The organism is Pseudoflavonifractor phocaeensis, from assembly GCF_016901735.1.
In the GTDB taxonomy this organism is placed as follows: domain Bacteria; phylum Bacillota; class Clostridia; order Oscillospirales; family Oscillospiraceae; genus Pseudoflavonifractor_A.
The window spans coordinates 1-57,671 of the sequence record NZ_JACLZC010000006.1 but is presented as its reverse complement, the minus strand read 5'-3'; the positions used below and the strand labels follow the sequence as shown (position 1 = coordinate 57,671).

Here is a 57,671-nt window from a genome sequence, read left to right as displayed (position 1 = left end):
TGCCGGAGTGGCCGCCGCTCTTCAGCTCGCCCTCCAGGGTGACGGTGATGTCCTTCCCCTCGTTGTCCAGGAGGTAGTCGTCGGGCACTTCCTGCTGGATGGTCTGGTCCACCCAGTCCCAGATGAAGGCGCCCTGCCAGTTGTCGTAGCGGTCGTACACGTCCCAGTAATCCTGGAGGTTGCCGACGCCGTTGCCCATGGCGTGGGCGTACTCACACTGCATGGCGGGCTTTTCGCCGTACACGCCGTACCACTCGATGGGGTTCTTGGTCTTGTCGTCGATGCCCAGGCTGGTGATGCGGCGGTACATGCGGGACCACACGTCCACCTCGGGAATGTCGCGGTGGCCTTCGTAGTGGACCAGGCGGGTGCTGTCCAGCTCCTTGCAGAGCTTGCCCAGCTCGGCCCAGGTGTCGCCGTTGTAGGACTCGTTGCCCAGAGACCACATCAGAATGCAGGGATGGGTCTTGCTGCGCTCGATGGTGGAGGTCATGCGGTCCTTACAGGCCTCGATCCACAGCTCGTCGCTCTGGGGGATGTAGTCATTGAGGCCGTGGGACTCGATGTTGGCCTCGTCGATCATGTACAGGCCGTACTCGTCGCACAGCTCATACCAGCGGGCCTGGTTGGGGTAGTGGGAGTTGCGCACGGCGTTAATGTTGTACTGCTTCATGAGCTTGATGTCTTCGATCATGCTCTCTTCGGAGATGCTGCGGCCGTGCTCCGGCTCGGTCTCGTGGCGGTTGACGCCCTTGAGTACGATGGGCTGGCCGTTGACGGTAAACTGAGCCTGGTTGGTGCCCTTGTTGATGATCTCGATCTCACGGAAGCCCGCGTTGCAGCCGGCGGTCTCCACCACGGCGCCGGTCTCGTCCTTCAGGGCGAACACCAGCTGATAGAGGTTGGGGTGCTCGGCGGACCACTTGGCGGGATTGGTCACCTGGAAGGTGTGGGTTACGTGGGCCTCGCCGTCGGTGAAGGTGACGGGCAGGGTCTCGCTGACCACTTCCTTGCCGTCGGCGTCAAACAGGATGGCGTCCACGGTGTAGCCGGTGGGGGCGGTTTCGCCGTAGCTGCGGAGGGTGGTCTCCACAAACAGGTCGGCGTCGGTGTAGGTCTCGTCCAGATCGGTGGTATAGTTGAAGTCAAAGATGGCGGCGTCGGCGTCCTTGGCGTAGAGGAACACGTCGCGGAAGATGCCGCTCAGGCGGATCATATCCTGATCTTCCAGATAGCTGCCGTCCGACCAGCGGTAGACCTGGAGGGAGATGGAGTTTTCTTCACCGGCGGGCTTGAGGTACTTGGTGATGTCGAACTCAGAGGCGGTATAGCTGTCCTCGCTGTAACCCACATACTCGCCGTTGACCCACAGATAATAGGCAGACTCCACGCCCTGGAAAGAGACGAAGATCTCCTTGCCGTCCCAGTCCGCGGGGGTGGTGAAGGTGCGGCGGTAGTGGCCCACGGGGTTGTAGACGGTGGGAGAGACGCCGATGGGCGGAGTCTCCACGCCCTCCCAGGGCAGGCGGGTGTCGGTGTACTTGGGGTAATCGTAGCCTTCGGTCTGCCAGTTGGAGGGAACCTGGATGTCGTCCCAGCCGCTGACGTTGTAATTGGCTTTATAGAATTCGTCGTTGCGCTCGTGGGGAGTGTCCACATGGAAGAACTTCCATGTACCATTCAAGCTCTGCTGATTGACAATATTCTCGTCATCCCGTACCCGGGCGTCCTCCACCGTGGCGAAGGAGGAGAAGCTGGTGTGGGCATCTTCCCGGTTGACCTGGAAAACGCCGCGCTGGTCGTACCACTCTTCCCCGGCGAATTTGGAGCCGTTGGGGTCCGCGGGCGCCGGAAGATCGGTCACCGTTTGGCTGGAGCCGTCGTCAGCCAGCGCGGTGGTGATGAAGCAACCGCTCAACAGGCTGACACTCAGCGTCGCCGCCAGTAATCGCTTGGGCAGGGCATGGTTTTTCATATTACATATTCCCTCCGTATTTTTATTTTCAGGGACGGACTGTCCGCCCCTTAAAAACAAAGAAACTTAAAAATATGTTATATTTACTGACATTATTAAAACACGGCGGGAGAAAAGAAACAAGTATCCATACTGCACGAAAAAAAGCGGCTATTTTTGTATATTTTATAAAAAAATATTTGAAGTTATCCCCTGCAAATTAACAGAAAAATACATAAAATTCCGAAAAATAGAGAAAAAATTTTGTTGGATCAAAGGGAGAAGCTCAAGGATGTTCCCCAAAAAGAGAAAAAACGGGCTGATTTTTATTGGTAAATATATTGAAAAAATAAAAATTACAAGCAATAATTTTTGACATACAATACAATACGTTTAGAAAACAAAAAGATCTGTTTTACCTTGTCCGTTTCTGTGTGAAAGACAGATGAGGCTGGTGCTGAGACAAAGTCATATGAAAAAGAGGGAGCGCCCGCTTTTTCCGCGGAGGAGAAAGGATGCGCAAGGCATGACCATAGTGTGGTATTATGGATAAAACCACAGGAAAGGACGGCGGCAAACGTGAAGGAATTTTGGGAGACGTTGGAGGACTTTCGGGCACGGACCGAGAGCTTCATCCACACCAGCCTGCCGGCCGGCGGCACGCTGGAGACCCATCCCAACCTGACCCGCAAGGTGGATGGGGAAGGGCATCTGCTGCCCTTTGGCGGGAGTACGGTGGTCTATCCGCTGCCGGCGGAGGCGCGGCGGAGCATCCGATCCCTCCAGGACGCCCTTTATGAGGGCTGCGGCGATCTGCTGGCCCAGCCACTGGACCAGGAGACCTTTCATATTACCCTGCACGACCTGGTGAGCGGTCCGCCCTCCCCGCAGCTGGAGGAGCAGGTCCGGCTGGTACAGCCCTCCGCCCTGGCGTGCGTGGCGGAGCTCCGCGGTCAGGACGCGCCGCTGCGGCTGGTATCCACCGTTTTGTTCAATATGGTGAACACCAGCATGGTCCTGGGCTTTGCGCCGGCGGACGAGGAGAGCTGTGCCCGCCTGATGGAGTATTATCAGCGTTTTCAGCGGGTGGTGGAGCTCCATTATCCCCTGACGCCCCATGTCACGGTGGCTTACTTCAAGCCGGGACGGTACGGACCGGCGCAGATCGCCCGCCTTCAGGCGGCGGTGGATCTGGCGGCGGCACAGCCGCCGGTCTCTTTGGCGCTGTTCGGCGCTATGGTGGAATATCAGCGCTTTTCCAGCATGGGACACTACTGGAACGGCATGGACGAATAAAAAGGAGGGAGCTTTATGGACAAAAAAGGAAGAAATATGGCGCAGCGGCGGATGATCGACATCCATATGCACCTGATCCCGGGTGTGGATGACGGGGCCTATGACCGCTCCATGGCGGAGACCATGCTGGTCATGGCGCATATGCAGGGAGTACGCGCCATTTTTGCCACCCCCCACAGCTCCGCCTTTTTCTATGGCCACGCACGGGTACAGGAACAGTTTCAGGCGCTGCGGTCGTGGCTGGACGCGACGCCTCTGGATATGGGCCTCTATCTGGGCTGTGAGGTGCGCTGCCTGCCCGACGGGATGGAATCCACCCTCACGGCGCTGCGGCAGGGCATCCTGCCTACCCTGAACGGCGCCCGGTATGTGCTCACAGAGTTTCAGACCGGCGTTTTGCCCGCCGACGCGGTCCGGATGACCGGGCGGCTTTTGGAGGAGGGGTGGATACCGGTGGTGGCGCATGTGGAGCGTTACCCGGCGCTTTTTGACGGACATACGGTGCGGGAGCTGACCGAGCGCGGCTGCCTGATGCAGATCAACGCCTATTCTTTGGAGGGCGAGTCCAACGAGGGCATTACAGGAGCGGCCAGGGGACTGCTGCACGAGGGACTGGTGACCTTTTTGGGCTCCGACGCCCATCGTATGGACCACCGGCCCCCTGATGTGCGCACCGGGCTGGACTATGTCTACGCTACCTGCGGCCGGGCCTACGCGGATGCGGTTGCCTTCGGCAACGCCCAGAAGCTGCTGCTTTGCCGTTGACGGGGCGCGGAAAAGAGTTGCAGAAGCGCCGGCGCAAGAGGGGTAGAATAGGCGCATCCAGAACACAAAGAACAAAAAAGACAGGAGGATATTATCATGTCGACAAATTATGGAGCAGTCGTATTCGGCGCGCTGGCGGCCGGCGCCATCATCGGCCTCATCCCTTTCCTGGTGGGCAAGTATAACGGCAACCAGAACTTGGGACTCATCGGACTTGCGGCCTGTGTGGTGGGCAACTTTATCGCGGGTCTGTTGCTCTCCATCCCCATCGCGGTGGGCTTTGTTTTGGGCATTATCCTGACCAAAAACAAGCACGGCGGCGTCTCCTCTCCACGGAACTGCCCCAACTGCGGGGCGCAGGTACCCGCCGGAACCCTTTTCTGCAATCGCTGCGGCGCGAGAATCAAATAAAAAAGCCCCCTGTACCCACATAGGAGCATAATATTCGGCATGGAGCGCAGGCGTCCCGCCGGGACGCCTGCGTTTTTCTATAAAACTTAATAAATATGCAAATGCAGTGGAAAAAATCCCGTAGGTATGCTATACTTTAGCCAATCTTTTGAACTATATATTTCAGGTAAGGAGGTGAGAGAAGCAGGCGACAGTCCACCAGCAGGCGTTTCCCCGGCGTATATCCCCAAACGAAAAAGAGAGGTGCTGTTTATGACAGGAAAGAAACGACTCCTGGCGGCGCTGCTGTCAGCGCTGATGCTCCTGGCGCTGCTGCCCGCGGCTGCGGCGGCGGGGGAGGAGGGCTCCTCCATGGGAGCCAGCTACACCGAGATCACCGACGCCATCGACAACCCGGAGCGGGGCTTTTATTCCACCTGCTTTGTGGGCGCGAAAGAGACGGACAACACAGTCCAGAATCCCACCGGGAAGCTGATCCATATGCGCATCAGCCTGGGCAATTTCAGCCATAATTATTTGAACTACCGTGGAAAAGCGCCGGAACATTATACCGAGGGCGGCTGGGAACCCCTCAGCCAGGATTTTCTGGACGCCTTGAACGCCACCCTGGACCATCTGCGGCAGAACGGCGGCTCGGCCATCCTGCGCTTTGCCTATGACGACTTTGACGGCGTCGCTGATCTTGAGCCGGATATGGCGGGCGTTTTGGCCCATATTGAGCAGCTTTCCGGCGTCTTTGCCCAAAATGCCGACGTGATCGCCGCCGTGGAAAGCGGCTTTTTGGGCTGCTGGGGCGAGCAGCACACCAGCGGCATCGTCACGCCGGAAAACATCGCCGCGTTGGTGGACGCCCTGCTGGAGGCGGTGCCGGAGCCCATCACCGTCTCGGTCCGCCGGCCTGTGTACTACTGCTACGCCGCCGGCCTCCAGCTGGAGGACCTGGCAACCCACCGGGCGGACCCCACGTCCCCCTACTACCGGGTGGGCGTCTATAACGACGGCTATCTGGGCAGCTGCTCCGACCTGGGCACCTATACCGACCGGGCCATGGAGGTGGCGTGGCTGGACTACCAGGCGGGACACACTCTCTTCGGCGGCGAGGTGGTGGCCAATTACTCCGACGACGGCACCGTTTACAACAGCATCGACTACATTTCGGAGGAGATGTTCCGGACGCATACCTCCTATCTGAACATTGAGTGGAACGGCAGCGTCATTGACCAGTGGCGGGAATCCACCTACACCGGGGACGATCCGGTCTACTACGGCCTGAGCGGCTTTACCTATGTGGAAAATCACCTGGGCTACCGGTTCGTGCTGCGCAGCTCCGCGTTTTACGGCGACCGCATTGGCTTTACCGTGGAAAACGTGGGCGCGGGCAATGTACTCAAGGAAAAGACCGTCACCCTGAATCTGGTGGACGAGGACGGTATCCTCACCCAGATCCCCACCGGTCTTGACGTAACGGACTGGAAGTCCGGGGAGACGGCGCAGGCGTTTGTCCCGCTGCCCCAGGACCTGCCGGCGGGGACCTATACCGCCTACCTGAACATTGCGGACGAAAACGGCAATCAGATCCGCTTTGCCAACGACAACCCCTTCTCTGACTACGGCAACGGCATCGGCTCCTTTACTCTGGAGCCCCGGCACATCAACCGGGCGGCCAGTCTCTATTGCTGGAACCTCTATCTCCTCAATGAGGGCTCTTACCCGTCCGTCCGGCCCTTCCTGGAGGAGCTGGAAATCACAAGGGTGTACCAGGATCTGCCCCAGACGTATCTGGCGCGGGAAGAGACCGCCCATATGGTGGCCCGGCTGGCCGCCGACGGCATCGAGACCGTGGCGCTGACCGGCGACGCCGCCTGGGGCATGGCGGGCGGCGATCAGAGCGAGATCAGAGCCTATATCGACGCCCTGGCAGCCTATAACGCGGGAATCGGCGCGGCGGCGCCCATTGGGAAGATTGCCCTGGATGTGGAAGTTCACACCCAGCCGGTATGGCAGGAGGACGCTCAGGCGGCCTTTGCCGCCTATGTGGAGCAGATGGAGGCGCTGTACCAATACGCCCACAGCGCTGGCCTGGAGGTGGTGCAGGTTATCCCCGTGTTCTATGACCGCACCGACGAGGACCTGTTCCGCTACTTCGTGGAGCACTGCTGCGACGAGCTGTCCATCATGAACTACAACAAATCCACCCAGATCAGCGGGATTGAGACCGAGGTCGCCCTCTGCCGCGCCCTGGACAAAAAGATAGAGACCATTTTCGAGACCATGGCCTATTCGGAGAGCCATGGCGTCACCGAGGAGATCACCTATTTCTACGAGGGGATGGAGGCGCTGCAGGCCAAACGCCAGGAGATTCTGGAGACCTACGACTATGAGAACCTGACCACCTCCTACCACCATTTCCCCACGGTGTACCACGTGGCCACGGGGCGCTATCTGGCGGAGATCTACGCCTACACCAACGAAGAGGACCCCACCCGCAACGACCTGGGACAGACCGAAGCGCTGGATACCATCACCCTCACCGGAGATGACGGCAGCGTCATCGTGGCGGGGCTGTACAATCCCAACCGGGACGCCGTCTATCCCGAGACCTGTTACCTGGCGGTGGGCCTCTCCGACGGCGTGACCTATACCATCAGCTCCGGTTCGGAGGACTATGTGGTGACCACCCCCAACCGCGCCTTCACCTTTGGGGACGACGCCCTAGTGGACTATATCAGCATCAGGGTCGAACGGGTGGAGGAAGCCCACACCCACACCCCCGAGGTGCGAAACGCCAAGGCGGCGGGCTGCACGGAGGCGGGATACACCGGAGACACCTATTGCGCGGCATGTGGGGAGCTGTTGTCCGCCGGCGTTTCCATCGACCCGCTGGGACATACGGGCAGCTGGAGCGCCAACGGCGACGGCACCCATCGGCAGGTCTGTGACCGGTGCGGAGCGGTGATGGCCAGCGGCGCCTGTTCCGACGGGAACCGGGACGGGCTGTGCGACACCTGCGGCGGGGCATACAGCCAGACGCCGACCTTCCGGAAAAAGAACGGCTTTACAGAGGGGGCCACATATCTGATTACCGTCCGTCAGAAGGCCCTTGACCGGGGACTGTCCGGCGCCGCCGTACAGATGACCGAAAGCGGCGGGGTTTATACGGCCAATCCGCCGGCGGAAGAGGAGTGGCTTTGGACCTATGAAAATGGGCGGCTGTGGTGCGAGACAGGGGGGACGCGGTACTATCTGGCCGCCGACGGTTCCGATCTGACCGTCACCACCCAGGCCGGTGACGCCGCCCTGTGGTCCTATTCCGGGGACCGCCTGAGCACCCAGGTTTCGACCCGCTTCCTGTTTTGGAACTATGATATGACCTATTACCTCTCTGTCAACAGCTCCGGTTTTACCCTCAGTATCCTGCGGCAGACAGCCGCGCTGTATGAAGCGGTGTGACCAATCGCGCCTGACTTCCGGCCCCGGCGTTCTTTGAAGAGCGCCGGGGTCCTGTTTTTTCCAGAATCAGACAGAAAAAGGAGAAAACCGGCGTCAGACAAAAGGAGGTACATAAAAAATAAAGTAACATTTTATATAAAATTTTATAAATAATTTTGATAAATATAACCATATAAAATGAGGACTTTTCTATATATGGAAGAAAAATAATTTAAAGGATAAAACTAGAAGTTTATAAATTGATATCCATATAAAAGATAAATAGAGTTAAAAGGAGGTAAAATAGAATAAAAAGTGAAAAACGAATGAGGATAAAAAAGAGACTGCATCGTTTTTACAGGAAATAAAAGTAAAAATAGGGCGATAGAGGATGCTTGCGCGGAAAAGGGTTTCCTGATAAGATAAATCCCGCGCCGGACGGCTGGCAAGGAGAGAAAAAAGGCGGCGTCCGCGGCAAGAATGTCAATCATGGAGACTGGAGAAGGAAATGATGAACGGGGCAAACTGGATCGACGCGGCGGATACGGCGTGGTACGAGACCCAACCCGACGCCGCGTCGTTTGAGCTCCACAGCCCGGAGGAGCTGGCCGGTCTGGCCCGGCTGGTAAATGCGGGCAACCATTTTTCCGGCAAAACCGTTACCCTGACCGGCGATATTGACCTGGCGGGCAGGGAGTGGACCCCCATCGGCGGCGGCGGGACCGGCGGCCAGTTCCGCGGGGACTTTGACGGCCGGGGCCACACCATTTCCAATCTGAAGATCACCCGGGGTCTGTCGTACACGGCGGAAAACAAGAGCATCGGCCTGTTCGGCGCCACCCAGGACGGGGAGATCAGGGACTTTACCCTGTACAATGCGGAGGTCACCGGAAGCGGCTATGTGGCCGCGGTGGTGGGCGGCGACGCCTATCTGGAGTCTGAAATCACCGGGGTCCACGTGACCGGCAGCGTGCGCATTTTGGGCTACTGGTATGCCGGCGGTATTTTGGGCAACGGGTATACCACTGTCGCCAACTGCTCCGTAACCGGCGACGGTACGGAAACCTCCTATGTAAAAATCACCGGCGGCTATGTGGGCGGCATCGTGGGCTATATGGGGGAAGGAAATTGCGTCACGACGGACTGCGCCGTAAAAGACATCACGGTGGAAGGGGCATATAACGGCATCGGCGGCGTGAACGGCATCCTCCACTACGGCAATACCATCCGCGGCTGTACGGTGGAAAACGTGGCAGTGTGGCAGAACACCGCCCGGAGGAAAACGGCCGGATCTATTGCGGGGCCTTTGCCGGCACTTACCTTGACAACGAGGGCAAAAATCCGCCCACGGTGAGCGGCTGTACATTCACCGGACAGCTTTACAGCGGACCGGAAAAAAACGATATTCTGGAAGCCGGCCGCTATGTGGGCAGTCTGTGGTACGGCGCACAGCCGCCCTCCACGGTAAAGATCGAAAATTGCACCATTTCCATGCCGCCTGTGGCGCAGGTGGGCGGAGAGACGTACGCCACCCTGGCCGAGGCCTGCGAGGCCGCGCAGCAGGGCGCGGACAAGACCGTGACCCTCCTGGCCGACGTCGCCGGGGACAACTGGACCACCATCGGCCTGACCGGTCTCACCGTGGAGGGCGGCGGACACGTGCTCACCGTTGACAAGCAGGCATTCCGCTCCGGCGGCGGCAATACCTTCCGCGACCTGACCCTGGATCTGACTGGCGCTTCCGGCGGCTATGCCCTGAACGCAAAACCGGGAGATGTCTTTTCCGATGTGACCATCCTGGGCAACAGCAGCGTGCTTTACGGAATTCTGATCGGAGGCACCGAAGCCGGCAACGAATCGGTCATCATCGAAGGCTGCACCTTTGACGGGATGCAGAACGCCATCTATGACAGCGAGAGCGGCGAGGTGGAAAACCTGATCGTCAAAAATTCCACCTTTCAGGGGGGCGCCCGCTTTATCTTCCGCTCGCCGCAGGGCCGGTTTACCGGAAATACCCTGGACGGCGTAAAGCTGAACATCATGAAGGAGGGCCAGACCGTCGCCGGAAACACCTTCCTTAACGGCAGCCGCATCTCTTTTTATGTGGACGGCTCCGTTTTTCAGGACAATCAGATCCGCTCTGAGAGCTATCTGGAGTTCACCGGCGCCGACGGCCAGAACCGGGACCTGCGGGGCAACGATTTCGGGGAGGAGATCATCGTGACCACCGAGGTGGCCGCCGTTGCCGTTACCCTGCCCGCCTCCGCCAAGCCCGGCAGCGCCTTTGCCGGCTGGAGCGACGGGGAGGGGCTCTGGCAGGCCGGCGACACCTGTTCGGTCACAGAAGGAGTGACCTTTACCGCCCAGTGGACGGAGGCGCCCCCTTCCGGCGGCGGCGCCGTCTCCGGCAATAAGACCGAGACGGTCACCAACCCCGACGGGTCCACCACCACCACCGTGACCCGCCCCAACGGCACCGTCACCGAGACCACCACCGATACCGACGGCAACAAGACCCAGACGGTGACCAACACCGACGGCTCCGCCACCACCACCGTGGACCAGGACGGCAGAAGTCAGACCCAGGTCAAGCTGCCCGCCGGCCTGGTGGATGCCGCCCGGGAGAACGGCGAGACCGTGGCCCTGCCCATGCCCGGCGTGTCCGCCGCCGCGGACAAGACCAGCGCCCCGGTGGTAAAGGTGGAACTGCCCGCCGATACCGCCGCCAAGGTGGAGATCCCGGTGGAAAATATGACCCCCGGCACCGTGGCCGTCATCGTCCGGGAAGATGGGACCGAGGAGATCATCAAAACCTCCCTGTCCACCGGCACCGGCGTGGCCGTCACCCTGTCCGATGGCGATACCGTCAAGATTGTGGACAACAGCAAGAATTTTGACGACGTGGCCGATGACCACTGGGGCGCCGACGCGGTGACCTTTGCCACCAGCCGGGAGCTCTTCCAGGGCACCAGCGCCACCACCTTCTCCCCTGAGCAGGACATGACCCGGGCCATGATTGTCACCGTGCTGGCCCGCTATGAAGGGGTGAGCACCGAGGGAGACCTCTGGTATGAGGCCGGCCAGCGGTGGGCCGTGGAGCGCGGCATTTCGGACGGCAGCAACATGGACGCCTCGGTCAGCCTGGAACAGCTGGCCGTGATGCTGTGGCGCTGCGCCGGCAGCCCCGCCGCCTCCGGCGGTCTGGACTTTGCCGACGGGGACAGCGTCAGCCACTGGGCCGCCGAGGCCATGGCCTGGGCGGTGGAAAACGGACTCATCCAGGGGCTGGGAGAGGGCGTCCTTGCGCCGCAGGGCCAGGCCACCCGCGCCCAGGTCGCCGCCATTCTGGCGCGTTTTGTGCAGCATACCCACGTCTGATTCTATCAAATGGCTGTAAAAAAGCTCCTCCGGTACCGGGGGAGCTTTTCCTATGGTTCAAATGTGAGAACAGGGGGCAGCCGCCGGGCACATAAAAGAACGGGAGGCCGGGACCCGGTTGGGGTCCCGGCCTCCCGCTGTCGGGATTGGGGGAACGGAGGATTAGTCCTCCTTCTTGCGGCGGATGGTCAGATACAGGCCGCAGCCGGTCAGACCGCCGGCCAGGGTCACCAGATAGGCGGCCGGGGAGGCGTGGGGTTCGGCGGCAAAGCCGGTCTGAGGCAGGTCGCCCAGCGGGGTCTCGCCGTCCACCAGTTCCACCTGGTCCTCGGAGGCGGCAGGAGCCTCTTCGGCTTCGGGAGTTTCGGGAGCGGGGTCCATGGGGATGGCCTCGTCGGTCAGGTCCTCCTCGGGGGCGGGCGTCTCCTCATCGGGCGTGGGGGACAGCGGGGTATCCTCGTCGGTCAGCTCCTCTTCCTCGGCGGCGTAGTAGAGCTCCACCACCTGGTTGCGCTGGATATCGCTGCCCTCGATGGGGTCGCCGTCGGCATGGTCAAAGGTATAGGTCACACCGTCCACGGTGATGGTCTCGGGCTGCTCGTCGCTGAAGTCCCAGCCGCGACCCTCTCGGATGCGGCTGCTGGTGAAGGCGTCGGCGAGTTCCACACCGTCGGCGTCGTAATAGTGGATGGTGACGCGGTAGTAGGTATAGCTGGAGCCGCCGGAGGACTGACGGGTGTTGGTCACGTCTACGGTCTCCACGTTTTCGTCCACCAGGATGGCCAGGTCCTCGGTGAGGCGGTTGTAGCCGTCGGGCGCGGCGATCTCGGTAAGGTAGTAGGTGCCGAAGAGGAGGGTCACGTCGAAGGAGCCGCCCTCAAAGACAGCGGCGGCGGACGGATCGGCGGTCCACACCACTTCTCCGTTTTCCACGGCGTAATAGAGCTTGGTCTCGCCGTCCAGCTTGTAGAGCTGGAACCGGGCGCCCTCCAGGGCGTTGCCGGACTGGTCCACCTTGTTGACCGTCACGTCGCTGTCGATCTGCTCCAGCTCAATGACGTTGTAATAGGTGAAGCTGTAATTCTGGTAGCTGTTGCCCATGCCGGGGCCGTCGATGCCGTAGCCGGACCAGATCTCCAGGGTATCGCCGTCCTGGAAGCCGTCCTGGGTGAGTTGGGCAAAGTAGGCGTTGGTCTCGTCGTAGAGGGCGGTGCCGGGCAGATAGTCGCCCACGCCGTGGGAGCGGGAGAAGTCCAGGTCGCCGGAGGGATTGGGGTTGAGATACCCGGCGTTTTCCTGGCCGTATACCACGCTGAACAGGCCCATATAGAAGCTGTTGTAGCTGACGGCGGAGAGCTCCGCCTCCGGCCACTTGATCTGAACCTTCAGGCTGCTGCCGGAGGGCTGGACATACAAAAAGCGGTCAATCCAGGGATATGCCTGGATATATTCCATGAGCTGCGCCTCGGTCATGGTGTAAATACCGTTGGAGGCGAGTTGGGAACCGTCCAGCCAGTCGGGATGGTCGGCAAAGAGGCCGGTCAGCGTTTCATAGGAGGTCCCTCTCTGGGCGTTGAAATAGTCCAGCAGGTAGTCGGTTATGGCAGATGCGCCAGAATAACCGGCCCGGGCCAGGTAGTCATAGATTTGGCACATCATCTCAAAGGTCACCTGGCTGTCTTTGGAGACATGGAAGATGTCCTCATAAAAATACTTGGGAATCATGGCGCCGGAAAACCGGATGGGCATATACTGTCCGTCATAGGTCAGAACCGGCAGGAGGGACCCCTCCTCCAGGCTGCCGAACTGGCTGGTATCCTCGGGGGCCAGAACAAAGCTGCCGTTTTTATACTGATACACGTTGCCGGACTCATTTTTGACTAGAATCTGGAACTTATAGTGGTCGCCGGGCATCTGGCTGTCGTTTTCCCAGAGGTCCAGGGCGCCCTGCGCCAGGTCAATCACCAGATCGGAGGGCGCGTTTTCGTGGATGGTATAGTAAAAAATGTAGCCGTCGTTTTTGTTTTTGGCGTATCCGTCATAGGTGACCCCCTCGGACATGGTTTGATAATGGACGGTGCAGGTTTCCTGGGGAAGTTCCACGGCGGGCGGGACCTCCTCCTGGTTCTCCTCCAGATTGGCCAGGGCTTCCTCGGCGGCGGTCAGGACAGGGAGGTTTTCCACGTCGGCCTGGATGGATGCGTCCAGGGCGTCGTAGGCGGCGCGGGCGGCTTCCACGTCGGCCCGGTCCGCCTCAGAGGGGGCGGCGGGCAGCGCGGCGATGAGGGCTTCCACTTCCTCCACGGCGCAGGGCTGGCCGGTCACGGCTTCCGCGTAGCTGCAGGTCTCGTCATGGACATGGGTACAGGGCTGGGCCTCTACCGCCGGGGCGTAGGCGCAGTCGGGGCTGTGGTCCACCACGCCGTCGCCGTCGGTGTCGGTGCAGTCCATGTCGCAGGGGATTTCGTCCAGCCCCTCCACATAGCCGCAGGTCTCGTCGTGGACGTGGGTGCAGTCCTGGGCCTCCACCGCCTCGGCATAGCCGCAGGCGTCGCTGTGGACGTGAGAGCCGGCGGCCAGAGCGGTGGTGCTCAGCATACCGGTGACCATGCTGATGGTCAGGGCCAGTGCCATTCCTTTTCTGAATTTCTTGTTTGCCATGATTCCGTTCTCCTTTTCCTGTATGGTTTTATGGGTTGGAAATCGGAATAGAAGGCGGCCGGGCTGCCATAGCTGGAATGCGTTAGGCCCCTGGCTTTGCGTCCCGCCGTTTCCGGCGGTTTGCCGTTTGACATCTACACCTTTCTTTGGCAGCTCCGTTGCTGCCTTGTTCTCTTTGGATGAGGCAAGTATACACGGGCGCGGTTACATATAGGTTACATTTCAAAAAATAATTTCAAACAATTTTATTTGCGTGTGATGTATTTTTTATTTGTGTCTTTCTCGAAGGACGCCATCTCGCGCTGCTCCCGTGCGGCGCAGGGAGACGGGGCAAAAAGGACTTGCATTTTTGGAAAAAGCGTGTATACTGTGGCTTATACAGAAGGGTGCTTCTGTGAAAACCGAATAATCAGATTCTTCAGGGCAGGGTGCAATTCCCTACCGGCGGTACAGCCCGCGAGCCGACCTCCCCCCGTTTTGGGGAGAGACGCATGATCCGGTGGAACTCCGGAGCCGACAGTAAAGTCTGGATGAAAGAAGAAGATGCGGAGTGGGGAGGCCCCCGTTCCGTCTGTTTGCTGCTTCTGAAATGCCGTTGGTATTTCAGAATTTTTTTGCCGCGTATGTCCCGAGAGTCTGCGACTTTCGGGACTTTTTTCATTGCGAGGTGATCCCAGTTGCAAGATACCCAATGGATGGCCCGGGCCCTGTCGCTGGCCAAGCGGGGGATGGGGCGGGTCAGCCCCAATCCCATGGTGGGCTGCGTCATCGTAAAGGACGGCCGGGTCATCGGCGAGGGGTGGCACCAAAAATGCGGGAGCCTCCACGCCGAGCGCAACGCCCTGGCCGCCTGTACCCAGGACCCGGCCGGGGCGACCCTCTATGTCACCCTGGAGCCCTGCTGTCACTGGGGCCGGACGCCCCCCTGTACCGACGCCATTTTGGAGCATAAGATTGCCCGGGTGGTGGTGGGCAGCATGGACCCCAACCCGCTGGTGGCGGGAAAGGGCGTACAGATTCTGCGGGACCGGGGCGTGGAGGTGGAGACCGGCGTGCTGCAAGAGGAATGCGACAGGTGCAATGAGGTCTTTTTCCACTACATCCAGACCAAGACGCCCTTTGTGGTATTCAAATACGCCATGACCTTAGACGGCAAAATCGCCGCCTATACCGGCCACAGCCGGTGGGTCACCGGCGAAACGGCCAGAGCCCATGTCCACGAGACCCGCAACTGGCTGTCCGCCATTCTGGTGGGGGTGGGCACCGTGCTGGCCGACGACCCCCTCCTCACCTGCCGGATGGAGGGGGGGCGCAATCCGGTGCGCATCGTGTGCGACAGCCGTCTGCGCACGCCGGTCTCCTCCCAGCTCATCCGCACGGCCAAAGAGGTGCCCACCCTTCTGGCCGCGGTGGAGAAAAACGAAAACGCCGGCGCGCTGGAAGCGGCTGGCGCGGAAATTGTGCTCTGTAAGGAGAAGGAAGGCAGGGTGGATCTGGCCGACCTGATGGTCCGCCTGGGTGCGCGGGGCATCGACAGCGTGCTGGTGGAGGGCGGCGGGGAGCTGGCCTTTTCCGCTCTGGAGGCCGGGGTAGTACAGAAAGTACAGGCCTATATCGCCCCCAAGCTGGTGGGCGGAAAGACCGCCAAAACACCGCTGGGCGGCGCGGGCTTTCCCACCATGGACCGGGCGGTGCGCCTGAGGGACGTTGCCGTCACCCGGCTGGGCGAGGATATTCTCATGGAGGGCTATGTGCCATGTTTACCGGAATCGTAGAAGAGATGGGGCGCATCGCCGCCATCCGCCAGGGGGCCAAAAGCGCCCAGCTCACCATCCAGGCCAAGACCGTGCTGGAGGGGAGCAAAATCGGGGACAGCATCGCCGTCAACGGGGTCTGCCTCACCGTCACTGGTCTCACTCCCACCGCCTTTACCGCCGACGTGATGGCTGAATCCCTCCGGCGGTCGTCGCTGGGGGAGTTGTCCTCCGGTTCTCCCGTCAATCTGGAGCGGGCCATGGCGGCGGACGGCCGGTTCGGCGGCCACATCGTCTCGGGCCACATCGACGGCACCGGCGCCATCGCTTCCTTCCGCCGGGAGGACAATGCCGTGTGGATCACCGTCTCCACCCCCGCGCCGCTGCTGCGCTATATTGTGGAAAAAGGCTCCATCGCCATCGACGGCGTCAGCCTCACCGTGGCCGCCGTCACCGGGCGGGACTTTTCCGTCTCCATCATTCCCCATACCGGGGCCCAGACCATCCTCCTCCAAAAGCGGGTGGGGGAAAAGGTCAATCTGGAATGCGACATCATCGGCAAATATGTGGAAAAGCTGTTGCAGCCCCACAAGGAAACCGGCATCACCATGGAATTTTTGTCCAAATACGGCTTTTGACAGCAAGGAGTAAGGATTATGAAGGAGAAATTCAGCACCATCGAGACCGCCCTGGAGGATCTGCGGGCGGGGCGGCTCATCATGGCCATCGACGACCCGGACCGGGAGAATGAGGGCGACCTCATCTGCGCCGCCCAGTTCGCCACCACCGAGAACGTCAACTTTATGGCGGTCCACGCCAAGGGCCTCATCTGCACCCCCATGAGCAAGGCCGTGGCCGACCGGCTGGGGCTGGAGCAGATGGTCAAGGTCAACACCGACAACCATCAGACCGCCTTTACCGTCTCCATCGACCATGTGGAGACCACCACCGGCATCTCCGCCGAGGAGCGGGGCTTTACCTGCCGGGCCTGCGCCGACCCCGCCACCAGACCCGAGCAGCTCCGCCGTCCCGGCCATGTGTTTCCCCTGGTGTCCCGGCCCGGCGGCGTGCTCCAGCGCAACGGTCACACCGAGGCCACGGTGGACCTGTGCCGTCTGGCCGGACTGGAGGAGTGCGGTCTGTGCTGCGAGATCATGCGGGACGACGGCACCATGATGCGCACCGCAGAGCTTCTCCAGAAGGCGGAGGAGTGGGGGGTCCACGTCATCACCATCAAGGATCTGCAGGACTACTGCCGCCGCCATGACAAGCACGTGGTCCGGCAGGCCAGCGCCAAAATGCCCACCCGCTTCGGCACCTTCCAGATCTACGGCTATGTGAACGACCTGACCGGCGAGCACCATGTGGCCCTGGTCAAGGGCGACATCGGGGACGGCAAGAACCTTTTGTGCCGGGTCCACTCGGAGTGCCTCACCGGCGACGTGTTCGGCTCCTGCCGCTGCGACTGCGGCCAGCAGCTCTCCGCCGCACTGGAGCGCATCGAGGCCGAGGGCCGGGGCGTCCTCCTCTATATGCGCCAGGAAGGGAGAGGCATCGGCCTCATCAACAAGCTCAAGGCCTATGAGCTCCAGGAGCAGGGCTTTGACACGGTGGAGGCCAACGTAAAGCTGGGCTTTGCCCCCGATCTGCGGGAGTACTGGATCGGGGCCCAGATTCTCCAGGACCTGGGGGCCAAGGAGCTGCGCCTCCTCACCAACAACCCCGACAAGGTCTACGGCCTGGACGGCTTCGGGGTGGAGATCGTGGAGCGGGTGCCCATCGAGATTGCCCCCCAGGCGGACGACGCCTTCTATCTCCACACCAAGAAGGTCAAAATGGGCCATATTCTCAGCGACGAAGTGTAATTTCTATCATATTTGGAGGTATCATCATGAAAGTTTTGGAAGGCTCCTATGTCTCCGGCGGAAAGTTCGCCATTGTGGCGTCCCGGTTCAACGAGTTCATTGTGTCCAAGCTCATCTCCGGCGCGGAGGACACCCTGGTGCGCCACGGCGTCAGCAGCGACGACATCACCCTGGCCTGGGTGCCCGGCGCCTTTGAGATCCCCATCGCCGCTTTGAAACTGGCCAAGAGCGGCAACTATGACGCCGTCATCTGTCTGGGCGCGGTGATCCGCGGCTCCACCAGCCACTATGACTATGTGTGCAGCGAGGTCTCCAAGGGCGTGGCCCAGGCCGGCCTCCAGACCGGCGTGCCGGTGCTTTTCGGCGTGGTCACCACCGAAAACATTGAGCAGGCCATCGAGCGGGCCGGCACCAAGGCGGGCAACAAGGGCGCCGACGCCGCCATGGCCGCCCTGGAAATGGCCAGCCTCCTGCCCAAGCTGGACTAAACCGCCCTTTCATCGGACAGACTAGGGGAGAGAGGAGGGAAGCGTATGTGTACCAGCCTGGCCTTTACCGGACGGTATCCGTGTTTTGGACGGAACCTGGACCTGGAAGCATCTTTTGGGGAACAGGTGGTCCTGACGCCCCGGGGTGTTCCTCTGACCTTCCGCTGCCTTCCCCGGCAGGAGGCCCATTGCGCCATGATCGGTATGGCCCATGTGGCGGGGGGCTGTCCCCTCTACGCCGAGGCGGTCAACGAGAAGGGATTATATATGGCGGGTCTCAACTTTCCGGGCAACGCCTGTTACTTTCCCCATGTGGACGACGGCGCCCTGGAGGCAGCTCCCTATGAGCTCATTCCCTGGCTGCTGGGGCAGTGCGCCTCGGTGGCGGAAGCGGAGCCGCTTCTGGACCGGCTCCGGCTGCTGGACGAGCCCTTTGCACCCGGTTTGCCGCTGGCGCCCCTCCACTGGCACCTGTCCGACGGTAAAACGTCCCTGGTGCTGGAGCCCATGGCCGGCGGACTGCGGGTCTATGAGGACCCGGTGGGGGTTTTGACCAACAACCCGCCCTTTGACTTCCACCTGACCAATCTCCGGCAGTATCTCAACCTCACCGCCGCCGCGCCGGAGAACCGCTTTCATCCGGACCTGTCCCTCTCTCCCTTCGGGCAGGGGATGGGCAGCCTGGGGCTGCCCGGCGATCCTTCGCCGGCGTCCCGCTTTATACGGGCGGCCTTTTATAAGTGGAACAGCCCTTGGACAGACAGCCCGGACCAGCGCCTGGCCCAGTTTTTCCATGTGCTGGACGGGGTGGCCATGACGCCCGGCGCGGTGCGCACCCCAACGGGGGAGCTGGACCGGACCCTGTATGCCTGCTGCCTGTGTCCCGGGCCGGACCGGGTGGACTATTACTATAAGACCGAGGGCAACAGCCGCATCTCCGCCGTGACCATGGACCGCGCCGCCATGGCGGGGACGGAGCTGGTGGCCGTTCCCCTGCGCACCGACCAGGATATTTGCTGGCAGAACTAAAAAAAGCAAAAAGAATCGCGCCGGACCGGGCATCTTGCCCCGTCCGGCGCGTTTTTAAGATTGCAGCGCAACGACGACCGACACGTCCTCCACCCCGTTGCTCTGGAGCTCCAGGGAGAGCACGCCGCTTTGAAAGCTGTCCAGCGGATAGACCAGCGGCTGGGACAGGTCCGTCAGATCCAGGGTCACGGCGGTCTCCCCTTGCAGCAGACGGAGCTCCAGGCTGGCTCCCTCCGGCACGGTCCCGCAAGCCGCGTCCACCTGGAGGGCGGGGGCTCCGTCGGCGGGGAGGGTCAGGTCCTGCCGAAAGGTGTAGCCGTCGCTGGTCCGATGGAAGGAGACGGTCCACACCCCGCCGATCAGGGACTCCTGGGACAGGATTGTCACGTCCTGCCGGCCCTGGTCGATCAAATCGCCGGCAAAGGAAAAGAAGGTGTAGACAAAGCCCGCAAGACACAAAATACTCAGAATAAAGCTCAAAATGGCGGTGAGAAAATAGGCGCTGTGGTGGTGCTTGGGCGGAGCAACGGGATTTTGTGCGGATGCGCCGCACACCGTGCAGAAGCGGTCCCCCTTGGCCAGGGGATGGCGGCACTCCGGACAGAGGGCGCGTTGCTTGGGGCGGCGGAAGAGATAGACCGGCAGAATGAGAAAGTAGGAGAGGGCGCACAGCAGCACCCACAAAACCGGCTCTTCGCCCCGCAGTTTACAGTCCTGATAGACCCAAAATCCCCCGCAGCCCATGGCGATCAGGAAAAAAAACAGGGTCCCTGCCAGGAGAAGCAGGAGCAGGGGACCGCCGGAAAGCCGTCCCTGGACCCAGAAGAGGAGGGCGGAGAAGAGGAGGGATAGGGTCAGGATCAGGGGAACGGCGACAAAGAGGGGAAAGCGAACCCCCTGGAATGATTTCATACTGGCTGCCTCACTTTCTGCGTTGGTACATCGGCGCACGGTGTCAGAGCCATTATACCAGCTGTTGAGGGAATTTTACAGCCTTTCGGTCTCTTATGTTGGGCGCAGAAAAGCGGCCTGATCCGATAAGGATAGGATATCATACCGTGGAGCATAAAGCCGCAGCCTTCTTCCGGCTTGGCGAAAAAGAAGTTTCCGATTCCGTCATGCCTGTGATAAACTGAAAAAACAGAGAAAATGCAGAAGGGAGCGCAATGATATGCCAACGCTTGACCAGATCCGGGCCCGCTTTGCCGGGGACCGGTTTGCCACCGAGGCCGCCGGCGCGGCCATTGAACAGGCCGAGCCGGGCCATGCCGTCTGCACCATGCCCATCCGGCCCGTCCATCTCAACGCCAACAACATCCCAATGGGAGGGGCGGTTTTTACGCTGGCGGACTTCGCCTTTGCCGTGGCCGCCAACGGACACAGCAGCCGCGTCACCGTCACCCAGCAGGTGTCGGTCACCTTTCTGTCGGCGGCCCGGGGAGAGCGGCTCATCGCCGAGGCCCGCTGTCTGAAGGCTGGCCGTACCACCTGCCTCTACGCCGTGGAGGTCACCGACGACCGGGGCGCCCAGGTGGCCCACTTGACCATAAACGGCTATACCATGGAGCCGAGAACCGGCAAAGAAGGCTGAGTTTGCGTGCGCCCAGCACCGCACCCAAAAAGTATGGGATAAAGCGGATGTGCTTGAAAAGGTACAGAAGAATGGTATAATAATGAAAAGATAGAAAAATACCGGAAAAACAGGGATATTTATATGTTTGAGGTAAAAGAGATCAGCAAGTCCTATGAGGGGAGACAGGTACTGTTTCCGGTGAGCTTTTGCTTGGATGAGGGCCAAAGCATAGGGATTGTCGGCCCGAACGGCTCCGGAAAGTCGACTCTTTTGCGGCTGCTGGCACAGGTCAAGCGCCCTGACAGCGGCCGGATGTTCTTTCGAGGCAAGGATGTTTTGGGGGACAGACAGTTTTTGCGGCGGCATCTGGGCTACGTGCCGCAAGCGGACCAGCTGTCCCCAGGTCTGACCGTGGGGCAGCAGCTGGAACTGTGGCAGGCCGCTTGCGGACTGCGCGGACCGCTGCCCGAAGAAATCACCGCACGGATGGGCTTGGAGCCGCTTCTCCGCCGGCGGATCCAGACCCTGTCGGGCGGTATGCGCCAGCGGGTCAGCATTGCCATGGGACTGTTGGCTCAGCCGGAGATTCTGGTAATGGATGAGGCCACCACCGGTCTGGACCTTGCCTACCGACAGGTATTGTTGGATTGGATGGAGTTGTTTTTGCATCAGGGCGGCATGCTTGTCTGGTGTACCCACCATACCGAGGAGCTGGAGCGGCTGTGTGACCGCTGCCTCTGCTTGGAAGAGGGACATGCCCGATGGGGCAGTATGGAAGAAGAGCACATGGAAATATGACGATTTTAGCGCAGAGGGAGATGGAGTTATGTTTTGTAAAAAATGCGGGAAAAAATTGATGGATGGGGCGAGATTCTGCGATTTTTGCGGCGCCGATATGACGTCCGCCAATGCGCCGGCCCAAACGTGGAAAACATCTGAACATAGGACGGTTTACAACAATTCACCCCAGCAGCCGGACCAGAAACAGACTGTGCGCCAGTGGGAGAATGTGAGTACGGGAGGAAACACGCAGAAGAAAAAAGAATTCAACTGGAAACCACTGGCCATCGGCGGCGGCGCGGCGGCGCTGGTGCTGTGTGTGGGCCTTGGTATTTTCTTCAGCGGCGTACTGGATAGCCCTGAGATCAAGGTGGCTAAGGCGATGCAGAAAACCGTCTCCGCCTACGGAGCGGGCGCGGAACAAATGGGCCTGCTTGCCGCGCAAAACAGGGACGCCTTCAGTGTGGATCTGGCCGTGGAGCTCAAGGAGGCCGACGATTATGATTTGGAGCTTCTGGAGGGAGTTGGGTACCAGATCGGCGTGGATTATGACGCAAAGGGCAGGCAGATTACCGTTGCACAGCAGTTATCCTATGGTTCCGCAGATCTGATTCATTTATACTGGGATATGGATGACTCGGTGGTCAGTATTTACAGCCCGGAACTGTTGGGAGACAATGCCTTGGGCGTGGATACAGCCACGCTGGGCCGGGACTTGGCGGCAATGACCGGCAGCGGCAGCGCTTACGACCAGGTGGGCTTCAATTTCTTTGATTACTCCGAGCAATATCAGCAGCTTTTTCAGATGGATACGGAGGGGGCAAAGACGCTTCTGGAATCCATCGAGGTGGAAAAGCGCGGTAAGGACCGTATCGAGGTCAACGGCTATGGTGTGGAGTGCGACGAATACAGGGTAGTAATTCCGGAGAGCGCCCTGCGCAAGTATTTTTCCTGGATGGCGCACGGCATGGGGAGCCTGGATCTGACCGATACCGTGCTGGACCTGATGCGGGCTGCGGGGGCCACAGAGGACGACATCATGTACATAGAAAGCGATGTCAGAGAGTCCATGTCGTACACGGAACTGTTCAATCAGCTCACCGAGGCTGTAAAGGTCATTGGCGATGTGGAGATGGACGTCTATCTCAAGGACGGTTATTTGCTGTGCGCGCACTGGGAGAAAGACCTCAACGGGGACGAAATGGAGCTGGGCGTTTACTTTGGAGGGGGAGAAAACTACGCCGATGATTTCAGCCTAATGTTCCAACGGAACAATGGTATGCTCCTGTTGGAGTCCACGGGCAACCATACCGGCGCTTCCGGCCGGTATACCGACAATACGACCATCGGAATTTACAACTATGGCGATTTGGCGGGTGAGATCACGTCCCACATGGAATATCAGCCCAAGGAAAAGTATGATAACTTCTATTGGACCCTTGACGTGGACGACGACTTCTCCGTAGAGGCCAGAGGCCAGCTCAATGGGGGAAGCAAGAGCATGGACCTGCAGCTGGAGGACGTGGAGTTCTATCAGTACGGCAGTCAATTGGCCAACCTGCAAATCAACTGCTCCATAGGCGATTACCAAAAGACCAGCACCGGCGCCACCGGCGCCCGGATGCTGTCCGATATGTCCATGGACGACGTGGAGCGAATCCAATGGGAGATCGAGGAGAACGCGGAGAATTGGGCATATGATGTCATCATGCAGACTCCGGCAATTGAGGACGTCCTGTGGGCTCTCTTCTGAGGAACGAACCGGATATGGGCGCGTTGACACTTTTTTGGGTCTCATTCCGCCTGACGATGGGCAGGCTCTGCCGGCAGCTTCCGCTGCTGGCAGGGCTTTCCCTTCTGTGCGTGCTGTTTTCCGTCCTGGGCGGCCGGGTGGCGGAAGCGCTGCTTACCGACGGAGTGTCTTTTTCCGGCCTGACCCTGGCGGTGGCCGCGCCGGAGGGAGACGAGACCCCTCAATTGATCCAACAGTATATGGGAAATATGGACGACATTCGGAGCTACTGCGAGATGGTGGCGATGGAAGAGGGAGAGGCCAGGGAGGCCTTGTCCCACGGTACGGTGGACGCCGTGCTGCTCCTGCCGGAGGGATTTATACAGGGCGTACAGTGGGGAGAAAATCCGCCGGTCCAGATCATTGTGAAGGGGGAACGGCCACTGGAGTCCCTGCTCACCCTTTGGGTGGGACAGAGTGCTGCGGATACCCTTTCCGCCGCTCAGGCGGGCATCTATGCGGTACTGGATCTCTACGACGCGGGACAGCTGGAGGGATTGCCCAGAGAACAGGTGGTCATGGAGATCAATCTCCGCTATGTACAGTGGATCTTAAACCGGCTGTCCGTTGTGGCGGAGGAAAGAATCTTACCCACAGGGGCACTGTCCATTCGGGAACATTATATGTTCAGCCTCTTTTGCTGGCTGTTGCTCTCACTGGCCCCGGTATTTGCCTGGAATTATCAGGGGACCTGGCCCAGGAACTATGGACGGCTGTGTTGGATCAAGCGGGGCGTTTGGGCGGGATTGGCTGCCAGTCTGACGGGGTGTGCCGCAGAGATAGGAGGCCTTTTATGGCTTGCGCTTCTCCTGACGGGGGAAGCGCCGCTGCCGGCTCTGGTTGCCGCTTTATGCTGCGGATTTTTTTGCGCGGTCTATACCGCGCTCTGTGGCTTGCTGACCCGTCAGACCAGCGGTTGTGCGGGCCTGTCCTTCCTGATTTCCGTTGCGTCTTTGTTTCTGGCAGGCGGACTGCTGCCGCCGGTATTATTACCAGACGGTGTGCGGGCGCTGGAAGGGCTTTCGCCCATTACCTGGATGCGGGCGCTGGCGGCCGTGGGAATGGACCCTCCCGCCGACATCCCGCCGGCGTTGGTTCTGGTGGCAGTGTCGGCCGGACTGCTGATCCCCACGGTTTTTTTGTACCGCCGCCGCTGCCTGGAGGGGGAAGAATGAGATATGTTTGGATGTCGCTTGTCCTGGAGCTGCGTGGAACGCTGCGCCGGTGGAAGGCCTGGGCATTTTTGCTCTTACTTTTGCTGGGTATCGTGGCGGTACGGCAAGCTTCAGAAGAGGAGGAAGCAGGGATCGTAACAGTGGGCGTGGTGCTGCCTGAGACGGGAGGAGAGCGGTTCTGGGCGCGGCTCACGTCTCGGGAAAACCAGATGATCCGCTTCTGCCTGACAGACGAGGAGACGCTGCGCCAGAAGGTATCCGTCAGCAGATGGGACTGCGGTCTGATTTTACGGTCCGATTTTGAGGACCGGTTGGAGGCTGGAAAATTTGAGAAGCTGATTACGCTGATTACCGGTCCCGGTTCCACGGTATATCCGCTGGTCCGGGAGACAACAGCGGCGGTACTGCTGGAGCTGAGCGCGCCTGAGATCGCCGAGGATTATTTGCGTGACCGGTCGCTGGTGGAGGAAGCGGCGCTGGAGGCGCTGCGCCCATGCCTGGAGACGCTGCTGCCGAAGGACCGTCGGGTGGAGGTAACCATGGAGACGCTGGACGGGACCGAACTGGAACCGGTTGCTCTGGCAGAGAAGGGGACCAGCCGAATTTTTTTGGGACTGACGGCGGTTTTGCTGCTGGTGTGGACCCTATCCGCCGCGGTGGATCTGGGCCGTTGGCAGGAGAGCGCCCAGGCGGAACGGTTGCTGGCGCTGCAAGGTCCGGCAGCGGTGCTGCTGCCCAGGCTGCTGGGTAACCTGATTCCGCCTTTTCTATTTACCGCAGTGGGGATGCTGCTGTTGGACAGGGCGTGGCGGGCAGCGGCCATGCTTTTGCCTTACCTGCTGGCACTGGGGGCTTTGGCGCTGCTGCTGGCCAGAGGGCGGCGCTGTTGGCGTATACTGCCGGTGCTGCTCCCCTTTGCGGCGGCGGCTGGGGTTCTGCTCTCGCCGGTTTTTCTGGACGCCGCACTGCTGGTCCCAACGCTGGAGCCGGTGATGGAACTGATGCCCGTGACCCTCTATCTGGAGGGATGGAGCGGCGACGGAACGGCGCCGGTCAAGCTTTTGGGGATGGCGCTGCTCTTTGGATGGCTTGCCGTTGGAAGGAAATACAAACGAAGAGACGTACCGGCAGCGTTCTAAGGACGGGATTGCAGGACGATCCCCTATAAACAGGACTACAAAATGCGCCTTGGGTATCATGTGTGACCCAAGGCGCATTGGACTAAATAGAGAACTCTCATTCTTTTGGCAACGCATATGTTGCTGAACCATGGTATAATGGAAAATATTCAATAACTGCCATCAGAGAAATGGGGGCTGAAGTGACATGGAGCAGCAGATCGCGTTTCGCTATCCCCTCCGCGGACCCGGGCGCGGGCAGATTTTACTCATCGGAAATGGACTGGAGTACAAAAGCGGACAGCGCAGTTGGGAAGAGCTGGTCCGGGACCTGACCCTGCCGGAAAAGCGGGGGATGGGCGAAGCCCAACACCTGCCCTTTCCCCTGCGCTATGAATTGCTCTCCACCCCTTTCCAGGTACCCAATCCCATGGAACGCAGGGATATTTTGCAGGAGGAGCGGCGCCTGGCCAAGGCCATGAAAAAGATGGTACATACCAGCAATCCCCTGCTGGAACAGCTGCCGGAACTTCATATGGACCATGTGTTTACCACCAATTATTCCTACTGCCTGGAACACGCCTTTTTCCCGCGCCGCAGCTTTGAGAAGCGCGGGACCCGCTCCAAATTCCGCTTTGACCTGCGGGAGGCATCGGAGAAGGAAGGCAAAAAGCGGGAGGTGCAGTACCGGCTGCACACAGGGTATTGGTTTCCGGACCCCGACCGGCCGCAGGGAACCGCACTTTGGCACATTCACGGCGAGAGCAGCGTTCCCCAGGGGATCATACTGGGCCATGACCGCTACGGCCGTTTGCTGGCCAGAATCGTGGGGTGCTGCCAGGAGATTGGAAAGCGAGCGGCCGGCGCGGAGGGGGAACTGCCGTTTTTCTCCTGGCCCAGCCTGTTTCTCTTTGGCGACGTGTATATTCTGGGCTTCGGGTTTGACGAATGTGAGTTTGACCTCTGGTGGCTCCTCCGCCGCAAGCAGCGGGAGCACAATGGGGACGGAAAGGTATACTTTTACGATAAACCGCCCTTTGACCCCCAGAGAAAGACGCGCCACCTGCTTTTGGAGGCAAACGGCGCGGAAATACGCACTGCGGGCGCGGATGCAGCCACCGATTATGACGATTTTTATGCCGCGGCCATACGGGATATCGGGCGGACCGTGGAAGAGAGACGGCGGCCCGCCGAGGAGGACAAAGCATGAGGCTGCTTTACTTCTATCTGGATTTTACAAAAAACGGAGAGCGACCGGAGGGATACCGGGGCCATAAGCGGTGTGAATTGAACTTTGGCGTCGGGGAAGTCTATACCCTGGAACGGCTTGGGGGCAATCAAGGTTACTATCGCCTGAACCGTACCAAGCGCGAGGAAAACGCCCAAATTGAACCGGGCTTCTGGGGGGACGAGCGGCTCTACAACATCTCGGCCATCGTAGGCGAAAACGGCACAGGCAAGACCACGCTGCTCCACGCCATGACCAGAGCGCTGACGGCGCTGTATGAGGGCACCCCCCAAAAACTGCCCTTTGATTTTATCTGCCTGATGCAGGATGGGAAAGAGCAGTTATACCTTTTCCATTCCCAAGGGATGGAGATAGATACATCTGATTTCAAATGCCGTAAAGAGGCGCCGGGTCCCCTCAGGAAAACAAAATTAGTTTATTTTTCCAATACCGTATCTATGGCGGATATGGAGCAGACCAGAAACATCCGAAGTGCCGACCAAGCTATTTATACGGCCCCTATGTACGATTGCTCCCTGCTTGCCGGTATGCTGGGAGCGCAGGAGGCCAGCACCCTTCCTTCCCAAAAACGGCTTTTGGAGGAGCAGCTGTACACCTATTTTACCTTTGAGAGCTATCAGCAAGCCCGTTATTTATTTGACCGCAATCAGAGAATGCTTTTGCTTCAGATGCGGGAGCAAGGCTACCCCGTACCGTTTCCGCGGGAATTAAAGCTGGAGATCCGCTCTGCTATTGAACATTTGAAAAGTGTTTTGAAGAGCCATGACGAACAATATTTGATGGATGAAATCAAGGAGTGGGGATATAAATACCGCCAATTCCATTATAATGTGCAGAATAAGTATCGAGTGATCTTTGAACTCAGCCTGAATTGCGTGGCTAATTTTTTGGAAATGGTACGCCGGAATTTGGGGGACGAAGCTGTGGCGAACGCGACGCTCCCTGAAATCTTTGATGACCCGTCAAGCTACATCCGAACCATGCGCTCCGTCTTTTCGCCTCAAAAGCATCCGGAGCTCCAAAACCACTATGAAGCTTGCAGGAAGTATATCATATTCCTCTGGAACAACAGAGAACATATCCGCAAATACTGGAGCTATCAAAGAAACAGAAAATGTACCATTGCTTTGGGCGACCGTCTGGACCCGATTTTACAGGAATTGATGATCCGCTTTGTGGATTTGAACCGCGCCATCAGCCGGAGCGATTATTTCGTCACCTATTCCTGGGGACTGAGCAGCGGAGAAAGCATTCTGCTGCGCATCTTTACCAAGCTGCGATATCTCCTGAATGGGGCTTCCTATGATGAAGAAAGCGCGGAGTACATCACAGCGGAATCCGTGCGGAAAGCCGCGCGGGCGGAGCGGAAGGAAGCCATTGTCAATCATACCCGGAATGGGGAAGAATGTGACTGTGACTCGGTGCTTCTTTTTCTGGATGAGGCGGACCTGTCCCTTCACCCGGAGTGGCAGCGGATGTTTGTGGCCACACTGGCAGAGTATCTGCCGCGCCTCTATCAAGCTCCCTATTATCGGGGGACGAACAGCGCCTGCCGGGACATTCAGATCATTATGACCACCCATTCCCCCCTGATGCTGGGGGACTTTCCCGCCGCCGCGGTGCTCTACCTGAAAAAGGACAAGGACGGCTTTGTCACCGTGGAGCAAAACAGCGCCTTACAGCCCTTTGGGCAGAATCTCTATACCATCCTCAAGGATGGATTTTATCTGCAAAAGGGGGCCGTCGGCGCGTTGGCCCAGAAGAAAATAAAAGACATCCTGGAGGATGTCAAAACGGTCAAAGCGCTGGAGCTTTCGCCTCAGACGGACCCGCACGGCGTCCAAAGAGCGCTGGACAACTGGGAGCGGCGTCTGGAAGGGCACAGGAAGAAAACCCTCCGATACCTGCCCAAAGGCATTCTGCGGGGCAAGCTGGAGGAGGAGCTTGCCGCTGCCCTGGCGCGCCTTGACCGGAGACGGGACCCGGAGCGCAGGGAGCGGAAAAAGCAGGAATTGAGCCAGGAGATTGCCCGCTTGCAGCGGCAGCTCTACGAGCTGGAGAACGGAGGGGAGACGCTGCCATGATCCAGATTCCGCGGCCGTGGGAGGGGGATCGGGCGGAAGCGCTCTGGGCGGTATATTATTTTCTCTTATATAAAACCCTGCCCTTTGAGCCGAAAGATTATCTGCCCAAAGACCAGGACGGCTTCTATTATTACAAAAACGGAGACCGGACAAAAGAAAAAGTATATCCCGACGCCCCGGACAAAACCATGAAAATTACACAAGGATGGAAGAAAAAGCTCTCTAAAGCCGCCATTCCAATCCCCAATACCCTGGAGGAGCTGATCGAACTGGTCAGCCCGCAGCTGCACGATTATCTCTACCAAAAGGGCGCCGTCCGGCGTGAGCATCTGATCGAGCTGCTTACCACCCAGACCGACGGGCAGACCATTCAGGTCCATCATCTGGAATTCGCGGCAGATCCCGATTGGGTGCAATTGCTTTTGACAACGGTATTCCCCTATGCGCGCTTCAGCAGGAAGCCCCTTTTTGCCAAGCTGGTGCAGCTGATGGGGGTGGAGGTCTGCCCTTATTGCAACCGCAGCTTTACCACCACGGCCAAAGGGCGCAATGGGTCCTATCACCGGCAGAATCAGGTGGATCATTACCGCTCCAAATCCAAATATCCCTGGTTTGCGGTGACTTTGCCCAATTTGGTCCCCGCCTGCGGAAACTGCAACCTGAGAAAAGGGGACGATGACGATTCTGTGCTCTATCCCTATTTGGAGGGATTTGGGGCGCGGTACCAGTTCCATACGACCTTAAAGTCGGCGGCGGGATATCTGATGGGAGAGATGGTCAGTCCGGATGACTTTGCGGTGGAAATCCAGCGGGACCCCGCCGCCGGTCCGGTCAGCGACCCGGACTATGAAAAGCGCGTCCAAACCTCCATCCGGAAGTTCGGCCTAGATGTGCTGTACCGGCAGAGCCACAACGCCTATGTATGCGACATCTTTGAGCAGCGGTATATCTTCAGCGACGCCTATCTGGATGCGCTCATGGACAGTTTTCCTGATTTGTTTGAGAGCAGGGAGGAGGCCCGCCGGCTGCTCTACATGAAGCGCTATGACGCCGACGCCCTGGGCGCGTCCCCGCTGGCAAAGCTGACCCACGACATCGACCGGGAGATTTCCAGGCTCAACGGGGAAAAAGAGCCGTGACGCCGTGCCCCAGCGTCCGCCGGGAGGAGGATTACGAATGGGGATAGGCGTATTTTGTCTCGGTGGCTTCGGGTACCGCGTCGTAGTCCCACTGATGGTCTGAAAGGCGCATGAACTCGCTGGTCACATTAAAATACTGGTGCAGGGCGTGGTCCATGGCCTGCCATTCAATGGCTGCGTCCTGCTCGGACAGCTGATCCCAGGTGATCTGGTCGTCCCAGGTGACATCCACGCAGTACCACGCGCCGTCCAGCAAGACCATATTCCAGGCGTGATCCTCGGAGGAATGAAAAGAGGCGCCCACCACAAGCTGGGTCTGGATGTCCAGAAGCTGCATGAAAAGATCGAATGTGGTGGCATATCCCAGACAGATGCCCTTCCGGTCCACCAGGATGCCGTAGGGATTGGAGGCGTTTTCCCCTGCCTTGTCCGCAAAAGCCCCGCGGTCGTAATCGGCCCACTGGATGATCCAGTCATGGATGGCCAGCTCTTTTTCATAATCGGTCATACCCTCACGGATGACCGCCGAAATGGCCTCTTCACAGACGCGGAGGATTTCCTTGTCCTGCTCCGAGAGAGCGGCGTCCTCCCCCGAACGATAGGCGGATACGATCCCGCCGGTATCATATACCGTCATATCGGCCTCTCCCGGCTGTCGGTAGACCACATACCCGTTTTCGTCCAATTCCGCCGATGGCTCCGCCGGCAGGATTGTCCCGGCGGTATAGTCAAAGCAATCGGCAAAGGCTGCCTGCGCCGCGTCGGTATCCGCACAGATCAAAAGCGCCACATACCGGCCGGCGGATTCCACCGCCGCCTGCTCCAGCAAGGCCGTCTGCTCCGGCGCGTAGCCGTAAAAATCAGCGGTCCGGTCTGAAATATAGCCCTGCAATGCCTCCACTGCCTGCTGCTGATCCGCGGAGGCGGGGAGGAGAAACAGCGCGATTTCATAGGCCTCCATGCCGGAGCCGTAGAGAATAATCCCGTCCTCCACATAATCTATGTCAAGATGGTAGGAGTTCTGCAATTTCAATTCGTATAACGCATCCTGGGGCGTGAGCTGATTGAAATAGACCTCCGGCTCCGGCTGGCTGGCCGCCAGCGCTTCCGCAAGTTCGGAGAGAGACTTTTCGGTGGTCGGCGCTCCGCAGGCGGAGAGCACAAACAAAAGGCAAAGGGCAACGAAAGCAAACCGTTTCATAATTTTTCCTCATCCGCAAAAGGGTGGTTCTATTGAAGGCCCAGCCCGTCGGCTCTGACCACGAGGGAAAGGGCGAGAGAGGCTTTCCCTTCACGTTCCAGATACAGGGTGAAGGCGTAAGCGCCCTCCTCTTTCGCGTCGGCCGGCAGGAGCTCCAAGAGTTCCAGCCCATAGTAGCCCTGGCAAAATGCCGCCGCACGGCGCGCCATCTCCTGGGCCTGGACCTGGGTGAGAGAATGGCCGCTCCCGGCCCGGTAGGCCATGGCCAGGAGATTTCCGCTCTTGTCGTCCAGCAGCAGCTCCAACTGTCCGCCGGCTCCGTCCGCAAAGGCGCAGTACCAGCCATAAAAAATCCGGGAAATAATGGCGCCCTTTTCGTAATGGAACACCTTGGCCGACAAAAGCCGGGGGGACAGGAGGGTCACCTCCATGGTTTTGGGGGAGCTGTCGATCATCCCGGCCTGCTCCATGGCTTCCGCGGCCTGGAACGCCGCCTGTGTGGCTGCTTCCTCCGTCATGTGTTGGTGGCCGGCCTGGATATCGGTCTGGGTCATAAACAGGTCCGCGTGTTCCAGCCGGTCATAAAAGTCCCAGTAGCTCAGCTGGTCAAAGACGGCGGGTTCTGCCTGATACAGCGTTTGTGCAGCCGCGCTGTTCCGGTCGAAGATCCGCCCCGCCATGGAGGGCAGCAGAAGGGACAGCGACAAAATTGCCGCCACGCCTGCAAAAATCACCTGCCGTTTCATAGCCGACACTTCCCTTGTCAATCGGAGATCATGTTCTGAAAGGAAAAACCAGAGCTGCCGCTGCGATAATAAAGGGGAATCTCGCTGCCGATGCTGTTCAGAAAGGAGAGTTTATATACGGTGTCGCCGTTCTCCTCCCGCCAGGTGCTGCAGCGGTTCTGAAAAGTCAGCCCATATGTCTCCTCACACCAGGATGCCCATCGGAGCGCCGCCCAATCGGTGTCCGCCTGGCCGCACGCCACGCCGTAATGGATAAAAAGGGGCTTACCCGTCTCGTCATCCAGCAGCATTTCCAGGGTATTTTCCGCATCCGCCATAACGCAGTACCAGACATAGTAATTTTTCAGCTGGCCGGGATGGTCCAGCGTGGCGCTTTCTCTGGCGGTAATCAACACCAGCTCCGCTTCCTTCGCCTGCCAGTCCTGGGCGCAGCGGGCCAGCAGACCGGCGTCGATCATGGAGTCCAGCCAGTTCCGGGCCGCCGCCTCCATCTCGCCGGCGGTGTGCTGTTTGCCCTTGATGGTCTCGGGGGAGGTGAGCCGTATCAGCTCCACGGGGAGGGAGGCGTATTGCAGCCGCTGCTCAAAGCTCCAGAGCGCCAGATTTTCCGGCAACACACCGCTGACCTCATATTGATTTTGCACAGATTGTTCTCTGCCCAGCAGCTCCGCCAAGTCCGGCATGGAAAAACTGAGCAGCAGCAGGGCCGCCGACACAGCGGCCCAAATGTTTGCCTTCATGTCCGGCCTCCTCTGAGCGTTACGGTGACGCAGGTCCCTTGTCCCGGTTTGCTGGCAAAGGAAATGTCGCCCTGGTGGAGCAGGGCGATTTTTTTGCACCAGGAGAGGCCCAGTCCCGCCCCGCCCATGGTGCGCGCTCTGGATTTATCCACCCGGTAAAAGGTCTCCGTCAGATGGGGAATGGCCTCCTCGGGAATGCCGCATCCGTTGTCCGAAACGGAGAGCTGACAGCCGTCTGGGGTCATCACGCCGGTAATGCGGATCTGCGCCCCGCCGGATACCGCCTTTCGGGCATTGTCCAGCAGGTTTATCAGCAGAGAACGGACCAGATCGGGTTCCAGCAGACATTCCCCCTCCTCGCAATCGCAGGAGAGGTCGATATCCTCCTCCTGAAGGGGCAGCCGCCATTGCCGGGTCACTTCTTCCACCAGGCGCGCCGGGGAAACCGGGGAGAGCTTGACGCTCTTGGCGTCGGCAGCCAGCAGGTCCATCATTTTCAGGGACATGCGCTCCAGCCGTTTGCTCTCGGAAAAGATATAGTCGGCGGCGGCGGCCAGCTCCTCCTGGGACAGGTCGCCCCGCCGGATCAGGTCGGCATAGCCGATGATGGCGGTCATGGGATTTTTCAGCTCGTGGGAGAAGTTGCCCATAAAGCGCTCCTGGCGCTGGATGGCCTCTTTCAGCTCCGTTACATTCGCTTCCACCCGCTCGGCCATCTCGTCGAACCTGGCGGAGACCAGACCCAGCTCGTCCCGGGAGTGAAGGCCGGTCCGGCAGGAAAGATCCCCGTCGGCGATCCGCTGGGCCGTCTGGGCCAGCTGTGTCAGCGGATGGGTCAGCAGCCAGGAGACCAGATAGGAGAGCGCGGTCCCCGCGGCCAGCATGAAAAGAAAAATAGCGCGGTAGTTCTCCTCCCGCCGCTCCCGCATGGCATAGGCGCGGGTGCAGTCATAGGCGATATCCAGCCGCATTTCGGTACCGGAGACGTCGAGCAGGCCGGAGACCTGCAAAAAATATCCGTCCTGGGCGGGCAAGCTTGTGACGACGCAGTGGGAAGCGTCCAACGCCTCCCCGGGTCCGGTGAAGGAGGAGGCCTGATCGCCCCAGGTGTAGACGACCTCCTCCCCGGCGCTCAGGCGGATGGCGCTCCAGGAGACCCCCGTGCCCCGGGCGAGCTGTTCCAAAATGGCCTCCACATCGCCGCTGCCCGGCTGCACGCTGAAGTTGTTGGCGATGCGCAGGGCGTCCAGCACGGTCTGGTACACCCCCACCGCCGAGACCCGTTCCTGCTCCAGGCTGTCCTGAAACGTGACGGTCATGAGTACGGTGCTGCCGGTGCCGAAGAGCACCGCCAGTAGACAGAGAATGCACAGCGTCAGCTTTGTACGAAATTTCATCGGGGCGTCACCTCAAGGCGGTAGCCCACCTTATTGACCGCCCGCAGGCAATCCTGCCACCCTACCTTTTTTCTCAGGCGCTGGACATGGAGGTCCACGGTTTTGCTCTTGAAGTCAAACTCTCCGCCCCAGATCCGCTCGTAAATGGTCTCGCGGTAGAGGGCCGCGCCGGGATTCCGGACAAACAGAAGGAGGAGCTCGTATTCCTTTGGGGTCAGATTGACCGGCGCGCCGTCCCGCGATACCCGCATGGAACGGGTATCAATGGTCAGTCCGGCCATTTCAAACATGCAGTCGGTCTTTTGATAGCGGCGGAGCACCACATCCACCCGGGCCAGCAGCTCGGCCACGTCAAAGGGCTTGATGATATAATCCTCGGCGCCCATCCGCAGCCCCTTTACCCGGTCATTTACCGACCGTTTAGCCGTCAAAAAAATAACCGGGATGTCCATGGGACGGATGTAGTCCATCAGCTCGAAGCCGTCCAGTCCGGGCAGCATCACGTCCAGCAGGATCAGGTCAAATTCTTCCGTTTCCAGGCATTCCACAGCCTGTGTGCCGTCAAAAACCTGCTTACAGGCATAGCCCGCCTTGCCCAGACTGAGGCGGATCAGCTCTGAGATGGGTCTCTCATCTTCCACAATTAAAATCTTAATCATATCTCATACCGCCTATTTCGCCAGCATGTGGTACGTTTCCTGTTTCAGCTCCATTCCGCGTTTGTTTTCATTGACCTTATTATAAGGTTTGGGGAATCAAATGACAAGACATCCTCTTTCCGTATTTTTCTAAAAATTGTAAGTAAAATAGAAAAAAGAAGAAATTTTATCCAAAAGTGCTCCGCCCGGCCGCTCCGCTTTGGCTATGTCAAAATGCGATTTTGGACCCTTCTGTCCTTTGGTTGGAAACAAAAAAAGAGATAAAGTGCGCCGGTTTGATTTTTGTGGACACTGGACAAAGGGGGTTGTAAATTTTTCTAAAAATCCGGTTAATGTGATGGCGTTTTGATGCCGGATTTTTGCCGCTCGGATGCCGCCATGCGTTAGACTATGAACAACAGAAAATCACGGGGCGCGCACCATCAGAAAACGGCCTGTCCGCCGCAGGGGAAAAAACAGACCGGCAGCAGAAAAAGATGGGCGCTGGTGATGAAAAAGCAGAAAAAACGGCTGGTAAACAAAAAGAAAAATTGCACGCATTCTTGGAAATGCGCCCACAGCCATTTTGACGGGACAGGTTGTTATGCTGAAAAGCTGACGATAGAGCGCCTTGAGACGGGCGGGGAAAGGAGGGAACGGGACAGCGTCTCATCGTCCAAAAGCGTACTGTTACGAAAGGAATGGAGGAACAAACCATGATGTGGAAGAAAACCATATCGGCGCTGCTGGCGCTGGCGCTGTGCGCGGGCTTGTGCGAACCGGCGGCAATGGCCGCGGGGACCGGCGCGGCGGAGGCGGAGGAAGCACCGGTACTGATGCTGGCCGACAGCGAGGCAGGCAGACAGACTCTGAACTTCAATGAAAATTGGAGCTTCCATCTGGGCGACGTCAAGGGGGCCGAAAGCAAGAGTTTTGACGACAGCGACTGGCGCGTCCTGAACCTGCCCCATGATTACAGCATTGAGCAGGATTTTGACTCCAGCATCGACGTAAACAGTGGCGCCCTGCCCGGCGGCATCGGCTGGTATCGCAAAAGCTTTGTGCTGCCCGCCGAAATGGAGGGCAAGCGCATTTCCATCGCCTTCGGCGGCGTCTATATGGATAGCACCACCTATGTCAACGGGCAGCTGGTGGGCAACTATCCCTACGGCTACTCGCCCTTTGCCTATGATATCACAGACTTTGTGGTGGCCGACGGCGTCACCGAAAACGTCATCGCCATCAAGGTCAACAACCAGCTGCCCTCCAGCCGCTGGTATTCGGGCAGCGGTATTTATCGCGGGGTAGATATGGTGGTGACCGATCCGGTCCATGTGGCCCGGTACGGCACCTATGTCACCACCCCCGACCTGGAGCAGGAATATGCCCAGGACCGGGCGGCGGTCAACGTCAAGACCGAGGTAGAAAATGAGGGCGCCGCACCGGTGGAGGCGGCGGTGACCTCCACCATCCTGGATGCGGAGGGCAATCTCTTTGCCGAGGCGGTGGCCACCGACATCCAGACCATCGGCGTAGGTGAGACGGTGGAATTTGAGCAGGATATTACCACCGGAAAGCCGGCGCTGTGGAGCGTGGACGACCCCAACCTCTACACCCTGGAGACCACTGTCACCGTGGACGGCCAAGTGGTGGACACCTATTCCACCACCTTCGGCTTCCGCTGGCTGACCTTCACCACCGACGACGGCTTCTACCTCAACGGCGAGTACATGAAGCTCAACGGCGTGTGTATGCACCACGACCAGGGCGCGCTGGGCGCGGTGGCCAATTACCGGGCCATCGAGCGGCAGATGGAGACCATGAAGAGCATGGGGGTCAACGCCATCCGCGTCACCCACAACCCGGCCGCCGACGAGCTGCTGGACATCTGCAACCGGCTGGGCCTGATGGTCATTGACGAGGCCTTCGACTGCTGGGAGAGCGGCAAGCGGACCTATGACTACCACCGTTTCTTCAACCAGGTGAGCTCCCATCCCGACGCAGAGCCCGGCGAGACCTGGGCGGAGTTCGACATCAAGAACATGGTGGATCGGGGCAAAAACAATCCCTGTATCATCATGTGGTCCCTGGGCAACGAGATCGTGAGCGCCTCCGTGGAGACCGCCACCAAGCTCAATCACTGGGTCAAGGAAGTGGATACCACCCGTCCCACCACCCAGGGCTACAACAACTTCATCGGCAGCTTCAGCGACGGCTACATGAAGCAGGTGGCTGATGTCAGCGATATCGCCGGCTTCAACTACGGCGAAAGCGGCAGCAATCCCTCCTATGACAAGGCCCATTATGAGGAGTATCCCGACTGGGTCATCATGGGCAGCGAGACCTCTTCCGCCGTGCGCAGCCGCGGCTACTACAAAAACGACGATACCCTCCACATCCGCAGCAGCTATGACGACAGCGGCACCGTGGGCTGGGGCTCCTCCATGGAGCACGCCTGGCAGATGAACCGGGACCGGAAGTGGGTTCTGGGCGAGTTCATGTGGACCGGCTTTGACTACATCGGCGAGCCCAGCCCCTACGGCTCCTGGCCCTCCAAGAGCTCCTACTTCGGCGCGGTGGATACCGCCGGCATTCCCAAGGACGCCTACTATATGTATCAGAGCGTCTGGACCAGCGTGGAGGACAATCCCATGGTCCACCTGATGCCCCATTGGAACTGGGAGGGAGACGCCGGATACGACATCAAGGACAGCGAGGGCCGCATCCGGGTCCAGGCCTACACCAACGCCCCCGCCGTGGAGCTCTTCCTCAACGGGGAATCGCTGGGCAAGCAGGTCTTTGACCAGCTCCAGACCGAGGACGGACGGCCCTATCAGGAGAAGGACGGCCATATCTATCTGGAGTGGATGGTGCCCTATGAGCCCGGCGAGCTGAAGGCCGTGGCCTATGACGCCGATGGCAACGAGATCGCCAACGACGTGATCCGTACCTCCGGCGCGCCCGCCCAGATCCGTCTGACCCCCGACCGGGAGATCATCACCGCTGACGGTGAGGATCTGTCCTACATCCTGGTGGAGGTGCTGGACGAGGCGGGCAATCTGGTGCCCACCGCCGACAACCTGGTCAACTTCCAGGTCTCGGGCAACGGCGTGATTGCCGGCGTGGACAACGGCAACCAGACCGCCGTTGACGAGCACTATAAGGACAATAAACGCAAGGCGTTCAGCGGCAAGGCCATGCTGATCGTTCAATCCACAAGCACGGAAGGCAGCATCTCCATCACCGCCTCCTCCGCCGGACTGACCAGCGACAGCGTCACCGTCTTTACCACCGACGACCAGAGCGGCGCCAAGCTGCTAGGCTATGAGGCCCTTCCCGAAGTGACCACTGCCGTCAACGTCCAGCCCGATCTGCCTGAGCGGGTGACCGCCGTTTACAGCGACGGCCGAAAGGAAGAAAAGGCGGTCAGCTGGAATCCCATCGACGAAAGCCAGCTGGCTCAGGGCGGCATGTTCACCGCCTACGGCCTGGTGGCCGAGACCGGCGATACGGTGACGGTCAGCGTGGTGGTGACCGACTATCTGGGCCTGCGGGACAGCTATCTGGTGACCGCCGTAGGTACAGTACCCCAGCTGCCCGACACCGTCACCGCCGTCTATAACACCGGCGAGACGGTTCAGCTGCCTGTGACCTGGGACCGTGAGCTCACCGAGGACGACGTGGCCCAGGTGGGGACCGTCACCGTGGAAGGCGCGGTGGACGGCTTTGCCGCCAAGGCCAAGGCCATCGTGGAGGTACGGGAGAGCGAAGTGGTCTATGATGTGGACATTGCCAAACGGGACGGCGTCTACCCCATCCCCACCGCTTCCTATGTGAGCGGCGATCCGGTGGAGGCCATCAACGACGGCGCGGTCTACTTTACCGGCGGCCCTGCCGGCGGACGCTGGATTCCCTGGAACCACGGCGAGGTCACCGAATGGTGCCAGTTGGAGCTGGAAGAGGCCGCGGAGATCGGCAAGGTAGGCATCTGCATCTGGAACAACGCCAGCGACGGCGCCATGAGCCTGCCCGATACCCTGACCATCCAGTACAGCGACGACGGGGAGACCTGGATCGACATTGCCAGCAAGGACACAGATGAGATCGACGGCGTGGACGGCAAAATGGACGGCCTCGCCATGGAAGAGGTGGTCTTTGACTTCTCCGATACCCCGGTGACCACCCGCTTCCTCCGCTGGAAGTTTGATAACGCCGCTCTGAAATCCACCGGCGTGGGCGAAGTCCACGTTTACAGCAACCAGATGAAGCTGGATGTCTCCACCGTGGCCGCGCTGGAGACCCTCCAGGCGGACGGCGTGGAGCTGGAAGGCTTTGACCCGGCTGTCTACAACTATACCGTGGAAATTCCCTACGGCGCCCAGGTGCCGGAAATCACCGCCACGGCCGTGGAAAACGGCTCGGTGTACATCGTACCCGCCATCGGCCCCGGCCGTTCGGCCACCATCCTGGTGACCGCCGAGGACGGCAAGACCACCGCCTCTTACTCCATCTTCTTCCAGGTAGCGGCCCCCGTTCTGGATCAGGTGGAAGTGGCCATTGAGGGCGGCAGCACCCTGACTGAAGACGACATCAAGAACGTGGAGCTGACGGCCAAGCTGCAGGACGGCACCGTTCTCTCCGATGATGTCATCGACGTAACCTACCGCGTGGCCGACGACTTCATCGCCGAGGTCCGCGACGGCCAGATCTATGCCTACAACGCGGGCGAAACCACCCTGACTGCTCAGGTGACCTACCAGGATGTGACCGTGGAGAGCGCGCCTCTGGCGATCACCGTCCAACCCACCACGGAGGACAAAGTCATCATCGGCTATGAGCAGGTCAGCGTCACCACCGACAAGGGCGTGGCGCCCCAGCTGCCCAGCCGCATCATGGCCACCTTCGACAAGGGTCTGGCCAAGGATGTAAACGTGGTCTGGGATGAGATTCCCGAGAGCAGCTATGCCGACTACGGCGTCTTCACCGTGAAGGGCACCGTGGAGGGCCAGGCGCTGCGTCCCACCGCCACCGTGGTGGTGAAGGGCGTGGTGGCTGTGCAGCAGTTCTCCACCGCCATCCCTGTCCGCTTCCTTCCCACGCTGCCTGACCGTGTGAATGTGTACTACAGCGACGGCACCACTGACCAGCGGCCCGCCGTGTGGGATGAGTGCACCCAGGATATGTTTACCGAGGTCGGCGATGTGGTGACCGTTTACGGCGACGTGGACGGCTATCAGACCCAGATCAATGTGCGTGTCTCCGATCAGGGCAGATACGACGAGAACGACAGCTTTATCGCCTACCGCAACGGCTTCTACCTGCCCCTGCCCTTCTCTTCCTTCAGCAACATGGCGGGTGCGGACAGCGTGGGCAATATCTATGACAACACCATCAGCCAGAACGAGCACCAGACGCCCAAGAGCATCTGGAGCAACTGGGCCAGTACCCCCCGCGCAGGCGACTACATCGGCGTGGTCTTCGGTTATGAGGACGTGACCGAGAAGACCCTGGACCGGCTGGACGTGTACTATTTCCAGGACCACGGCACCACCGTGCCTGCTACCCTGAAGATTCAGTACTATGTGGGCGAGGACTTTATCCAGGACGACCTGCCTCAGTACCCCATTGACGGTCTGGATTCGGACCACTTCCTGGCCGACGACGCCAACTGGGCGGACGTGGAAAACCTGGTGAACGTCCAGGGCGAGCCTCAGATAGAGGGCGTCACCACCTATACCTTTGACGCCGTGCAGACCTGCGCCATTCGTCTGGTCATGGAAAACCAGCCGGATATGGGAATCGGTGTAAGCGAGATCCGCGCCTACAACAAGAGCGTGGATGACATCAGCGGCAGCGCCGACGTGGTAAATCTCCTTCTGGACGGCGCGGCGCTGGAGGGCTTCGACCCCGATGTCAGCACCTACACCTATACCCTGGAAGGCAGTGAGCTGCCTCAGGTCACCGTGGAGACCGAGGACGAAAACGCCGCGGTCACCGTCATCGGGCCGGTGGTATCCACCGCTGAGGACGGCACGCCTGTGCGCAGCATCCGGATTCAGGTGACTTCTGAGGACGGCATGAACACCAAGACCTATGAAATCCAGCTGGCCGCCCCTGATACCGGCGATCAGGACGCGGTGACCGCCGCCAAGCTTACGGTGGAAAAGGGCACTTACACCGTGGCGCAGGCCGTCGCCAACGACGAAGGGTCTGTGGCCCTCTGGCTGGCCGAGACGATAAACAGCCGGATCGTCAACACCGGCGTGACCGTCACGGCGGATGACATTTCCATCAGCAGCTTCCAGCCTGCCGTCGCCGGGACGGAGGCCCTTCCCGAGGGCGTGGACGGCAGCTTTGCCTTCACGGTTCTGCTGTCCAAGGGCCAGGTATCGGAGGAGACGGCGGAAGTGACCGGCGTCATCACCGCCGAGGCCCTGGGCGTGACCGCCTATACCGTGACCTTCAACACCAACGGCGGCAACGAGATTGCCCCCGTGCAGGTGGAAGAGGGCCAGACGGTAGACCGTCCCGCCAATCCCACCAACGGCTCCTTTACCTTCAACGGCTGGTATACCGATGCGGCCTGCACCCAGGCCTATGACTTCGGCGCACCCGTGACGGCGGACCTCACCCTGTACGCCGGCTGGAAGATGGTGGGCTATGAGGGCGGCGGTCATACCGATACGGAGAAGCCCGACGAGCCCGACGTGGACGAGCCGGATGTGGATGAGCCCGACGTGGACATCGACGACGGCGATACGCCTCTGGACCCCGCGCCCTCCTTCACCGACGTGGCGGAGGACTTCTGGGGCAAGGAAGCCATTGACTATGTGGTGTCCGAGGGCCTGTTCCAGGGCACCAGCGCCACCAGCTTCTCTCCCGAAATGCTGACCACCCGCGGGATGCTGATGACCGTGCTGGCCCGTATGGACGGCGTGGACACCAGCGAAAGCGAACCCTGGTATCAGGCCGGCATGGAGTGGGCGGTATCGGCGGGCGTGTCGGACGGCACGAATCCGGAGGCCACCATCAGCCGTGAGCAGCTGGCCACCATGCTGTACCGCTACTTCGGAAGCCCCGCGGTGAGCGAGGAGGCCCTGAGCTTCAGCGACGGGGACCAGGTGTCCGAGTGGGCGTCTGCCGGCGTGCGCTGGGCAGTGGCCAACGGGATCATCTCCGGCAAGGGCAACAGCGTGCTGGACCCCCAGGGCGACGCCACCCGCGCCGAAGTGGCCCAGATGCTCTATAACTTCAGCAAAGTTGGCTGAAATACAGCCAATGGGACAATAATCTGCACATCAGCAACCAGAACATAGCGACAACCGGCAGGAGCGAAATTGTCCTGCCGGTTGTCGCCGTTTTATGCTTGGTTATATTCCTCGCCCTGGATATGATGCGTTAGCTTCCGGGCAGAGACTGATTGCTTAATGGAGACGGTAATCTTTCGCGGTATAGACGCTGACGGCGGCGTTGGAGCTGAGGAATTTGGACCAGGAATAGGTGGCGATCTGGATGCCGTTCTTTCCGTCCACATTACACTCAAAGACAGTCACGCCGTTGGTGTCGCTGGAGAGGAAGATCATGGAGTGAGAGCCGCCGTGGCTGCGCCGCACCTGGATAAAGTCGCCGGCTCTTGCCTTGGAAAAGAGATTGCTCACCGTGGTGTTGCTGGCAGAAGAGAGATCAGAAATACTGCCAACCAGGGAGGTATTGCTGGAAGAAATGCTAATCTGATAGTTGTTGGGCTTGCTCTTCGTGGAACCGATGTTATAGCCGAACAAAATCATATGAACCTTTTTGGCAAAGCCCTTGCACTGCTCGTTGGCATATTCACCAGTATATCGTGTTCCGGTACGATAGACCCCATTTCCGTAGCTGCCGTTGGCCATATTCTGGAGGCGGTCATAGATCTGCTGCTCGGCATCGGACAGGGAGGGCGAAGAAGTTGTGCCGCCGGCGCAATATTTGTTATAGTCAGAGGCATTACACCAGGCAAGACGATAGGCCGAGCCGGAGGTGGGATAGAGGATCTGGTATTTGCTGCCGGAGGTGGCGACCAGATAGACGGTATCGCCCTTGCTGACATAGTAGCTGCCGGAGAGCGAGGTGCTGCTCCTCAGAGAGCAGTTGAACGTTCCAGTACTGGTGGTTTTGGCATGGGAAGCGTTGTTATCGCTGATGGCCGAAAGGGGGATGTAGGCATAGACACGCTTGCTGGAGGTGGGATAGGACACATAGGCCCAGTATTTCCCGTTGGAAACCCCCGCGTCAATCAGATACAGCTCATCCGTCCGGTTGTCGATGTAGGAGGTGCTGGAAGCGCCATAGGTAACGGTTCCTCTGGTGGAGAGGCTTTGGCTGGTGTAGGGAATGGTGGTTCCGCTGCTGGACAAGGTATAGGTCTTGGCATAACGGGAGCTGGAAAGGATATCGAAAGCGGTGGTAGAAGCGGCGGAGGAAGAGATGAGGAACATGCTGCAAAGGATGGCCAAAGCCAAAAGCAGGGACAAGATGCGTTTTGTAGTTTTTATTTTTCTTTCTCCTTTTCCAAATAAAATTCCGTTGGCGGTGCCCGAGGCAGATTCAGCCGTGCCTCGTCGCTGTTGATAAAATCCGTCATATCAACCTGACGTTTGTGGACTGCTCCACGATTCAATTGTCTGGAAGCAGTTTTCCTGTCCCCATTTTTATAAACGGAAGGTTTCCGGAAAATCAGACTCCTTCAACACCTAATATTTTTGGAAGTTTGCCGCGGCCGCTCTGCCGGAGCAGGCTTTTTACAGGTGGAACAGAAAATGTACATGCTTTTGTTGTGTGCGTCTATCAAAAACACTGCCTTTTATATGGAAATCCAATGAACAAATAAAAAACAGAAAAAACAGCTTCCATCACACAGGTAAATTAACCAAATGGTGGAAAACAAGAAACTGTAAGAAAATAACTTTAATTTCCATAAAAACAAGGGGCTTTTAGGAAAAATGCATAAGAAAACTGAAGAAAATATGTCAGATTATATGATTGCAAAAAGTGTATAAAATAGGCTATACTATGGGCTGAAAGGGACAATTTAGAAAAACATGAAGAGAAATGGGAGGATTTTATGGTACTAAAGAACAAGGTGAAACAGGTTGTCCGCCGCGGCGGCGCCGCCGCGCTGGCGGCTGCATTCGGCGTTTTGGCCGGATGTCAGGCGCCCGACAGTCAGACCAGTCAGACGCCGGACAACAACCAGACCACTGCCCAGCAGACCGTGGGCGAACGGGCGCAGCAGTTCCCCGATGTGCTGAATGTGTACGCCGATCCCGGACAGGTCCTCTATGGCACATACAGCACCAACAAGTACAATAACTTTGCCGATCTGGGCGCCTGGCACGGCTACTACCTCCATGAGCAGGATGCCACCCATCTCTACGGCGGATTTGCCGGCCCGGTGATCATCGCCGAGGAGTACCCCGTCAACCTGTCCGGCGCCATCAGCCGCCTTCAGATCACCGACGCGGAAGGCAACGCCTACGACCTCACCCAGGCCAAGGCGGAAGGGACCTATTACCCCGGCCGTCTGGTGCAGACCTATGAGCTGGACGCGCTGAAGGTGACCATGGAGCTGGTCTATGGCAGCAACCGTACCGCTATCATCCGCACCGTCATTGAGAACAAGACCGACGGCGCGCTGGAGCTGAATCTCTCCTGGACGGGCGACCTCTACCAGCAGTTTGCCAAGGACGACGAGCGGGCGGACGAGCCGGTGGATATGGGCACCACTTTGGCGGCCACCGAGGACGGCGTTCAGGTGGACTTCAGCGAGATCCGCAGCACCTGGTGGTACATGACCAGGGAGGAAAACCAGTTCCGCATTGCCCACGACAGGGCGGTCACCACCACCGTGGACGAGGATCAAAACACCTATATGACCACCGCCAATGAGCCGGTGAAGCTGGCCGCGGGAGAGAGCTGCTGTACTTATGAGACCCAGAGCTGGACCTTCACCCAGGAGGAGGCTCAGGCCGAGGCGGCCAAGGTCACCGATATGCTGGCCAACGGCGAGGACTATTTTGCCCTTTCCGCCCAGCGCTGGGAGACCTATCTGGATAAGACCTTTGACGGCCACGACAGCGCCGACGAGCAGTATCAGCGTGCGGTGGTCAAGTCCATAGAGACCCTCACCACCAACTGGCGCAGCGCCGCCGGCGCCCTGGAGCATGACGGCGTGGTCCCCTCCATGTCCTATCAGTACTTCATCGGCATGTGGGCCTGGGACTCCTGGAAGCAGGCTGTGGGCGTGTCGGTCTTTAACGGCGAGCTGGCCCAGAATAATATCCGTGCTCTGTTTGATTATCAGATTCAGGCCGACGATCCCCTCCGCCCCTACGACGAGGGCGCTATCATCGACTGTATTTTCTACAACCAGAACGAGGCCCGGGGAGAGGACGGCGGCAACTGGAACGAGCGCAACTCCAAGCCGGCGCTGGCGGCCTGGGCGGTGTGGAACGTCTACCAGCAGACCGGGGACAAGGCGTTCCTGGAGGAGATGTATCCCAAGCTGGTCAGCTATCATGAGTGGTGGTACACCAACCGGGACACCGACCAGAACGGCATCGCCGAGTATGGCGCCATGGTGGACGACGCCCACTATCAGATGGACGATGAGGGCAACTTCATTACCGACGAGAACGGCAACCGCATCCTCAACCCCGAGGCGGTGATTGAGGCGGCGGCCTGGGAGAGCGGCATGGACAACGCCCCCCGGTTTGACCAGGAGGGCAGCGGGGAGGATGACATCGGCGTCCAGGTCTTTGAGAACAGGGACGCCTCCGGCCAGGTAGTGGGCTACTCCATCAACCAGGAGTCGGTGGATCTGAACGCCTACCTGTATGCCGAAAAGGGCTTCCTCAAGTCCATGGCCGAGGAGTTGGGCAAGACCGAGGACGTGGAGCGGTACGAGACCGAAGCGGCCTATGTCCGCGATTACATCAACACCATGATGTATGACGAGGAGACCGGCTACTATTACGATCTCCAGACCAACCAGGACGGTTCCGAGAAGAAGCTGCTGGTGAATCGCGGCAAGGGTCCCGAGGGCTGGATTCCGCTGTGGGCCAAGGCTGCCACCCAGGCCCAGGCCGACCGCGTGGTGGAAAACATGATGGACGAGGGCAAGTTCAACACCTTTGTGCCGCTGGGTACGGTGTCCAAGGACAACCCCAGCTTTGAACCCGCCAAGTACTGGAGAGGCCCCGTGTGGCTGGACCAGGCCATGTACGGCGTGGAAGCCATGCAGAACTACGGCTACCAGGAAGAGGCCCAGGCCATGGCCTACAAGATCTTTGACAACTGTGAGGGCCTGCTGGAGGATGGCGCCATCCGGGAGAACTACAACCCCGAGACCGGCGAGGGGCTCCACACGGCCAACTTCAGCTGGTCGGCCTCCTCGTTCTATTCTCTCTACCGCAATACCCTGACCGGAGACCACACCACTTCGCAGACCGGTTTTGACATTCCCCAGGCATAACGCTCCAAACAAGTGCCCGGCGCTGTATCTCAACGGATACAGCGCCGGGCGTTTATATTGTTTTTTCCATAGTTTAATAAACAGGGTGATAAAAGCGGCCCAGATTCTTATTTCTTAAATCCAAAATATTCATCACAGCATCGGGGGATGCAATAGGCCATTTTTTCATCAACCGCAGTGCCATAGATTTGGAGCTTATGACCACCCTTTTTGTGATATACAGAGATTCTTCTTCCTTTATTGACAGAGTCATTTCCTAAACATGCCATTGCGGTTGCCTGCGGAAAAACAGAAAATGTTTTTTGATCGGAGCCGGGAGCGGCACAAACGATAACTACAATATTTTCCCGGCCCGCTTCTGCAAATTCGCCCAGGCGCTTCTGCTCTTCCTCTGTAAAAGAGATATTCCATCGGGTACCGGATTTTGTTTTACTGGGAGATGCGGAGTACTTTATGAAGGCTTTATAGTCTTTTGACCCTATGGAAAACCGGATCGCTTTGCTGTTTTTTCCCGCGTCAAACAGTACGGGTTCTACGTTATTAGAAATCAGATATGTGGAAAACGCGCCGCAGTAGTAATTAGCTTTCCCAGTATTCATTTTTATCTTTCCTTTCTGAAATATAGTTGCGCCGTGATTCTCCTTTGAGAAGGTGTACACTTATATATAAATTTTAAAAGTAAATTTGGTTCGATTTTTCAAACTTTATTTTTTATTTGGAGCCGTGCCAACACCATGGCTTAAAAAATGGCGGAATCCAAAGTCGTTTTTGAGCAGGCCAAACGCGTCCACCGCTTGGACGGATCGGCAAAGGCGAAGATGGATTCCGCTTTTTTGTATCATCCACCGCTGATTTTCTCTCTGAAAGGAAAAAGACAGACCGGGTAACCCGTTCATTCGGGCTAACCAGTCTGTCTTTTTTATCAACCTATTTTGCAACAGGCTCTTGCTGATTCAAATGTGGTATTCCGTTGCTGTGATACGATTACTTATCCATCGCACGGGGTGCTTTAATAGCAGCCTGGGCGGCGGCCAGACGGGCGATAGGCACACGGTAGGGGGAGCAGGAGACATAGTCGAGACCCACATTGTGGCAGAACTCCACGCTGGAGGGGTCGCCGCCGTGCTCGCCGCAGATGCCCAGCTTCAGGTCGGGGCGGGTCTGACGGCCCAGCTCCGCGGCCATCTTGACCAGCTTGCCCACGCCGGTCTGATCCAGACGGGCAAAGGGATCGCTTTCATAGATCTTGTTGTTGTAGTAGGCATCCAGGAACTTGCCGGCGTCATCGCGGGAGAAGCCGAAGGTCATCTGGGTCAGGTCGTTGGTGCCGAAGGAGAAGAACTCGGCCTCCTTGGCGATCTCGTCGGCGGTGAGAGCGGCGCGGGGGATCTCGATCATGGTACCCACGTGGTACTTCATGTCGGAACCGGCGGCCTGGAGCACCGCATCGGCGGTTTCGGTGACGGTCTTTTTGACGAAGGCCAGCTCCTTGACCTCACCCACCAGGGGGATCATGATCTCGGGCACGATCTCCCAGTCGGGATGACGGGACTGGACGTTCAGCGCGGCCTTGATGACGGCGCGGGTCTGCATGGCGGCAATCTCAGGATAGGTGACCGCCAGACGGCAGCCGCGGTGACCCATCATGGGGTTGAACTCGTGGAGGCCGGCGATGATGGCCTTGATGTCGGACACGCTCTTGCCCATATCCTTGGCCAGCAGCTCGATGTCGGCCTCTTCGGTGGGCACGAACTCGTGCAGCGGGGGGTCCAGGAAGCGGACGGTCATGGGATAGCCCTGGAGGGCCTCGTACATGGCCTCGAAGTCGCCCTGCTGCATGGGCTCCAGCTTGGCCAGAGCTTTTTCACGCTGCTCCACGGTGTCGGAGCAGATCATCTCCCGGATGGCGGGAATGCGGTCGGCCTCAAAGAACATATGCTCGGTGCGGCAGAGGCCGATGCCCTGGGCGCCGTATTCCACGGCCTGCTTGGTGTCGCGGGGGTTGTCGGCGTTGGTGCGCACCTTCAGCTGGCGGTACTTGTCAGCCCAGGCCATGATGCGGGCGAAGTAGCCGGAGTTGGGGTCGGCGGGCACGGTGGGAACGGCCTCGCCGTAGATGTTGCCGGTGGTGCCGTCCAGGCTGATCCAGTCGCCCTCGTGATAGGTGCGGCCGGCCAGCTCAAACTGCTTGTTTTCCTCGTCCATCTTGATGGCGCCGCAGCCGGACACACAGCAGGTGCCCATGCCGCGGGCGACCACGGCGGCGTGAGAGGTCATACCGCCACGGACGGTCAGGATGCCCTGGGCGGCGACCATGCCCTCGATGTCCTCGGGAGAGGTCTCCAGACGGACCAGGACCACCTTCTCACCCCGGGCGGCCCATTCCTTGGCGTCCTCGGCGGAGAAAACGATCTTGCCGCAGGCGGCGCCGGGAGAGGCGGCCAGAGCGGAAGCCACAGGCGTGGCGGCCTTCAGGGCCTCGGCGTCAAACTGGGGATGGAGCAGGGCGTCCAGCTGCTTGGGATCGATCATGCAGACAGCCTGCTGCTCGGTGATCTGACCCTCGTCCACCAGATCGCAGGCGATCTTGATGGCGGCGGCGGCGGTACGCTTGCCGTTGCGGGTCTGAAGCATGTACAGCTTGCCGTTCTCCACGGTAAACTCCATGTCCTGCATATCATGATAGTGGTTCTCCAGACGCTGGCACACGTCCTTGAACTGGGCAAAGGCTTCGGGGAACTTGTCCGCCATCTCCTGGATGGGCATGGGGGTACGGACGCCGGCCACCACGTCCTCGCCCTGGGCGTTGGTGAGGAACTCGCCCATGAGTTCCTTCTCGCCGGTGGCGGGGTTACGGGTAAAGGCCACGCCGGTGCCGCAGTCGTCGCCCATGTTGCCGAAGGCCATGGACTGGACGTTGACGGCGGTGCCCCAGGAGCCGGGGATGTCGTTCAGACGGCGGTAGGTAATGGCGCGGGGGTTGTTCCAGGAACGGAACACGGCCTTGACGGCGCCCATGAGCTGCTCCTTGGGATCGGAGGGGAAGTCGGCGCCGATCTTCTCCTTATATTCGGCCTTGAACTGCTCGGCCAGCTCCTTGAGATCGTCGGCGGTGAGCTCGGTATCCTGGGTGACGCCCCGGTCGGCCTTCATCTTGTCGATGAGCTCCTCAAAATACTTCTTGCCCACTTCCATGACCACGTCGGAGTACATCTGGATGAAGCGACGATAGCAGTCGTAGGCCCAGCGGGGATTGCCGGACTTGCGGGCCATGACCTCCACCACGTCCTCGTTGAGGCCCAGGTTGAGGATGGTGTCCATCATGCCGGGCATGGAGGCCCGGGCGCCGGAACGGACGGAGACCAGCAGAGGATTCTCCAGGTCGCCGAACTTCTTGCCGGTGGTCTCCTCCAGCATGACGATGTACTCCATGATCTGAGCCTGGATCTCGTCGTTGATGACCTCGCCGTCGTTGTAGTACTGGTTGCAGGCCTCGGTGGTAACCGTAAAGCCCTGGGGAACGGGCATCCCCAGACTGGTCATTTCAGCCAGGTTGGCGCCCTTGCCGCCCAGCAGCTCCCGCATGCTGCCGTTGCCCTCGCTGAACTGGTAAACGTATTTATAGCCCATGTTAGTTCCCTCCTAAAAGGTTTAGCATAAAGAAATTATACCATTTGTCCAAAGAAATGCAATAGAAAGTTTTTATACTTATGCAATCTAACATTTTTAGAAGAAATAATGGGGAAAATAAGGCAATTTCCCTTTTTTCACAAAGTTTATGTGTAAAATAGCAGGGCGGGGGAGAGGAGGCTCCCACCGCCCTGCCTGAGGCTATGCAAAAAACCGCCGGAAAAGGCCGTATTTTTCCATTTACCATTCCACGCCCTGCCGGGCGCTGAGACCGTGGTCGAAGGGATGGCGGACCTTGACCATTTCGGTGATATAATCCGCCCGGTCCAGGAGGAGCTGGGGCGGATTGCGGCCGGTGATGACCACCTCCGTGTCCGGGTGGGCGTCCAAAAAATCCAGTACCGGCGTGAGAGGGACCATGCCGGCGGTGAGGGCGGCGCACAGCTCGTCCAGCACCAGCAATTGGGCCTGCGCGCCGGCGGTGAGGGCGTGTTCCAGCAGCGCGGTCTGCCGCCCGGCCTCCTGTTGTTTTTCCGCCTCGGTCATGCGGAAGGTGAACTTCATGCTTTGGGGGAGGGGCAGCAGGGTGACGGTGGGCAGCAGGGAAAGGGCCTTCCGCTCGCCGCTTCCCTCCGCTTTGAGGAACTGGGCCACCACCACCCGGACGCCGTGGCCCGCCGCCCGCAGGGCCAGACCCATGGCGGCGGTGGTCTTGCCCTTGCTTTCTCCGCAGTAGAGATGGATCATGACGGCTCCTCCGGGGTGACGAAATCCGCCAGATAGGCCGCCGCGGACCGGCTCATCTCGCGGGAAAAATCCGAATCATATTTTCGGGCGTGAAAAGCCTTCACCCAGCCGTCCCAGTCCTGACCGCCGGTGCGGCCGTTCAGCATGGCCCGCAGAGCGGGACCGTCCAGGGGCCGGTAGCCGTTTTCGTGGACCACATAGTCCAGATCCACCCGTTCCGGCTTGGGACGCTCCCGCTGCTGATCGGTGGGCCAGCCCAGGACCAGCATGGCGGCGGGGAAGACCCAGCGGGGCAGGCCGAGAAGCTGCCGGTGGAAGGCGCAGCGCTCCATGATGTCCCCGATATAGCAGGAGCCCAGGCCCAGGCTGTCGGCGGCCACCACGGCGTTCTGGGCGGCGATGAGGGCGTCGTCCACCGCCAGCAGCAGGTCGCCGGGGCCGGGCGCCCGGGGAGTACAGCCCGCCTCCACGTAGGCGTCATACCACTTGCGGCAGTCGGCGCAGAAGATGAGCACCACCGGCGCTTTGGCGATGAAGGGCTGATGGTCGCAGCTCTCGGCCAGGGCGTCCTTCAGACGCTGGTCGGTGATATCCAGGATGGTGTAAAGCTGCTGGTTGCCGGCGGTGGGGGCCTGGACGGCGGCTTCCAGGATCTGCGTTTTCAGCGCGCCGTCCACCGGCGCGTCGGTAAAGACCCGCACCGATTTCCTCCGGTGCAGGCGGGTCAGGGTTTCGTTCATGGGCGGTCTCCTTTCTTTGGGGGCGTCTCAAAGGGGCTGGACGCTCTCTTGTATTTTACACCAAAGCGGGTTATAATGAAACATACGGTAAAATATATAGTTAAATTGCACAATATTGTCATAAAAAAACAAATAAGGACATGCTTAACAGAAAGGAGCGATACATAATGCACAACATATGGCATGACATCAGCCCCAAACGTATCCAGCCGGAGGATTTTGTGGCCGTCATCGAGATTCCCAAGGGCTGTAAAAAGAAGTATGAGCTGGATAAAGAGACCGGTCTCATCATTCTGGACCGGGTGCTCCACACCTCCACCCACTATCCGGCCAATTACGGCTTTATTCCCCGTACCTACGGCGACGACGGCGACCCGCTGGACGTGCTGGTCCTCTGTTCCGAGGAGATCGACCCCATGACCCTGGTGCGCTGCTATCCCATCGGCTATATCGACATGCGGGACGGCGGCAAGCGGGACGAAAAAATCATCGCCATCCCCTTCAGCGACCCCACCTACAACGGCTATAACGACCTGTCCGAGCTGCCCCCCCATATTTTTGACGAGATGTCCCACTTTTTCAGCATCTACAAGGCCCTGGAAGGGAAGGAGACCGTGGCCGGCGAGGTCAACGACCGGGCCGGCGCGGTGCGGGTCATCCGGGAGGCCATGCGCCATTACAACGACTGCTTTGCCGGCGGCGACCACCAGATCCGCTTTGAGGAAATCGACAATTCCAACCGTTAAGACCGTCGGATTTAAGGAAAACTTAAATCCTTTTCCCATTTGCAAGGCGCTGGAAATGTGGTAAAATCTTTCTTGTCAATTATGTATCCCAACAAAGCAAGAGAGAATATGAGGTGTATCCCAATGGATCAGAACTTCGACTGCCTGGTCATCGGCGCGGGCTTTGCCGGCGCGGTAGCCGCCCGGGAGCTGGCCGAACGGGGCGGCAAGCGGGTGCTGGTGCTGGAACGCCGGGACCATATCGGCGGCAATGCCTACGACTGCCTGGACAACGCCGGCGTCCTCATCCACCAGTATGGCCCCCATATCTTCCATACCGCCAACCGGCGGGTCTATGAGTACCTGTCCCGCTTCACCCAATGGCGCGATTATCAGCACCGGGTGGTGGCCAACGTCTACGGCGTGGAGATGCCGGTGCCCTTTAATCTGACTAGTTTGATGCTGGCCTTCGGCCTGGAAAAAGCCGAGATCCTGGAGCAGAAGCTGGTGGAGGCCTATGGCCCGGAAAAGAAGGTCACCATTCTGGAGCTGCGGCAGAACCCCGACCCCCAGATCGCCGATCTGGCCGAGTATGTCTACCAGCATGTGTTCCTCTACTATACGATGAAGCAGTGGGGCCAGAAGCCGGAGGAGATCGACCCCAACACCACAGCCCGGGTGCCGGTGTTTCTCAGCCGGGACGACCGGTATTTCCAGGACCCCTATCAGGGCATGCCCCTGGAGGGCTATACTCCCCTCTTCCGGCGTATGCTGCACCACCCCAACATTACGGTGGTGCTGGGGGAGGACGCCTCCCGCCGGATGACCCTTCCCGAGGAGGGCGGCGTGCTGCTGGACGGCGCGCCCTTTACCGGTCCCGTTATCTACACCGGCGCGGTGGACGAGCTGTTCGGCTGCCGCTTCGGCCGGCTGCCCTACCGCACCCTGGACTTCCGCTTTGAGACCTACGACGTGGATCAGTGGCAGTCCCACGCCACCGTCAACTATACCGTCAGCGAGCCCTGGACCCGCATCACGGAGTTTAAGCTCCTCACCGGCCAGGTGCTGCCCGGCAAGACCACCATCGCCAAAGAGATCTCCCGGCCCTACACCGCCGAGGACGGACAGATCCCCTATTACGCCATCATCAACCCGGAGAACAACGCCCTCTATGCCCGCTACAAGGCCCTGGCGGAGGGGCGCGGCCGGTTCTATCTGCTGGGCCGTCTGGCGGAGTACAAGTATTACAACATGGACGCCATCGTGGCCCGGGCGCTGGAGCTGTGCGATGGCCTCCTTGAGGAGAAAGGTGTGTGAGCCCCTTGGACAACCAGAAAATCATAACCTTTGCCGTGCCCTGCTATAACTCCGCGGCCTATATGGACCACTGCATCGAGACGCTGCTCACCGGCGGACCGGACATCGAGATCATCCTGGTGGACGACGGCTCCACCAAGGACGATACCCCCGCCATCTGTGACCGGTGGGCCGAGCGGTACCCCGATATCATCCGAGTCATCCACCAGGAGAACGGCGGACATGGCGAGGGCGTCAACCAGGGCATCCGCAATGCCGCGGGCGTCTATTATAAGGTAGTGGACTCGGACGACTGGCTGGATACGGAGGCGCTGTCCAAGGTGCTGGACAAGCTGCGGGAGTTCATCCGCCGGGGCCATCCCCTGGATCTGATGGTGTGCAACTACGTCTATGAGCACGTGGAGGACAACACCCAAAAGGTGATGCGGTATACCAACGTCTTTCCCCGCAACCGGGTGTTTACCTGGAATGAGATTGGCCGGTTCCGTCCGTCTCAGTATCTGCTTATGCACTCGGTCATTTACCGCACCCAGCTGCTGCGGGACTGCGGCATTGAGCTGCCCAAGCACACCTTCTACGTGGACAATATTTTTGTGTACCAGCCCCTGCCCTATGTCAAGACCATCTACTATATGGACCTGGACCTTTACCGGTACTTCATCGGCCGGGCGGACCAGAGCGTCAACGAGAAGGTCATGGTGGGCCGGGTGGACCAGCAGGTGCGCATCACCCGCATCATGATTGACGCCCACGACCTCAACCAGGTGCACCAGAGCCAGCCCAAGCTGGGCCGCTATATGTTCAATTACCTCTCTATGATGCTCACCATCTCCTCGGTGTTCCTCATCATCGACGGCTCTCCCGCCGCCCTGGGCAAGCGTACCGAGCTTTGGGAGTATCTGCGCACGGTGGACCGCCGCCTGTACCACCGGATGAAATACCGCGCCCTGTCCGCCGTGTCCAACATCCCCGGCTATCAGGGCCGCCGGCTGTCGGTGGGGCTCTACCATCTGGCCCGCAAAATTTATAAGTTCAACTGAATTTGCGCGGAAAACGCGGACAAAAAAGTCAGGGACCCCTTTGGGGCCCCTGACTTTTTCACTTGCTCCGCTTGTCCAGCCGCAGGAGGAGAGCGGTGCGGTCATCCTCGCCGCCGCCCCGGCGGCTGCTCTCGTCGATGAGGATGCGGGCGATCTCTTTGGGACTGCTGCCGTCAAAAGAGCGCAGCCGCTCCCGCAGCCACACATCCCCGCCGCTGCCTGCCACCCCGTCGGTGACCATGAGCACGCAGTCGCCGGGGGAGAGCTGAAAGCGGGATACGTCGGGCAGAGCCGTGCCGCCCGGCGCCAGACCGGCGGGTAGGGAGGCGCCGGTCACCCGGGTGACGGTGGCGCCCTTTTTGACATAGGTAGGGGCGGCGCCGAATTTATAGACCGCCGCGCTGCCGGTGAAAAGGTCCAGGGCCAACAGGTCGATGGTGGTAAAGCTGCCCGTCTCCTCCCCCTTGAGCGAGAGGGCGCCGGACAGGGTGCGCAGCGCCTCCTCGGGAGAGACCCCCGCCCGAAGGAATTTTTCCAGCAGATCCACCACCTCGCCGCTCTCCCGGTTGGCGTCGGGACCGCTCCCCATGCCGTCGCACAGCAGGACGTATACCTTGCCGTCCTCCCCCTTAAACCAAGCGCCGGTGTCGCCCGAAACCGTTTCCCCCTCCTTTTTGCGGGCCGCCACGCCGGCCACCGCCTGGTAGGGCTCCAGCTGGACCAGCACCGCCCGGTCCCGGCGGCCCTCTTCCTCCAGGGGACGCAGCGGCACCGACAACAGCCCGGAGAGCCGGTGGACCTCCTCCGGCTTGCGCAGCTGGCCCGCCCCGGGGCCGTCGGCCTCCACCCGGAGCCGGCCCCGCTCGTCGTAGAACACCGCACAGTCACACTCCAGCCCCTGGGCGGTGAGATGCTGCCGGAGACGCCGCTCCCGGCCGGGATCGGGGGCCAGCTCGGCGGAGAGTTCCGCCGCCGCCGCGCCCAACGCCGCCGCCAGCGCGCCGTATTGCCGGCAGACCTCGCCCCGGTTGTCCTTGATCCGGCTCTGATACTGCCGCCGGGTGAAAAGGGCGGACAGCTCCTCATTGGCGGCGGCCAGGAACTGAGGGAATTTTTGACACCGGTCGGAGAAATAACCGGGAAAATCCTCCCCTTCGCCGTGGCCCCGCTCCAGCATGGCGGGGAGGGCGTCGTTGAGGGCGTTGTAGGTGCTCACATAATCCCGCTGCCAGCAGACGATCTGAAGGGAGCAGGTGCGGCACACCCGGGAGGCGGCGCGGTCAAAGATGACGGCGGTGTCGTTGTCGTTGCGTCCGCCGGCGCACACGGGACGCAGGGCGCTGTGGAGGTCGCGGAAGGCCTGGGCGGTCTCTTCCAGCCGGCGGCGGGCGTAGGCCATAGCCCGGGCCTTGGTGTCCTGCCGGGTTTCCCGGACCAGCAAGGCCTGGATGCGGCGCAGGACGGACTTGGGGGTGAGGAGAAAGAGGACCGAGGCGACAAAAACCTCATAGAGCAGGGAGAGATGGAGCCCGTTGTCCCAGCTCCAAAGCACTGCCAGAGCGTTGGACAGGACATAGGCCATCGCCACCGCCATCCGTCCCTGCCGGTGAAAGGCCCCGGACATCACGCCGGCCAGGGCGTAGGCCATGGCGTAAAAGGGAACGCCCTCCGAGGAGAGATCCATCCCCACGCCGGCGGCCACGCCCACCGCCGCGCCCGCCCCCATCCCGCCGGCGGAGGCGCACAGAAGGACGGCCAGCGCCGCCGCCGCCCGTCCCAGAGACACCGAATCCAGAATGGTGACCTTGGAGAGGGTCATCAGCACCGTACCGCCCAGCAGCAGGAGACTGATGGTCTGCCGGACGGTCAGCGGTTCTTCTTCCCGGGCGGCCTTCCAGGGGGAAAAGGCGATGCGGCAGAAGTAGGCGGATGCCGCCACCAGCAGCACCTCTGTGGAAAAAAAGATCACGTCGGAGGGATACCAGTGGGTATCCGAGAGATAGACCGCGCCGGTGACGGCATCCACCAGCGCGGCGGCCAGAGGGGCAAACCAGCCACGGCGGCTGAGTCTGCCGCCGTAAAAGGCAAAGGCCACCGAATAGATCAGAATGGCCGAGGCGGAGTAGCGCAGGCCGTCCAAAAAGCCCTGGAAGCTGAAATAGCCAAAGCAGGCCCCCAGCAGGGCAAAGAGTCCGTCCGCGCCCGCGCCGGAAGCCGCCACCAGCCCCAGACCAAAGGGCGCATATCCGCCGAAAATTTCCGCGCCGGACAGCAGCGCGCCCAACAGGAAGTGCATGGCACACTCGGCTGTGCGCACCAGCGCCGGAGCGCGCAGCACCAGCTTTCCCGTTTCCCGCATTTCCTCGCCCATTCGGGCCGCCCGGCTCCGCAGGCTGTCTTTTGTGGCCATGGCCTCGTCCTCCTTTGTGCTCCCGGTGTGGGTGTTCCACATTATAATCCATATTGTGGAAAAACCGGGTCGGATGGGGGAGGGCGGATGGGACGACTATGGCGCGGTTTTTGGCGCGCGAGCCGGGTTTTTTATCAAATCACCCTGCTTGGGTGGAGGATTTGCCCGGTCCGGGCGGCGCAAAAGGAGGCCCCGGACTGTTGCCCAGGGCCAGATGAAAGTTTTCTTTGTCTGTTTTATCCGCAGGAGCAGGGAAACAAGGAGGCCCCGGACTGTTGGTCCGGGGCCAGATGAAAGCTTTCTTTGCCTACTTTCTTTCTCGAAAGAAAGTAGGTTAGTCGTGTTCATATTTGAGGATGGCGCCGGTGGCGGCGTCTATCTCATACTCGTACTCATGGCCGCCGGCGACGAACTCCAGCTCATAATAGACCTGTCCGTCGTCCTCGTCCCGCTCGGCCTTGTCAAAGTAGACCTGATCGGCGGTAAGACCGGCGTGGGCAAGGGCAATGCTCTTTGCCTCTTCCAGGGAGTAATTGACCGCACCCAGATCCTTTCGCTCGGCTTCCAGAATCGTGCCGGAGGTGGTGTCCACCTTGTATTCAAACTCCGCCGAGGCGGTGTAGAACTCCAGCTCATAATATTTCTGACCGTGGTCGTGCTCCAGCTCGGTTTTGGTAAAGACCGCCTGGGAGGCGGACACCCCCGCATGCTGCAAGGCAATTTGCTGGCAGGCTTCGGCGTCATAGGCGTTCGCTCCGTGCTGTCCGCCGGAGCCGCTCCCGCTGGGCGAGGGGGCGGCGGAGCTGACAGACTGGGTGGGCGGAGCCGTGGGAGCGGTGGTCGGAGACGGGGCAGGGGTGGAGACGGCGGCGCTCTGGGTGGGTGTAGGCG

41 protein-coding genes, 1 pseudogene and 2 riboswitches (1 of these 44 running past the window's edge) are annotated in these 57,671 nt (G+C 59.7%); of the genes and pseudogenes, 26 read left to right on the top strand and 16 right to left on the bottom strand.

What is annotated here, in order from left to right; all coding sequences use genetic code 11:
• Positions 1-1,975, bottom strand: partial view of a glycoside hydrolase family 2 TIM barrel-domain containing protein gene (locus H7U37_RS02625; protein WP_204873378.1) — the beginning only. 2,543 nt of this gene lie to the left of the window's left edge; 1,975 of the gene's 4,518 nt are visible here — the first part of the coding sequence; its start codon is at positions 1,973-1,975; the stop codon falls past the left edge of the window.
• 558 nt (positions 1,976-2,533) lie between these two features.
• Here H7U37_RS02625 and H7U37_RS02620 point away from each other — a divergent pair.
• The 6 genes from H7U37_RS02620 (at position 2,534) to H7U37_RS16170 (ending at position 11,233) form a co-directional block, all read left to right on the top strand.
• Entirely contained in the window at positions 2,534-3,250 is a 717-nt protein-coding gene (locus tag H7U37_RS02620; protein ID WP_204873377.1) for a hypothetical protein, read from the top strand.
• Between the two features lie 15 nt (positions 3,251-3,265).
• Positions 3,266-4,015 carry a CpsB/CapC family capsule biosynthesis tyrosine phosphatase gene (locus tag H7U37_RS02615; RefSeq protein WP_204873376.1) on the top strand — a complete coding sequence of 250 codons (750 nt, stop codon included), beginning with the start codon at positions 3,266-3,268 and terminating at the stop codon, positions 4,013-4,015.
• A gap of 96 nt (positions 4,016-4,111) precedes the next feature.
• Positions 4,112-4,426, top strand: coding sequence for a zinc ribbon domain-containing protein (locus H7U37_RS02610; RefSeq protein WP_204873375.1), 315 nt, complete (start codon positions 4,112-4,114; stop codon positions 4,424-4,426).
• 252 nt (positions 4,427-4,678) lie between these two features.
• Positions 4,679-7,876 carry a DUF4832 domain-containing protein gene (locus tag H7U37_RS02605; protein ID WP_204873374.1) on the top strand — a complete coding sequence of 1,066 codons (3,198 nt, stop codon included), beginning with the start codon at positions 4,679-4,681 and terminating at the stop codon, positions 7,874-7,876.
• A 490-nt stretch (positions 7,877-8,366) separates the two neighbouring features.
• Positions 8,367-9,209: a M26 family metallopeptidase gene (locus H7U37_RS02600; protein WP_204873372.1), complete on the top strand. Its 843-nt coding sequence runs from the start codon at positions 8,367-8,369 to the stop codon at positions 9,207-9,209.
• Positions 9,113-11,233, top strand: coding sequence for an S-layer homology domain-containing protein (locus H7U37_RS16170; RefSeq protein ID WP_204873370.1), 2,121 nt, complete (start codon positions 9,113-9,115; stop codon positions 11,231-11,233). Before H7U37_RS02600 ends, H7U37_RS16170 begins: the two co-directional genes overlap by 97 nt.
• A 162-nt stretch (positions 11,234-11,395) precedes the next feature.
• Here H7U37_RS16170 and H7U37_RS02590 read toward each other — a convergent pair whose 3' ends face one another.
• On the bottom strand, positions 11,396-13,894 hold the full coding sequence (locus H7U37_RS02590) for a prealbumin-like fold domain-containing protein (protein ID WP_204873368.1): 2,499 nt from the start codon (positions 13,892-13,894) through the stop codon (positions 11,396-11,398).
• A 50-nt stretch (positions 13,895-13,944) separates the two neighbouring features.
• Positions 13,945-14,029, bottom strand: a riboswitch (cyclic di-GMP riboswitch).
• 275 nt (positions 14,030-14,304) lie between these two features.
• Positions 14,305-14,440: riboswitch (FMN riboswitch) on the top strand.
• A 131-nt stretch (positions 14,441-14,571) separates the two neighbouring features.
• Between H7U37_RS02590 and ribD the strand changes: the two genes are divergently transcribed.
• From ribD to bsh, 5 genes are read left to right on the top strand one after another with little or no spacing between them, the layout of a single operon-like run.
• Entirely contained in the window at positions 14,572-15,669 is a 1,098-nt protein-coding gene (ribD, locus tag H7U37_RS02585; RefSeq protein ID WP_204873366.1) for a bifunctional diaminohydroxyphosphoribosylaminopyrimidine deaminase/5-amino-6-(5-phosphoribosylamino)uracil reductase RibD, read from the top strand.
• Positions 15,651-16,286 carry a riboflavin synthase gene (locus H7U37_RS02580; RefSeq protein ID WP_204873364.1) on the top strand — a complete coding sequence of 212 codons (636 nt, stop codon included), beginning with the start codon at positions 15,651-15,653 and terminating at the stop codon, positions 16,284-16,286. Before ribD ends, H7U37_RS02580 begins: the two co-directional genes overlap by 19 nt.
• An 18-nt stretch (positions 16,287-16,304) precedes the next feature.
• Positions 16,305-17,513 (top strand): bifunctional 3,4-dihydroxy-2-butanone-4-phosphate synthase/GTP cyclohydrolase II, encoded by a 1,209-nt coding sequence (locus H7U37_RS02575; protein ID WP_204873362.1) that lies wholly within the window; start codon positions 16,305-16,307, stop codon positions 17,511-17,513.
• A gap of 26 nt (positions 17,514-17,539) precedes the next feature.
• Entirely contained in the window at positions 17,540-18,001 is a 462-nt protein-coding gene (ribH, locus tag H7U37_RS02570) for a 6,7-dimethyl-8-ribityllumazine synthase (RefSeq protein ID WP_204873360.1), read from the top strand.
• A 45-nt stretch (positions 18,002-18,046) separates the two neighbouring features.
• Positions 18,047-19,030 carry a choloylglycine hydrolase gene (gene bsh, locus H7U37_RS02565; RefSeq protein ID WP_204873358.1) on the top strand — a complete coding sequence of 328 codons (984 nt, stop codon included), beginning with the start codon at positions 18,047-18,049 and terminating at the stop codon, positions 19,028-19,030.
• Positions 19,031-19,084: 54 nt separating this feature from the next.
• Here bsh and H7U37_RS02560 read toward each other — a convergent pair whose 3' ends face one another.
• Positions 19,085-19,942: a zinc-ribbon domain-containing protein gene (locus H7U37_RS02560; RefSeq protein ID WP_204873357.1), complete on the bottom strand. Its 858-nt coding sequence runs from the start codon at positions 19,940-19,942 to the stop codon at positions 19,085-19,087.
• Positions 19,943-20,201: 259 nt separating this feature from the next.
• Between H7U37_RS02560 and H7U37_RS02555 the strand changes: the two genes are divergently transcribed.
• The 9 genes and pseudogenes from H7U37_RS02555 (at position 20,202) to H7U37_RS02520 (ending at position 29,940) form a co-directional block, all read left to right on the top strand.
• A complete protein-coding gene (locus tag H7U37_RS02555) occupies positions 20,202-20,621 on the top strand; it encodes a PaaI family thioesterase (RefSeq protein WP_204873356.1) in 420 nt (139 codons plus the stop codon).
• Positions 20,622-20,744: 123 nt separating this feature from the next.
• Complete coding sequence (locus H7U37_RS02550) at positions 20,745-21,401, top strand: ABC transporter ATP-binding protein (protein WP_204873355.1); 657 nt, start codon at positions 20,745-20,747, stop codon at positions 21,399-21,401.
• Positions 21,358-21,492, top strand: a pseudogene (locus tag H7U37_RS16410) (zinc-ribbon domain-containing protein); the annotation flags it as partial. The gene H7U37_RS02550 and the pseudogene H7U37_RS16410, both read left to right, overlap by 44 nt.
• 120 nt (positions 21,493-21,612) lie before the next feature.
• Positions 21,613-23,136 carry a hypothetical protein gene (locus H7U37_RS02545; RefSeq protein WP_243414208.1) on the top strand — a complete coding sequence of 508 codons (1,524 nt, stop codon included), beginning with the start codon at positions 21,613-21,615 and terminating at the stop codon, positions 23,134-23,136.
• A gap of 14 nt (positions 23,137-23,150) precedes the next feature.
• Entirely contained in the window at positions 23,151-24,350 is a 1,200-nt protein-coding gene (locus H7U37_RS02540; protein ID WP_204873353.1) for an ABC transporter permease, read from the top strand.
• Positions 24,347-25,489, top strand: a complete 1,143-nt coding sequence (locus H7U37_RS02535; protein ID WP_204873352.1) for a hypothetical protein — start codon at positions 24,347-24,349, stop codon at positions 25,487-25,489. Before H7U37_RS02540 ends, H7U37_RS02535 begins: the two co-directional genes overlap by 4 nt.
• Positions 25,490-25,676: 187 nt before the next feature.
• Positions 25,677-26,678, top strand: a complete 1,002-nt coding sequence (locus H7U37_RS02530; protein ID WP_204873350.1) for an SIR2 family protein — start codon at positions 25,677-25,679, stop codon at positions 26,676-26,678.
• Entirely contained in the window at positions 26,675-28,801 is a 2,127-nt protein-coding gene (locus H7U37_RS02525; RefSeq protein WP_204873348.1) for an AAA family ATPase, read from the top strand. Before H7U37_RS02530 ends, H7U37_RS02525 begins: the two co-directional genes overlap by 4 nt.
• Positions 28,798-29,940: an HNH endonuclease gene (locus tag H7U37_RS02520; RefSeq protein ID WP_204873346.1), complete on the top strand. Its 1,143-nt coding sequence runs from the start codon at positions 28,798-28,800 to the stop codon at positions 29,938-29,940. The genes H7U37_RS02525 and H7U37_RS02520 overlap by 4 nt, the downstream gene beginning before the upstream one ends.
• Before the next feature lie 31 nt (positions 29,941-29,971).
• On the opposite strand, the gene H7U37_RS02515 is transcribed toward H7U37_RS02520, so the two are convergent.
• From H7U37_RS02515 to H7U37_RS02495, 5 genes are read right to left on the bottom strand one after another with little or no spacing between them, the layout of a single operon-like run.
• Positions 29,972-31,141: a DUF4358 domain-containing protein gene (locus tag H7U37_RS02515; protein WP_204873344.1), complete on the bottom strand. Its 1,170-nt coding sequence runs from the start codon at positions 31,139-31,141 to the stop codon at positions 29,972-29,974.
• Positions 31,142-31,170: 29 nt separating this feature from the next.
• Entirely contained in the window at positions 31,171-31,887 is a 717-nt protein-coding gene (locus H7U37_RS02510; protein ID WP_204873342.1) for a hypothetical protein, read from the bottom strand.
• 17 nt (positions 31,888-31,904) lie between these two features.
• A complete protein-coding gene (locus H7U37_RS02505; protein ID WP_204873340.1) occupies positions 31,905-32,627 on the bottom strand; it encodes a hypothetical protein in 723 nt (240 codons plus the stop codon).
• Positions 32,624-34,024, bottom strand: a complete 1,401-nt coding sequence (locus H7U37_RS02500; protein ID WP_204873338.1) for a sensor histidine kinase — start codon at positions 34,022-34,024, stop codon at positions 32,624-32,626. The genes H7U37_RS02505 and H7U37_RS02500 overlap by 4 nt, the downstream gene beginning before the upstream one ends.
• Positions 34,021-34,683, bottom strand: coding sequence for a response regulator transcription factor (locus H7U37_RS02495; RefSeq protein ID WP_204873336.1), 663 nt, complete (start codon positions 34,681-34,683; stop codon positions 34,021-34,023). The genes H7U37_RS02500 and H7U37_RS02495 overlap by 4 nt, the downstream gene beginning before the upstream one ends.
• A 390-nt stretch (positions 34,684-35,073) precedes the next feature.
• Here H7U37_RS02495 and H7U37_RS02490 point away from each other — a divergent pair, with 390 nt between their 5' ends.
• Together H7U37_RS02490 and H7U37_RS02485 are read left to right on the top strand one after the other, a co-directional pair.
• Positions 35,074-35,382: a hypothetical protein gene (locus H7U37_RS02490; RefSeq protein WP_204873334.1), complete on the top strand. Its 309-nt coding sequence runs from the start codon at positions 35,074-35,076 to the stop codon at positions 35,380-35,382.
• Positions 35,379-41,930 carry an Ig-like domain-containing protein gene (locus tag H7U37_RS02485; RefSeq protein WP_204873332.1) on the top strand — a complete coding sequence of 2,184 codons (6,552 nt, stop codon included), beginning with the start codon at positions 35,379-35,381 and terminating at the stop codon, positions 41,928-41,930. Before H7U37_RS02490 ends, H7U37_RS02485 begins: the two co-directional genes overlap by 4 nt.
• A 156-nt stretch (positions 41,931-42,086) precedes the next feature.
• Here H7U37_RS02485 and H7U37_RS02480 read toward each other — a convergent pair whose 3' ends face one another.
• Positions 42,087-43,160, bottom strand: a complete 1,074-nt coding sequence (locus H7U37_RS02480; RefSeq protein WP_204873330.1) for a hypothetical protein — start codon at positions 43,158-43,160, stop codon at positions 42,087-42,089.
• Positions 43,161-43,762: 602 nt separating this feature from the next.
• On the opposite strand from H7U37_RS02480, the gene ygjK reads away from it, so the two are divergent.
• The gene (gene ygjK / locus H7U37_RS02475; RefSeq protein WP_204873328.1) at positions 43,763-46,171 is read left to right on the top strand and encodes an alpha-glucosidase; all 2,409 of its coding nucleotides are present in this window, start codon (positions 43,763-43,765) and stop codon (positions 46,169-46,171) included.
• Between the two features lie 107 nt (positions 46,172-46,278).
• Here the strand turns inward: ygjK and H7U37_RS02470 are convergent, their stop codons facing one another.
• From H7U37_RS02470 to H7U37_RS02450, 5 genes are all read right to left on the bottom strand, one after another.
• A complete protein-coding gene (locus H7U37_RS02470) occupies positions 46,279-46,770 on the bottom strand; it encodes a hypothetical protein (RefSeq protein ID WP_204873326.1) in 492 nt (163 codons plus the stop codon).
• Between the two features lie 105 nt (positions 46,771-46,875).
• Positions 46,876-47,067 (bottom strand): hypothetical protein, encoded by a 192-nt coding sequence (locus tag H7U37_RS02465; protein ID WP_204873324.1) that lies wholly within the window; start codon positions 47,065-47,067, stop codon positions 46,876-46,878.
• Between the two features lie 88 nt (positions 47,068-47,155).
• Positions 47,156-49,801: a pyruvate, phosphate dikinase gene (ppdK, locus tag H7U37_RS02460; RefSeq protein ID WP_204873323.1), complete on the bottom strand. Its 2,646-nt coding sequence runs from the start codon at positions 49,799-49,801 to the stop codon at positions 47,156-47,158.
• Positions 49,802-50,041: 240 nt separating this feature from the next.
• Positions 50,042-50,548 (bottom strand): cob(I)yrinic acid a,c-diamide adenosyltransferase, encoded by a 507-nt coding sequence (locus H7U37_RS02455; protein ID WP_204873321.1) that lies wholly within the window; start codon positions 50,546-50,548, stop codon positions 50,042-50,044.
• On the bottom strand, positions 50,545-51,288 hold the full coding sequence (locus H7U37_RS02450) for a nitroreductase family protein (RefSeq protein ID WP_204873319.1): 744 nt from the start codon (positions 51,286-51,288) through the stop codon (positions 50,545-50,547). The genes H7U37_RS02455 and H7U37_RS02450 overlap by 4 nt, the downstream gene beginning before the upstream one ends.
• 167 nt (positions 51,289-51,455) lie before the next feature.
• Here H7U37_RS02450 and H7U37_RS02445 point away from each other — a divergent pair, with 167 nt between their 5' ends.
• The 3 genes from H7U37_RS02445 to H7U37_RS02435 all read left to right on the top strand — a co-directional run bounded on the left by H7U37_RS02445 (position 51,456) and on the right by H7U37_RS02435 (position 54,370).
• Positions 51,456-52,034, top strand: a complete 579-nt coding sequence (locus tag H7U37_RS02445; protein WP_204873317.1) for an inorganic diphosphatase — start codon at positions 51,456-51,458, stop codon at positions 52,032-52,034.
• A 123-nt stretch (positions 52,035-52,157) separates the two neighbouring features.
• A complete protein-coding gene (glf, locus tag H7U37_RS02440) occupies positions 52,158-53,330 on the top strand; it encodes a UDP-galactopyranose mutase (protein ID WP_204873315.1) in 1,173 nt (390 codons plus the stop codon).
• Between the two features lie 62 nt (positions 53,331-53,392).
• Complete coding sequence (locus H7U37_RS02435) at positions 53,393-54,370, top strand: glycosyltransferase family 2 protein (RefSeq protein ID WP_204873400.1); 978 nt, start codon at positions 53,393-53,395, stop codon at positions 54,368-54,370.
• A 58-nt stretch (positions 54,371-54,428) separates the two neighbouring features.
• Here the strand turns inward: H7U37_RS02435 and H7U37_RS02430 are convergent, their stop codons facing one another.
• Together H7U37_RS02430 and H7U37_RS02425 are read right to left on the bottom strand one after the other, a co-directional pair.
• On the bottom strand, positions 54,429-56,780 hold the full coding sequence (locus H7U37_RS02430; RefSeq protein ID WP_204873313.1) for a SpoIIE family protein phosphatase: 2,352 nt from the start codon (positions 56,778-56,780) through the stop codon (positions 54,429-54,431).
• Positions 56,781-57,114: 334 nt separating this feature from the next.
• On the bottom strand, positions 57,115-57,671 hold a 557-nt coding region (locus H7U37_RS02425; protein WP_204873311.1), incomplete at its 5' end, for a PepSY domain-containing protein.

What these genes read in the sequence shown, in the direction of transcription:
- H7U37_RS02615 (WP_204873376.1), top strand. Translation starts at nt 3,266, where the DNA reads ATGGACAAAAAAGGAAGAAATATGGCGCAGCGGCGGATGATCGACATC.
- H7U37_RS02580 (WP_204873364.1), top strand. Translation starts at nt 15,651, where the DNA reads ATGTTTACCGGAATCGTAGAAGAGATGGGGCGCATCGCCGCCATCCGC.
- H7U37_RS02465 (WP_204873324.1), bottom strand. Translation starts at nt 47,067, where the DNA reads ATGAACGGGTTACCCGGTCTGTCTTTTTCCTTTCAGAGAGAAAATCAG.
- H7U37_RS02590 (WP_204873368.1), bottom strand. Translation starts at nt 13,894, where the DNA reads ATGGCAAACAAGAAATTCAGAAAAGGAATGGCACTGGCCCTGACCATC.
- H7U37_RS02450 (WP_204873319.1), bottom strand. Translation starts at nt 51,288, where the DNA reads ATGAACGAAACCCTGACCCGCCTGCACCGGAGGAAATCGGTGCGGGTC.
- H7U37_RS02495 (WP_204873336.1), bottom strand. Translation starts at nt 34,683, where the DNA reads ATGATTAAGATTTTAATTGTGGAAGATGAGAGACCCATCTCAGAGCTG.
- H7U37_RS02455 (WP_204873321.1), bottom strand. Translation starts at nt 50,548, where the DNA reads ATGATCCATCTCTACTGCGGAGAAAGCAAGGGCAAGACCACCGCCGCC.
- H7U37_RS02610 (WP_204873375.1), top strand. Translation starts at nt 4,112, where the DNA reads ATGTCGACAAATTATGGAGCAGTCGTATTCGGCGCGCTGGCGGCCGGC.
- ribH (WP_204873360.1), top strand. Translation starts at nt 17,540, where the DNA reads ATGAAAGTTTTGGAAGGCTCCTATGTCTCCGGCGGAAAGTTCGCCATT.
- ygjK (WP_204873328.1), top strand. Translation starts at nt 43,763, where the DNA reads ATGGTACTAAAGAACAAGGTGAAACAGGTTGTCCGCCGCGGCGGCGCC.
- H7U37_RS02505 (WP_204873340.1), bottom strand. Translation starts at nt 32,627, where the DNA reads ATGAAGGCAAACATTTGGGCCGCTGTGTCGGCGGCCCTGCTGCTGCTC.
- H7U37_RS02575 (WP_204873362.1), top strand. Translation starts at nt 16,305, where the DNA reads ATGAAGGAGAAATTCAGCACCATCGAGACCGCCCTGGAGGATCTGCGG.
- H7U37_RS02470 (WP_204873326.1), bottom strand. Translation starts at nt 46,770, where the DNA reads ATGAATACTGGGAAAGCTAATTACTACTGCGGCGCGTTTTCCACATAT.
- bsh (WP_204873358.1), top strand. Translation starts at nt 18,047, where the DNA reads ATGTGTACCAGCCTGGCCTTTACCGGACGGTATCCGTGTTTTGGACGG.
- H7U37_RS02485 (WP_204873332.1), top strand. Translation starts at nt 35,379, where the DNA reads ATGATGTGGAAGAAAACCATATCGGCGCTGCTGGCGCTGGCGCTGTGC.
- H7U37_RS02605 (WP_204873374.1), top strand. Translation starts at nt 4,679, where the DNA reads ATGACAGGAAAGAAACGACTCCTGGCGGCGCTGCTGTCAGCGCTGATG.
- H7U37_RS02600 (WP_204873372.1), top strand. Translation starts at nt 8,367, where the DNA reads ATGAACGGGGCAAACTGGATCGACGCGGCGGATACGGCGTGGTACGAG.
- H7U37_RS02445 (WP_204873317.1), top strand. Translation starts at nt 51,456, where the DNA reads ATGCACAACATATGGCATGACATCAGCCCCAAACGTATCCAGCCGGAG.
- glf (WP_204873315.1), top strand. Translation starts at nt 52,158, where the DNA reads ATGGATCAGAACTTCGACTGCCTGGTCATCGGCGCGGGCTTTGCCGGC.
- H7U37_RS02500 (WP_204873338.1), bottom strand. Translation starts at nt 34,024, where the DNA reads ATGAAATTTCGTACAAAGCTGACGCTGTGCATTCTCTGTCTACTGGCG.
- H7U37_RS02540 (WP_204873353.1), top strand. Translation starts at nt 23,151, where the DNA reads ATGGGCGCGTTGACACTTTTTTGGGTCTCATTCCGCCTGACGATGGGC.
- H7U37_RS02435 (WP_204873400.1), top strand. Translation starts at nt 53,393, where the DNA reads ATGGACCACTGCATCGAGACGCTGCTCACCGGCGGACCGGACATCGAG.
- H7U37_RS02550 (WP_204873355.1), top strand. Translation starts at nt 20,745, where the DNA reads ATGTTTGAGGTAAAAGAGATCAGCAAGTCCTATGAGGGGAGACAGGTA.
- H7U37_RS02535 (WP_204873352.1), top strand. Translation starts at nt 24,347, where the DNA reads ATGAGATATGTTTGGATGTCGCTTGTCCTGGAGCTGCGTGGAACGCTG.
- H7U37_RS02530 (WP_204873350.1), top strand. Translation starts at nt 25,677, where the DNA reads ATGGAGCAGCAGATCGCGTTTCGCTATCCCCTCCGCGGACCCGGGCGC.
- H7U37_RS02490 (WP_204873334.1), top strand. Translation starts at nt 35,074, where the DNA reads ATGAACAACAGAAAATCACGGGGCGCGCACCATCAGAAAACGGCCTGT.
- H7U37_RS02510 (WP_204873342.1), bottom strand. Translation starts at nt 31,887, where the DNA reads ATGAAACGGCAGGTGATTTTTGCAGGCGTGGCGGCAATTTTGTCGCTG.
- ppdK (WP_204873323.1), bottom strand. Translation starts at nt 49,801, where the DNA reads ATGGGCTATAAATACGTTTACCAGTTCAGCGAGGGCAACGGCAGCATG.
- H7U37_RS02430 (WP_204873313.1), bottom strand. Translation starts at nt 56,780, where the DNA reads ATGGCCACAAAAGACAGCCTGCGGAGCCGGGCGGCCCGAATGGGCGAG.
- H7U37_RS02560 (WP_204873357.1), bottom strand. Translation starts at nt 19,942, where the DNA reads ATGAAATCATTCCAGGGGGTTCGCTTTCCCCTCTTTGTCGCCGTTCCC.
- H7U37_RS02520 (WP_204873346.1), top strand. Translation starts at nt 28,798, where the DNA reads ATGATCCAGATTCCGCGGCCGTGGGAGGGGGATCGGGCGGAAGCGCTC.
- H7U37_RS02555 (WP_204873356.1), top strand. Translation starts at nt 20,202, where the DNA reads ATGCCAACGCTTGACCAGATCCGGGCCCGCTTTGCCGGGGACCGGTTT.
- H7U37_RS02515 (WP_204873344.1), bottom strand. Translation starts at nt 31,141, where the DNA reads ATGAAACGGTTTGCTTTCGTTGCCCTTTGCCTTTTGTTTGTGCTCTCC.
- H7U37_RS02525 (WP_204873348.1), top strand. Translation starts at nt 26,675, where the DNA reads ATGAGGCTGCTTTACTTCTATCTGGATTTTACAAAAAACGGAGAGCGA.